At 60.6% G+C, this 57012-nt stretch carries 51 protein-coding genes, 1 tRNA gene and 1 pseudogene (1 of these 53 only partly in view); 25 read left to right on the top strand and 28 right to left on the bottom strand.

From position 1 onward, the window contains the following. Nucleotides 1–742 carry the start of a hypothetical protein gene (locus N4Q37_RS23660; RefSeq protein ID WP_260962186.1) on the bottom strand. Its footprint begins 1742 nt before the window's first position, so the window shows 742 of its 2484 coding nt (coding positions 1–742); it begins with the start codon at nucleotides 740–742; its stop codon lies off the left edge, out of view. Between the two features lie 133 nt (nucleotides 743–875). Here N4Q37_RS23660 and N4Q37_RS23655 point away from each other — a divergent pair, with 133 nt between their 5' ends. Then, nucleotides 876–1583 carry a CatB-related O-acetyltransferase gene (locus N4Q37_RS23655; RefSeq protein ID WP_260962210.1) on the top strand — a complete coding sequence of 236 codons (708 nt, stop codon included), beginning with the start codon at nucleotides 876–878 and terminating at the stop codon, nucleotides 1581–1583. Nucleotides 1584–1645: 62 nt separating this feature from the next. Here the strand turns inward: N4Q37_RS23655 and N4Q37_RS23650 are convergent. The 5 genes from N4Q37_RS23650 to rpsU form a co-directional block, all read right to left on the bottom strand. Beyond that, nucleotides 1646–1722: transfer RNA gene (locus N4Q37_RS23650), tRNA-Ile, on the bottom strand. Between the two features lie 15 nt (nucleotides 1723–1737). Next, complete coding sequence (locus N4Q37_RS23645) at nucleotides 1738–5481, bottom strand: bifunctional diguanylate cyclase/phosphodiesterase (RefSeq protein ID WP_260962184.1); 3744 nt, start codon at nucleotides 5479–5481, stop codon at nucleotides 1738–1740. Nucleotides 5482–5611: 130 nt separating this feature from the next. Next, nucleotides 5612–7459, bottom strand: a complete 1848-nt coding sequence (rpoD, locus tag N4Q37_RS23640) for an RNA polymerase sigma factor RpoD (RefSeq protein ID WP_260962182.1) — start codon at nucleotides 7457–7459, stop codon at nucleotides 5612–5614. Nucleotides 7460–7526: 67 nt separating this feature from the next. Further along, on the bottom strand, nucleotides 7527–9485 hold the full coding sequence (gene dnaG, locus N4Q37_RS23635) for a DNA primase (protein ID WP_260962181.1): 1959 nt from the start codon (nucleotides 9483–9485) through the stop codon (nucleotides 7527–7529). Between the two features lie 486 nt (nucleotides 9486–9971). Then, the gene (gene rpsU / locus N4Q37_RS23630) at nucleotides 9972–10187 is read right to left on the bottom strand and encodes a 30S ribosomal protein S21 (protein WP_002551877.1); all 216 of its coding nucleotides are present in this window, start codon (nucleotides 10185–10187) and stop codon (nucleotides 9972–9974) included. Between the two features lie 199 nt (nucleotides 10188–10386). Between rpsU and tsaD the strand changes: the two genes are divergently transcribed. Continuing rightward, nucleotides 10387–11412: a tRNA (adenosine(37)-N6)-threonylcarbamoyltransferase complex transferase subunit TsaD gene (tsaD, locus tag N4Q37_RS23625; RefSeq protein WP_260962178.1), complete on the top strand. Its 1026-nt coding sequence runs from the start codon at nucleotides 10387–10389 to the stop codon at nucleotides 11410–11412. A gap of 8 nt (nucleotides 11413–11420) precedes the next feature. Here the strand turns inward: tsaD and plsY are convergent, their stop codons facing one another. Further along, on the bottom strand, nucleotides 11421–11990 hold the full coding sequence (gene plsY / locus N4Q37_RS23620) for a glycerol-3-phosphate 1-O-acyltransferase PlsY (RefSeq protein WP_260962176.1): 570 nt from the start codon (nucleotides 11988–11990) through the stop codon (nucleotides 11421–11423). Nucleotides 11991–12064: 74 nt separating this feature from the next. Between plsY and folB the strand changes: the two genes are divergently transcribed. Beyond that, nucleotides 12065–12418, top strand: coding sequence for a dihydroneopterin aldolase (gene folB, locus N4Q37_RS23615; protein WP_039590767.1), 354 nt, complete (start codon nucleotides 12065–12067; stop codon nucleotides 12416–12418). Continuing rightward, nucleotides 12409–12927 (top strand): 2-amino-4-hydroxy-6-hydroxymethyldihydropteridine diphosphokinase, encoded by a 519-nt coding sequence (gene folK / locus N4Q37_RS23610; RefSeq protein ID WP_260962172.1) that lies wholly within the window; start codon nucleotides 12409–12411, stop codon nucleotides 12925–12927. The genes folB and folK overlap by 10 nt, the downstream gene beginning before the upstream one ends. A gap of 77 nt (nucleotides 12928–13004) precedes the next feature. Here the strand turns inward: folK and N4Q37_RS23605 are convergent, their stop codons facing one another. The 11 genes from N4Q37_RS23605 to N4Q37_RS23555 all read right to left on the bottom strand — a co-directional run bounded on the left by N4Q37_RS23605 (nucleotide 13005) and on the right by N4Q37_RS23555 (nucleotide 27090). Continuing rightward, nucleotides 13005–14231, bottom strand: a complete 1227-nt coding sequence (locus N4Q37_RS23605) for a multifunctional CCA addition/repair protein (RefSeq protein WP_260962171.1) — start codon at nucleotides 14229–14231, stop codon at nucleotides 13005–13007. A gap of 63 nt (nucleotides 14232–14294) precedes the next feature. Next, entirely contained in the window at nucleotides 14295–15860 is a 1566-nt protein-coding gene (locus tag N4Q37_RS23600) for a SpoVR family protein (protein ID WP_260962169.1), read from the bottom strand. Continuing rightward, the gene (locus N4Q37_RS23595) at nucleotides 15857–17128 is read right to left on the bottom strand and encodes a YeaH/YhbH family protein (protein WP_260962167.1); all 1272 of its coding nucleotides are present in this window, start codon (nucleotides 17126–17128) and stop codon (nucleotides 15857–15859) included. Before N4Q37_RS23595 ends, N4Q37_RS23600 begins: the two co-directional genes overlap by 4 nt. Before the next feature lie 117 nt (nucleotides 17129–17245). Further along, nucleotides 17246–19168: a PrkA family serine protein kinase gene (locus N4Q37_RS23590; protein WP_260962165.1), complete on the bottom strand. Its 1923-nt coding sequence runs from the start codon at nucleotides 19166–19168 to the stop codon at nucleotides 17246–17248. A 302-nt stretch (nucleotides 19169–19470) separates the two neighbouring features. Next, a complete protein-coding gene (gene glpE / locus N4Q37_RS23585; protein WP_260962164.1) occupies nucleotides 19471–19800 on the bottom strand; it encodes a thiosulfate sulfurtransferase GlpE in 330 nt (109 codons plus the stop codon). A 31-nt stretch (nucleotides 19801–19831) separates the two neighbouring features. After that, the gene (locus N4Q37_RS23580; protein WP_260962163.1) at nucleotides 19832–20707 is read right to left on the bottom strand and encodes a symmetrical bis(5'-nucleosyl)-tetraphosphatase; all 876 of its coding nucleotides are present in this window, start codon (nucleotides 20705–20707) and stop codon (nucleotides 19832–19834) included. After that, a complete protein-coding gene (gene apaG, locus N4Q37_RS23575; protein ID WP_260962161.1) occupies nucleotides 20707–21087 on the bottom strand; it encodes a Co2+/Mg2+ efflux protein ApaG in 381 nt (126 codons plus the stop codon). Before apaG ends, N4Q37_RS23580 begins: the two co-directional genes overlap by 1 nt. Nucleotides 21088–21196: 109 nt before the next feature. Then, nucleotides 21197–22012, bottom strand: coding sequence for a 16S rRNA (adenine(1518)-N(6)/adenine(1519)-N(6))-dimethyltransferase RsmA (gene rsmA, locus N4Q37_RS23570; RefSeq protein WP_260962158.1), 816 nt, complete (start codon nucleotides 22010–22012; stop codon nucleotides 21197–21199). Then, complete coding sequence (gene pdxA, locus N4Q37_RS23565) at nucleotides 22009–22998, bottom strand: 4-hydroxythreonine-4-phosphate dehydrogenase PdxA (protein ID WP_260962156.1); 990 nt, start codon at nucleotides 22996–22998, stop codon at nucleotides 22009–22011. Before pdxA ends, rsmA begins: the two co-directional genes overlap by 4 nt. Then, nucleotides 22995–24311: a peptidylprolyl isomerase SurA gene (gene surA / locus N4Q37_RS23560; protein WP_260962154.1), complete on the bottom strand. Its 1317-nt coding sequence runs from the start codon at nucleotides 24309–24311 to the stop codon at nucleotides 22995–22997. The genes pdxA and surA overlap by 4 nt, the downstream gene beginning before the upstream one ends. Then, on the bottom strand, nucleotides 24292–27090 hold the full coding sequence (locus N4Q37_RS23555; protein WP_260962152.1) for an LPS-assembly protein LptD: 2799 nt from the start codon (nucleotides 27088–27090) through the stop codon (nucleotides 24292–24294). Before N4Q37_RS23555 ends, surA begins: the two co-directional genes overlap by 20 nt. A 130-nt stretch (nucleotides 27091–27220) precedes the next feature. Between N4Q37_RS23555 and N4Q37_RS23550 the strand changes: the two genes are divergently transcribed. From N4Q37_RS23550 to N4Q37_RS23540, 3 genes are read left to right on the top strand one after another with little or no spacing between them, the layout of a single operon-like run. Next, nucleotides 27221–28246 carry an aminoglycoside phosphotransferase family protein gene (locus N4Q37_RS23550; protein ID WP_260962150.1) on the top strand — a complete coding sequence of 342 codons (1026 nt, stop codon included), beginning with the start codon at nucleotides 27221–27223 and terminating at the stop codon, nucleotides 28244–28246. Continuing rightward, the gene (murU, locus tag N4Q37_RS23545; protein ID WP_260962148.1) at nucleotides 28243–28914 is read left to right on the top strand and encodes an N-acetylmuramate alpha-1-phosphate uridylyltransferase MurU; all 672 of its coding nucleotides are present in this window, start codon (nucleotides 28243–28245) and stop codon (nucleotides 28912–28914) included. Before N4Q37_RS23550 ends, murU begins: the two co-directional genes overlap by 4 nt. A gap of 1 nt (nucleotide 28915) precedes the next feature. Continuing rightward, a complete protein-coding gene (locus tag N4Q37_RS23540) occupies nucleotides 28916–29683 on the top strand; it encodes a TerB family tellurite resistance protein (protein WP_260962146.1) in 768 nt (255 codons plus the stop codon). Between the two features lie 49 nt (nucleotides 29684–29732). On the opposite strand, the gene N4Q37_RS23535 is transcribed toward N4Q37_RS23540, so the two are convergent. Further along, nucleotides 29733–30728 (bottom strand): alpha/beta hydrolase family protein, encoded by a 996-nt coding sequence (locus tag N4Q37_RS23535; protein ID WP_260962144.1) that lies wholly within the window; start codon nucleotides 30726–30728, stop codon nucleotides 29733–29735. Between the two features lie 74 nt (nucleotides 30729–30802). Here N4Q37_RS23535 and N4Q37_RS23530 point away from each other — a divergent pair, with 74 nt between their 5' ends. The 14 genes from N4Q37_RS23530 to N4Q37_RS23465 all read left to right on the top strand — a co-directional run bounded on the left by N4Q37_RS23530 (nucleotide 30803) and on the right by N4Q37_RS23465 (nucleotide 46212). After that, complete coding sequence (locus tag N4Q37_RS23530) at nucleotides 30803–33199, top strand: PAS domain-containing sensor histidine kinase (protein WP_260962142.1); 2397 nt, start codon at nucleotides 30803–30805, stop codon at nucleotides 33197–33199. A 72-nt stretch (nucleotides 33200–33271) separates the two neighbouring features. After that, nucleotides 33272–33901: a response regulator gene (locus N4Q37_RS23525; RefSeq protein ID WP_260962141.1), complete on the top strand. Its 630-nt coding sequence runs from the start codon at nucleotides 33272–33274 to the stop codon at nucleotides 33899–33901. 246 nt (nucleotides 33902–34147) lie between these two features. Next, nucleotides 34148–35272: an ABC transporter ATP-binding protein gene (locus N4Q37_RS23520; RefSeq protein ID WP_260962139.1), complete on the top strand. Its 1125-nt coding sequence runs from the start codon at nucleotides 34148–34150 to the stop codon at nucleotides 35270–35272. Nucleotides 35273–35321: 49 nt separating this feature from the next. Next, entirely contained in the window at nucleotides 35322–36365 is a 1044-nt protein-coding gene (locus N4Q37_RS23515; RefSeq protein ID WP_260962137.1) for an ABC transporter substrate-binding protein, read from the top strand. Nucleotides 36366–36508: 143 nt separating this feature from the next. Continuing rightward, nucleotides 36509–37756 (top strand): ABC transporter permease, encoded by a 1248-nt coding sequence (locus N4Q37_RS23510; RefSeq protein WP_260962135.1) that lies wholly within the window; start codon nucleotides 36509–36511, stop codon nucleotides 37754–37756. 12 nt (nucleotides 37757–37768) lie between these two features. Beyond that, nucleotides 37769–38590 (top strand): ABC transporter permease, encoded by an 822-nt coding sequence (locus tag N4Q37_RS23505; protein WP_260962133.1) that lies wholly within the window; start codon nucleotides 37769–37771, stop codon nucleotides 38588–38590. 97 nt (nucleotides 38591–38687) lie between these two features. Continuing rightward, on the top strand, nucleotides 38688–39836 hold the full coding sequence (locus N4Q37_RS23500) for an iron-containing alcohol dehydrogenase (RefSeq protein ID WP_260962132.1): 1149 nt from the start codon (nucleotides 38688–38690) through the stop codon (nucleotides 39834–39836). Between the two features lie 78 nt (nucleotides 39837–39914). Then, complete coding sequence (gene rpe / locus N4Q37_RS23495) at nucleotides 39915–40589, top strand: ribulose-phosphate 3-epimerase (protein ID WP_260962129.1); 675 nt, start codon at nucleotides 39915–39917, stop codon at nucleotides 40587–40589. Further along, the gene (locus tag N4Q37_RS23490) at nucleotides 40586–41404 is read left to right on the top strand and encodes a phosphoglycolate phosphatase (protein WP_260962127.1); all 819 of its coding nucleotides are present in this window, start codon (nucleotides 40586–40588) and stop codon (nucleotides 41402–41404) included. Before rpe ends, N4Q37_RS23490 begins: the two co-directional genes overlap by 4 nt. A gap of 70 nt (nucleotides 41405–41474) precedes the next feature. Further along, nucleotides 41475–42956, top strand: coding sequence for an anthranilate synthase component I (gene trpE / locus N4Q37_RS23485; RefSeq protein ID WP_260962126.1), 1482 nt, complete (start codon nucleotides 41475–41477; stop codon nucleotides 42954–42956). A 64-nt stretch (nucleotides 42957–43020) separates the two neighbouring features. Further along, nucleotides 43021–43614: an aminodeoxychorismate/anthranilate synthase component II gene (locus N4Q37_RS23480; protein ID WP_260962124.1), complete on the top strand. Its 594-nt coding sequence runs from the start codon at nucleotides 43021–43023 to the stop codon at nucleotides 43612–43614. Nucleotides 43615–43623: 9 nt separating this feature from the next. Beyond that, nucleotides 43624–44673, top strand: a complete 1050-nt coding sequence (gene trpD, locus N4Q37_RS23475; protein WP_260962123.1) for an anthranilate phosphoribosyltransferase — start codon at nucleotides 43624–43626, stop codon at nucleotides 44671–44673. After that, nucleotides 44670–45506: an indole-3-glycerol phosphate synthase TrpC gene (gene trpC, locus N4Q37_RS23470; protein WP_260962121.1), complete on the top strand. Its 837-nt coding sequence runs from the start codon at nucleotides 44670–44672 to the stop codon at nucleotides 45504–45506. The genes trpD and trpC overlap by 4 nt, the downstream gene beginning before the upstream one ends. Before the next feature lie 4 nt (nucleotides 45507–45510). Further along, nucleotides 45511–46212: a lipoate--protein ligase family protein gene (locus tag N4Q37_RS23465; protein WP_260962120.1), complete on the top strand. Its 702-nt coding sequence runs from the start codon at nucleotides 45511–45513 to the stop codon at nucleotides 46210–46212. On the opposite strand, the gene crp is transcribed toward N4Q37_RS23465, so the two are convergent. Beyond that, complete coding sequence (crp, locus tag N4Q37_RS23460; RefSeq protein ID WP_260962118.1) at nucleotides 46209–46853, bottom strand: cAMP-activated global transcriptional regulator CRP; 645 nt, start codon at nucleotides 46851–46853, stop codon at nucleotides 46209–46211. The genes N4Q37_RS23465 and crp overlap by 4 nt on opposite strands. A gap of 232 nt (nucleotides 46854–47085) precedes the next feature. Between crp and N4Q37_RS23455 the strand changes: the two genes are divergently transcribed. Then, nucleotides 47086–47508, top strand: coding sequence for an OsmC family protein (locus N4Q37_RS23455; protein ID WP_260962116.1), 423 nt, complete (start codon nucleotides 47086–47088; stop codon nucleotides 47506–47508). A 142-nt stretch (nucleotides 47509–47650) separates the two neighbouring features. On the opposite strand, the gene coq7 is transcribed toward N4Q37_RS23455, so the two are convergent. From coq7 to hemJ, 6 genes and pseudogenes are all read right to left on the bottom strand, one after another. Next, the gene (coq7, locus tag N4Q37_RS23450) at nucleotides 47651–48298 is read right to left on the bottom strand and encodes a 2-polyprenyl-3-methyl-6-methoxy-1,4-benzoquinone monooxygenase (RefSeq protein ID WP_260962114.1); all 648 of its coding nucleotides are present in this window, start codon (nucleotides 48296–48298) and stop codon (nucleotides 47651–47653) included. Nucleotides 48299–48373: 75 nt separating this feature from the next. Further along, on the bottom strand, nucleotides 48374–48712 hold the full coding sequence (locus tag N4Q37_RS23445) for a histidine triad nucleotide-binding protein (protein ID WP_060743122.1): 339 nt from the start codon (nucleotides 48710–48712) through the stop codon (nucleotides 48374–48376). Between the two features lie 80 nt (nucleotides 48713–48792). Further along, complete coding sequence (locus N4Q37_RS23440; protein ID WP_260962110.1) at nucleotides 48793–49578, bottom strand: SDR family NAD(P)-dependent oxidoreductase; 786 nt, start codon at nucleotides 49576–49578, stop codon at nucleotides 48793–48795. A gap of 62 nt (nucleotides 49579–49640) precedes the next feature. Continuing rightward, complete coding sequence (locus tag N4Q37_RS23435; protein ID WP_260962108.1) at nucleotides 49641–50606, bottom strand: DUF805 domain-containing protein; 966 nt, start codon at nucleotides 50604–50606, stop codon at nucleotides 49641–49643. Nucleotides 50607–50648: 42 nt separating this feature from the next. Further along, nucleotides 50649–50828, bottom strand: a pseudogene (locus N4Q37_RS23430) (nitronate monooxygenase); the annotation flags it as partial. A gap of 3 nt (nucleotides 50829–50831) precedes the next feature. Next, nucleotides 50832–51263, bottom strand: coding sequence for a protoporphyrinogen oxidase HemJ (hemJ, locus tag N4Q37_RS23425; protein ID WP_260962106.1), 432 nt, complete (start codon nucleotides 51261–51263; stop codon nucleotides 50832–50834). A gap of 134 nt (nucleotides 51264–51397) precedes the next feature. On the opposite strand from hemJ, the gene argC reads away from it, so the two are divergent. Both argC and erpA read left to right on the top strand, forming a co-directional pair. Then, on the top strand, nucleotides 51398–52432 hold the full coding sequence (argC, locus tag N4Q37_RS23420) for an N-acetyl-gamma-glutamyl-phosphate reductase (protein ID WP_260962104.1): 1035 nt from the start codon (nucleotides 51398–51400) through the stop codon (nucleotides 52430–52432). 148 nt (nucleotides 52433–52580) lie between these two features. Further along, complete coding sequence (gene erpA, locus N4Q37_RS23415) at nucleotides 52581–52931, top strand: iron-sulfur cluster insertion protein ErpA (RefSeq protein ID WP_260962102.1); 351 nt, start codon at nucleotides 52581–52583, stop codon at nucleotides 52929–52931. 77 nt (nucleotides 52932–53008) lie between these two features. Here erpA and N4Q37_RS23410 read toward each other — a convergent pair whose 3' ends face one another. Further along, entirely contained in the window at nucleotides 53009–54100 is a 1092-nt protein-coding gene (locus N4Q37_RS23410) for an anhydro-N-acetylmuramic acid kinase (RefSeq protein WP_260962100.1), read from the bottom strand. Between the two features lie 3 nt (nucleotides 54101–54103). After that, nucleotides 54104–55519, bottom strand: coding sequence for a peptidoglycan DD-metalloendopeptidase family protein (locus N4Q37_RS23405; RefSeq protein ID WP_260962099.1), 1416 nt, complete (start codon nucleotides 55517–55519; stop codon nucleotides 54104–54106). 210 nt (nucleotides 55520–55729) lie between these two features. Here N4Q37_RS23405 and tyrS point away from each other — a divergent pair, with 210 nt between their 5' ends. Next, complete coding sequence (gene tyrS / locus N4Q37_RS23400) at nucleotides 55730–56929, top strand: tyrosine--tRNA ligase (RefSeq protein WP_260962098.1); 1200 nt, start codon at nucleotides 55730–55732, stop codon at nucleotides 56927–56929. Nucleotides 56930–57012 lie beyond the last annotated feature (83 nt).

The raw sequence follows: 57012 nt of genomic DNA, 5'->3' as shown, positions 1-57012 counted from the left end.
TGCTGTCATCCACCAGTGGACTGTGGCGCCCGTTCAGGGCGTCGAGATCAAAGGTATCCAACTCCCAGAACTCGCTGTCGGCGCAGCGATAGACCTGACGCTGCTGACGGTCGAGGAGCACCAGTCCCCAGCTCTGCCGGGACGGTACGGTCGCGGCAAAATAACGTCCGTCGCTGGAGAACACCGCCGAGGGACCCAGACCTTGCAGAAGCACGCCGTCGGGGAACAGATAGTCGCAATAAGTGGGGCCACCCATCGCGATTTCTCCATGGTTGAACACCCGGATCGGTTCGCCTTCAGGGGTGTGTTGCGGCTCGCTCCCGCCCCAGGCGCTTGGTCCCTTGACACTCTCTTTTGCCAGGCCAAGGCGTCGCTCCCAGACACTGACACACGCGAGCCCGCCGAAGATGCTGACCATGGGCACCAGAATGTCCCACCACTCTGGCAAGGCCCTGCCCAGGCTGAAACCCAGGCCAAATACCGCGCTGATCATCAACCGTGCACAACCGCGCCCGACGGATAGCCGGCCCAGGCGCGCCGCTATCGCCATCAACAGTCCGAAAAACAGCACCACCAAAAACGCGAGGATGGGTGGTAATACTGTGACGAAAAAGGCCGGCACGACCAGCACGCTGATTTGCCATAGCAGTTCGAGGAACAGTCGGGAGAGGCTGGGGCTGGCGATGATGAGGATCTCGTTGGAGGCTGGGAATGAGGGGCAGTTAGTGTCGTTTGGCCTCATCGAAATATCCAGCACGATAAAGAAAACAGGCACTTGTGTGGCCCTTTGAGAGCGACCTGACATTACGTCCACCCATCCCTACGCAATCGCTTTAGACTATGCGTCGTTGTCGCAGCCTGTGGGTTAGTTGGAATTGGATTCGCTAAGAAATTTCTATTGGAAACGCTGGATAAAAAAGCGCAACTGCAAGCTGGCGGGTGGGGTCCTTTCGCTGAGCAAAAGAACCGAGTTGATCCTGGAAGAAGGTGTGGCCCTGGGGCACGTCGACATCGATTCACCACACCTCATGATCGGTGCCCATACTTATATCCGCAGTGAAAGCCACCTTTCCCTGGTGTCATCGATCGGCCGCTTTTGTTCCATGGGAACGGGGGTGGTCATCGGGCAGGAAAAACATACCCATCCCACCACTTGGCTCAGCTCCCATCCATTCCAATACACCGCCTCTGCACTGACTTACCACGCCAGAACCGACATGGCGACGATTGGCCATGATGTATGGATAGGAAGCAACGCGATGATTCTCGAGGGCGTCACCGTCGGCACGGGCGCGGTGATCGCGACGCGGGCTGTCGTGGTTGAGGATGTGCCGCCGTACGCCATTGTTGCCGGGGTTCCGGCGAAGGTGGTGCGTTTCAGGCACCCCCCCGAAATGATCGAGCGCCTATTGGCGAGTCGATGGTGGGAAATGGATGTAAACCACCTTAAAACACTCGCGCTCAACGATCCTGCGGTCTGCATGACACAACTGGAGCTGAAAAGGCCGGCCACCGCGCAGTACCGGAAAATCAGCGTCACGCGTCGTGGCTGCCGTGAGGGCTGTCCCCCCGGTAGCGAGTGACGAGTGACAGGGTTTTCCTGCGCGCTGAAACGCGAAAGCCGCGCAATGCGCGGCTTTCAAGATGGTGGGCCCACACGGACTCGAACCGTGGACCAAAGGATTATGAGTCCTCTGCTCTAACCGACTGAGCTATAGGCCCTCAGTAGGCCGCGGATTATAGCGACGGTTTCTCGGCTGTGCTATCCGAAAAATCCGATACGGTCACACGCAGAAACGTAGCGGCGAACTCGTCGGCGCACAGGGGCAGGCTGACAATGAAGCCCTGGATCTGTTCGCAACCTTCTTCGGCCAGGAATTGCTGTTGGGCCAGGGTTTCGACTCCCTCGGCGATGATGGTGAATTGCATGCTGCGGCCCAGGGCGATGATTGCCCGCACGATAGCGGCGTCGTGTGGGTCGTCGGGTAGGCCGCGGACGAAGGATTGGTCGATCTTGAGGATGTCCAGCGGCAGGCGCTTGAGGTAGCTCAGGGATGAGTAGCCGGTGCCGAAATCGTCAATGGCCAGTTGAACGCCGAGCTTTTTCAATTGATGCAGCACCGTCAGGGCTTCTTCGGTCTGGCTCATGATGAAGTTTTCGGTGATTTCCAATTGCAACAGGCCGGGTCGGAGCTGGTTCTCCCGCAGCAGTTGTTCGATACGTACCAGCAGGTTGGGCTGGCGCAGTTGGGCGCCGGCCAGGTTGACCGATAACGGGCCCAGACTTGCGTAGGTGTTGTTCCATTCGCATAGCTGCCGGCAGGCGTTTTCCAGCACCCAATCGCCGATTTGCAGGATCATGCCGTTTTCTTCGGCCAGCGGAATGAAGTGTTCCGGAGGCACGTCGCCAAAGGTGGGGTGGGTCCAGCGAATCAGTGCTTCGGCCCCCACCAGCCGGTTGTCGTCGAGGCTGATCTTTGGCTGGAAAGCCAGTGACAACTCGTTGCGCTCGATTGCCCGCCGCAGCTCGTGTTCCAAGGCCACGCGTTCGCTGGCTTGGGCGGTGAGGTCGCAGGTGTAGCTTTCGACCCGGTTGCGGCCCTTGGCCTTGGAGCGGTACATGGCCGCGTCGGCGTTCTTGATCAGCGTGGCGACATCGCAGCCGTCCTTCGGGTACAGGCTGGTGCCAATGCTGGCGCTGATGAAAAACTCATGCTCGCCTGCCTGGAAAGGGGCGGCGAAGCAGTTCAACAGCTTTTGTGCGATGTGTTCGGCATCGCTGGGTTGTTGCAGGCCTGGCAACAGGATAATGAACTCGTCGCCGCCCAGGCGTGCGACGGTGTCGATGTCCCGTAGCTGTTCGCGCAAACGTACGGCGATGCCTTTGAGCAGCAGGTCGCCCACCGGGTGTCCGAGGCTGTCATTGATATGTTTGAAGCGGTCCAGGTCCAGGAACAACACCGCACCCTGGCCGCCGTTCTCCTGTTGGCTGTTGAGGGCCGTCAGCAAGCGGCTTTCGAACAGTGTACGATTCGGCAGCCCGGTGAGGGGATCATGGTGCGCCTGGTAATCGAGTCGCGCCTGGGCGTGCTTGAGGCTGGAGATATCGGCGAAGACCGCGACGAAATGCGTGGTCTGCCGGTCCCGGTTGCGCACCGCGCTGATGGTCAGCCAACTGGGGTAAAGCTCGCCGTTCTTGCGCCGGTTGGATATCTCCCCTTGCCAATGCCCCTCGTCAGTCAACTGGTGCCACATGGCCGCATAGAACGCGCTGTCATGCAGGCCGGAAGCCAGCAGCCGCGGAGTGTGGCCCAGGGCTTCGGTTTCGCTGTAGCCGGTGATTTCGGTGAAGGCGCGGTTCACCGCGCTGATGTGCTGTTGTGTATCGGTGATCAGCACGCCTTCGGCGGTGCTTTCGAATACGGTGGCGGCCTGTTGCAGCTTTTCCTGCATCAAGTAGCGTTCGGTGATGTCTCGTGCGATGGTCAGCATGCAGTCTTCATTGCCGATAGGCAGCGGGCGACTGGAAACCTCACAGAGTCGTATCTGTCCGTCGTTGCGCCGGATATGGCACCTGAAGTCCTTCACGAAGCCATCGCGTTGCAAAAGCTCGAGCATTTGCCGACGCTCGTTGAGGTTGACCCAGAGACCCAGTTCCAGGGCCGAGCGGTCCACTGACAAGGCACTGTTGAAACCGGTCAGGCGGCTGAAGCCTTCATTCACCTCGATCAGCAGCCCGTCACTTTGTCGAGATATCAACAAGCCGTCAGGTGAGGCATGGAACGCCTTGGCGAATTTTTCTTCGGAGGTCTGCAGCTGCTGCTGGGTTTCCTTGAGCTGACTGATGTCGCGCACCACCACGACCAGGGCGGGTGTCGTATCGAGGTCGAAGGGCTCGGCGGAAATCAGCCCGGTGAACATCTGGCCGTTGTTGCGGCGAAAGGGCATTTCCAGGTTGCGGATGCTGCCGGCTTGCAAGCGCTGCAACAGTTCGGGGCCGGCGTCCTGGATACCCCAGATGTTCAATTCGGTTGCAGTTTTGCCCCTTACCTGCGCGGCGCTCAGGCCGATCTGTTCTTCGAAAGCGGTGTTCACTTCCAACAGGCAGCCATCCAGCAGGCGCGCTATCACCAGGATATCCGGACACTGGCGGAACACCGAAGCGAACTTCTGTTCCGAGAGGCGCAGGGCTTCCTCGGTGCGCTTGGTTTCGCTGATGTCGATCATCAGCCCCCGCAACACCGGCTCATGCCCGTGCTCGATCAGGCTGACAAGGTCGCGCACCCACAGGCAGCGTCCATCGGCGGTGATCACGCGATAATCAACGCAATGGTCGCGACCGGCACTGATTTCCTGATCGCAATAAGTCTCGGTGCGGATCAGGTCGGCCGGATGAATGATATTGCGCCAGAAACCTGGGATCAGCCAATGGGCGAGGGGGTAGCCCAGCAGTTCCTCGGCATGGGGGGACACATAACTGTAGGTGTAATCGCTGACCTTGGCCTCCCAGGCAATCGCCGACAGGCTCTCCACCAGGCCCCGATAATGATATTCGCTGCTGCGCAGTTCCTGTTCCAGGTCGACACGTCGGGCAATTTCCGAACTGAGGCGACGGTTGATGCGAATCACAACGACCAGTATGCCGACCAACAAGGCCAGTCCTGGCACACCATAGAACAACAGGTCTGACCATAGCTGGCGGTAGTCGCGTACGTCGCCGACCCATTTGTCCTGGATCTCGTTGATCTGGGCCGGGGTCATGTCTGCCAGGACCTTGTCCAAGATGCCCACCAACATTTTGTTATCGCGCGGGACGGCCATCGCCAGTTGGTAGCGATAGGGGGTTTGTCCGCTGACGTAGAGCCCGTCGAGCTTGAGTTGGCGCAGGCTCCAGACACTGGAGGCCAGGTCGCCCACCATCGCATCCACTTCATTGTTCGCCAGGGCTTGCAAGGCTGAACTGACACTGGGCAGCGCCACCAGATTCAGGTCGGGATGGCGGGTGCGCAGCAGTTCGTGGGGTGCATAGTTCTCCACGACGGCTATCTTCAGTCCGTACAGTTCCTCGATGTTGTGCGGGCGGGCGCCATTCTGATGGGCCAGGATAACGATCGGGAAGTCGAGATAGGGGCGGGTGAATGCCAGGTAGTTCTGGCGTTCGGGGGTGGACATGATGCCAGGCAGGAGATCGATCTTGCCCTGCGCGACCTGTTCCAGTACCTCGGTCCAGTTGGCCGGCTCCACAGGGGTGAACTTGATCGCCAGGCGGCCACGGATGACATCGATATAGTCGGCGGCCAGCCCCTGGTAACGGCCCTTGTCGTCGCGAAATTCGAATGGCGGCCATGAGGCATCGACACCCAGGCGCAAGTCAGGGTGGCTTTTGAGCCAGCGGAGCTCCTCGTCGGTGAGCGTCAATGCGCCAGCTGTTGCGGTCCAGGTCATCAGCGACAGCAAAAACAAGGCCGTCAGTCTGGGCATCACTGCCTCGTCATGGCTGGGGGCGGATGTTTCGAGTGTAGACGGGCAACAGGGTCAGGAGGAAGGTGACGCAGGGGATTTTATCGGCAGATGGCAAAACCCCCGGGCAGGGCCGGGGGTTTTGGGAGGATCACTCGTCGAGGAAGGAGCGCAGGTGCTCGCTTCGCGTCGGGTGGCGCAGCTTGCGCAACGCCTTGGCTTCGATCTGACGGATCCGCTCACGGGTCACGTCGAACTGCTTACCGACTTCCTCGAGGGTGTGGTCGGTATTCATGTCGATGCCGAAGCGCATGCGCAGTACCTTGGCTTCACGGGCGGTGAGGCCGGAGAGTACTTCACGAGTCGCTTCCTTGAGACTCTCGACGGTGGCGACATCGATCGGCGACTGCATGGTGGAGTCTTCGATGAAATCACCCAGGTGGGAGTCTTCATCGTCGCCGATCGGGGTTTCCATCGAGATTGGCTCTTTGGCGATCTTCAACACCTTGCGGATCTTGTCCTCGGGCATCTCCATGCGTTCACCCAGCTCTTCCGGGGTCGGTTCGCGACCCATTTCCTGCAGCATCTGGCGGGAAATACGGTTGAGCTTGTTGATCGTTTCGATCATGTGCACCGGGATACGAATGGTGCGGGCCTGGTCGGCGATCGAGCGGGTGATCGCCTGGCGAATCCACCAGGTGGCATAAGTCGAGAACTTGTAGCCGCGACGGTATTCGAACTTGTCCACCGCCTTCATCAGGCCGATGTTGCCTTCCTGGATCAGGTCGAGGAATTGCAGGCCGCGGTTGGTGTACTTCTTGGCGATGGAGATCACCAGACGCAAGTTGGCTTCGACCATCTCTTTCTTCGCGCGACGGGCCTTGGCCTCGCCGATCGACATGCGACGGTTGATTTCCTTGATCTCGGCGATGCTCAGGCCGGTCTCGGTCTCCAATGCGCTCAGCTTCTGCTGGCAACGAACGATGTCCGGTTGCAGGCGGGCAACGGCTTCGGCGTATTTGCTCTTGCCTTTGGCCAGTGCATCGGTCCAGCTTTCGTCGACTTCGTTACCTGGGAACTGGCGCAGGAAATCGGCACGTGGCATGCGGGCGTCACGAACGCACAGTTGCATGATCGCGCGCTCTTGCTGACGCAGGCGATCCAGGGCGCTGCGAACACGCTCGACCAGGCCTTCGAATTGCTTGGGCACCAGCTTGATCGGCATGAACAGCTCGGCCAGGGCCAACAGTTCGGCAATCGCCTGCTTGTTGTTGCGACCGTGCTTTTTCAGGGCCTTGTGGGTGATTTCCATCTGGTCGGCCACGGCGCCGAAACGCTGGGCAGCGATGATCGGATCCGGACCGCTTTCGGCTTCTTCTTCGTCGTCGCTGGCTTCGCCATCTTCGTCGTCGTTGTCGTCGTCGGCCTTGTCGACTTTCGAATCGAGCGGTGGTGGCACTTCGGCGGCTGGCGGCGTGGTACCGTCATCCGGGTCGATGTAGCCGCTCAGGACGTCGGACAGGCGGCCACCTTCGCTGGTGACGCGGGTGTACTCGGAGAGAATGTGCTCAACCGTGCCAGGGAAGTGCGCAATAGCGCCCATCACTTCACGGATGCCCTCTTCGATACGCTTGGCGATTTCGATCTCGCCTTCACGTGTGAGGAGTTCTACCGTGCCCATTTCACGCATGTACATGCGCACGGGGTCGGTGGTGCGACCAATGTCGGTCTCGACAGCCGCCAACGCCGCAGCCGCTTCTTCAGCAGCCGCCTCGTCGGTATCGGCGTCGGCCAGCATAAGGGCATCCTTATCTGGCGCAACCTCGAATACGTTGATCCCCATGTCGTTGATCATGCGGATGATGTCTTCCACCTGTTCCGGATCTGAAATATCCTCCGGCAGGTGGTCGTTGACCTCCGCGTAAGTCAGGTAGCCCTGCTCACGACCCAATAGGATCAACTCTTTGATACGAGACTGCTGTTGCGCTTTTCCGGACATAACACCCTATCCACTGAAGGTCTTGGCGGGCAAAAAACAAGCCGAGGATTATACCTGAGCTGTGACCTCACGCGCCAGTTGAGGTCGGGTTTGATTCGGGAACATTGCGGTTGAGTAAGTCGCGCAATTGGTTTTTCTCTTCGCTGGTCAACTCGCTCTGACGAGCTTTTCGCAGAAGTTGCTCCAGGTTTCGCTCGCGTTGGCGGGCGGACAAGCTAGTAATGGTGTCGAAAAACTGTTGTTCAAGGTTGTCTCCCTCAATCAGCCACTCCTTCTCGGCCAAGGCTTTCAGCAAGCGCCCTTGTTCGGTACCGTGCCACCGGGCGATCAACTGGAAGGAGTTTAGCCTGGGATTCTTCTGCACGGCCTCGAGGAGCGCGACCAGCAACTGTGTGTTGCTGTGGTCTTCATCGGCGAAGTGCCCGGCGTCCTCGACCTTTTCCGCCAGTTGCGGGTGATGCAGCAAGGTGCGCAAGGCGGCCAGCGTTGGTGGTTCGACGGCCGCTGGCACGCGCGGGGCACGTGGTTGGTCGCGATCGCCGCGCTTGCCGTTCTTGTCCCAAGGCTTCTTGTCCCATTTCTTGCCGCCGCTGCCGGGTTTCTTGGGCGTCCATTCCTGCTGTGGTGCGTAGTCCTGCTGAGATTGATGATAGTCGGCGTAATCCGGTATCGCGTCGTAATCGACGCCCGGATCGTAGGCCGGTGGCGCGTCCTGAGGGGCGCTGTGGACCAGTTGGTTGACCGCTTCGCTATTGAGCCCGGTGATTTCGCTCAGGCGCTGGCGCATGAGCGCGCGCAGGTTGGCGCCGGGCACTTTGTCGATCAGCGGCGCGGCGAGGGTGGCCATGTGGGCCTTGCCTTCGAGCGAGCGTGGATCGGCCTCTTCGGTCAACTGTTGGAAAAAATAATCGGCCAGCGGCTGCGCGTGCTGGTTGATCCTCGCGCGAAACGCGTCGGTGCCTTCGGAGCGCACCAGGGTGTCCGGGTCCTCGCCTTCGGGCAAGAACAGGAAGCGCGCCCGCCGGCCATCCTGCAGGCATGGCAGGGTGGCTTCCAGTGCACGCCAGGCAGCGTTGCGGCCCGCCTGGTCGCCGTCAAAGCAAAACAGCACGCTGGGCACGACGCGGAACAGGCGCTTCATGTGCTCTTCGCTGGTGGCGGTGCCCAAGGTGGCGACAGCGTTGCGCAGACCTTGCTGGGCTAGGGCGATCACGTCCATATAGCCCTCGACGACGATGATTTCGTCGAGGTTGCGGTTATTCTTGCGCGCCTCGTACAGGCCATAGAGTTCCTGGCCTTTATGGAACACCGGGGTTTCCGGGGAGTTCAGGTACTTGGGCTTGTCGTCGCCCAGTACCCGGCCACCGAAAGCGATGATCCGGCCACGGGTGTCGCGGATCGGGAACATGACTCGATCACGGAAGCGGTCGTAGCGCTTGCCGGTCTCGGCGTTCTCGATCAGCAGGCCGGCGTCGATCATGGCGCGTTGCTGCAGCGTGTCGCTGCTCAAGTGCTTGTACAGATTGTCCCAGCCGGGTGGGGCGAAGCCGAGACCGAAGTCCCGGGCTATTTCTCCCGTCAGGCCGCGCCCTTTCAGGTAGTCCACCGCGGCCTTGCGTGCCGGATGGCTCTTGAGGGCCTGGCGGTAAAAATCGGCTGCGGCTGACAGTAGCGGATAAAGCGGTGAATCGGTCGGTTGGCGTGGCTTGTGCTGTCGACCGCTTTCCTCCCGGGGGACTTCCATGCCGGCGGCTTTGGCCAGTTCTTCGACCGCCTGGGGGAAATCCAGGTTGTCGTGGTCCATGATGAAGCCGAGGGCATTGCCGCCAGCGCCGCAGCCGAAGCAGTAATAGAACTGTTTGTCGGGGCTGACGCTGAAGGATGGGGTTTTTTCTTTGTGGAACGGGCAGCAGGCCGTGTAGTTCTTGCCCGCTTTTTTCATTTGCAGGCGAGAACTGACCACGTCGACGATGTCGGTGCGGTTCAGGAGGTCGTCAATAAAGCTCTGGGGAATCAGCCCGGCCATGGCGTTCTCGTCATCACTGCGCGAAAAAGAAACCCGAAGTCAGCAGGCGGCACCGGTTCAAGGTCTTGGGGCACCATGGATCGGTGGCTCGACCGGTTCGTCTGCATCATCGCTGTCGGAAAGTGTATCTGCCGATAATCCACTGACGTTAATGACTATCAGTATTCGTCGGTCTGAATGTTCTGAATATGTTGTGCTGAGTCCGGTAACGGCCGTCGGGCCTCGGATAGCTCATGAAGCGGGCACGCGAGGAGTGCCTTGGGCTGATCGTCGTTAGAGGAATCAGGGTGTGCTCGTCGGCAGCCTTGGAAGGCTCGTCAGAAAAGACGTGCACCGCTGGCAAGAAGCCAGGTCTGACGCGGTGAAGCGGGTTGTCTCGGTCGCGTCTGCGGCTTTGACGGTGAAGCATCAAGCGTTATTCCGCAAATGCCATAAGCCCGGCTTGAGGGCCGGGCTTGGCAGAAGCTTGCTACGAACGACTGTGTATTAGTACAGGCGTACGGCGCGGCGCTGTTCGCGCTGAACTTTCTTGGCGTGACGCTTAACAGCGGCTGCTGCTTTGCGCTTACGCTCGGAAGTCGGCTTCTCATAGAATTCGCGGCTACGAACTTCAGCCAGAACACCGGCTTTTTCGCAGGAGCGCTTGAAACGACGCAGAGCTACGTCGAAGGGTTCGTTCTCTTTTACTTTGACGGCTGGCATCCAGAGCTACCTTCATTCATTACCGGGGTCAACATCCTCGCGGCAAAAGAGCACTTGAAGACGTCGGTTTTTAAGGGTTGCGGATGTTAACCCTTCAACGCTCGGAATGCAAAGCCTCTGATCGAAAACCGCTGGTCGGGGCACAGCGCGGCGACTATTATGCGCGCCTTCGAATTCAGCCGCTACAAGGCGCAAACCCATGCTAGTACTGGGACTGGAAACTTCCTGCGACGAAACCGGCGTTGCACTCTACGACAGTGAGCGCGGCCTGCTGGCCGATGCGCTGTTCAGCCAGATCGACCTGCATCGCGCCTATGGCGGCGTGGTGCCCGAGCTTGCGTCTCGCGATCACGTCAAGCGCATGCTGCCCTTGATTCGCCAGGTACTGGATGACGCGGGCTGCCAGCCGACCGAGATCGACGCCGTCGCCTATACCGCAGGTCCCGGCCTGGTGGGGGCGCTGCTGGTCGGCGCGTCCTGTGCCCAGGCGCTGGCCTTTGCCTGGGGCGTTCCGGCCCTGGGTGTGCATCACATGGAAGGCCATTTGCTGGCGCCGATGCTGGAGCCGCAACCGCCGCAATTCCCGTTCGTCGCTTTGTTGGTGTCGGGCGGTCATACCCAGCTCGTCCGGGTCGATGGCATTGGCCAATATGCGCTCATGGGCGAGTCCCTGGACGATGCCGCCGGTGAGGCGTTCGACAAAACTGCGAAAATGATGGGGCTCAATTACCCGGGAGGGCCGGAAATCGCCCGGCTGGCGACCCAAGGGGTTGAAGGACGTTTCGTCTTCCCGCGTCCGATGTGCGATCGGCCCGGTCTCGATTTCAGCTTCAGTGGCCTGAAAACCTTCGCCCTGAACACCTGGCAACAGTGCGTCAGCGTCGGGGACGACGGTGAGCAAGCCCGTTGCGACATCTCGCTGGCGTTCCAGCAGGCCGTGGTGGAGACTTTGACCATCAAGTGCAAGCGCGCCCTGAAGCAGGCCGGGCTCAAGCGCCTGGTGATCGCCGGCGGCGTGAGCGCGAACAAGGCCTTGCGGGTCTCGCTGGAGAAAATGCTCGGCGACATGAAGGGCGACGTTTACTACGCCAGGCCGCAGTTCTGCACCGATAACGGCGCGATGATCGCTTTTGCCGGTTGTCAGCGCCTGCAGGCCGGCCAGCGTGAAAGCCTGGCGATCAGTGTGCAGGCGCGCTGGCCCATGGAGCAGTTGTCACCGCTCTGAGGCTGTATTTAGAAATGACGTTCGCGCCCGGCGAACAGGTCGCGTAGATTGCCCCGATGGCGCCAGACGATCAGTGCGACCAGTACGCTCATCGGCAGCAAGGCCGCCGGCTCCTGCCAGGCCAGGAGCGGCAGGGTCAGCGGTGTGGCGATCAGCGCGGCCAGCGAGCTGGTGCGGGTCAGGTAGAACGTCAGCAGCCAGGCCACGACGGCCAGCAGGGCTGCGGGCGGGTACAGGCCCAATAGCATGCCGGCGGCGGTGGCGACGCCCTTGCCGCCACGGAAGCGAAAGTACAGTGGGAACAGATGGCCGATGACCGCGCAAACGCCGATCCAGGCCTGTTGCTGCAACGAGAGCCCTGCAAGGCTGGCGATCAATACGGGCACCAGGCCTTTGCAGAGGTCGCCAAGCAGGGTCAGGGCAGCCAGTTTGCGTCCGGCCAGGCGTAGCATGTTGGTGGCGCCGGCGTTGCCCGAGCCGCTCGTTCGTGGATCCGGGCGATCGGTCAGGCGGCTGAGCAAAATGGCGAAGGACAGCGAGCCGAGCAGGTAGGCGAGGATCGCCAGTAACCAAGACATGCTAACTATTCCGGGCGAGGACGCCCTGATTCTAACGGGGCATCGCGCCCTTGTCGTGCTGCGGAGAAGAGTGCTTGGACAGAGTGTTTATCGAAGGCCTGGAAGTTGACACGGTAATCGGTGCCTATGACTGGGAGCGTGGCATCCGACAGTGCCTGCGGCTGGACTTGAGCTTCGCCTGGGATAATCGCCCGGCCGCCGCCGGCGACGACCTGACCCTGGCGCTCGACTATGCCAGCGTATCGTCGCGTATCCAGGCCTTTGCCGAGCAGGCCCAGTTCCAGTTGGTCGAAACCTTCGCCGAACGGCTGGCCCAGGAGCTGATGGACGAGTTCAAGATCACTTGGCTGCGTCTGAAAGTGACCAAGCCTGGCGCCGTACCGGCGGCCAGCGGAGTGGGCGTGGAGATCGAGCGCGGATGTCGCTGATTCAGGTTTTTCTCGGGCTCGGCAGCAACATCGAGCGCGAAACCCATTTGCGTGCGGGCCTTGAAGCCCTCGCCGGTTTCCTGGTGGACATACGCTGTTCAGCGGTGTTCGAGAGCCAGCCGGTGGGTATCAAGAGCGGGCCGTTCTTCAATTTCGTCGTGTCGGCCTTCACGGACCTGCCCTTGATGGAGCTTGATCGTCGCCTCAAGTTCATCGAGGCGGACAATGGTCGTTATGCGCCGGACCGCAAGGGGCTGCCCTTGGACATTGACGTCTTGCTGTACGGCGACCAGGTCGGCAACTTCGACGGCTTGATCCTGCCGCGGGCGGAAATTCTCAAGAATGCCTTCGTCTTGTGGCCATTGTCGCTGATCGCGCCGGATCGGATACACCCGGGCGCGGGCAAGAGCTTCGCCACGCTGTGGGAAGAGTCGCAGATTGACCAGGTGCTAGCGCCAGTGGCTTTTGAATGGCGAGGCGAGCAGCTTACGCCAGGTGATTTGCTGTGATGCCTGCCGCCATCGTGAGTTGGATCGCGATGGCGGCGGCCATGATCATCAAAAGCGCAGTTGAACGAATACGTCCGTCAGCCCGCGGCATCCTTGTAGGCTTTTAACGCCCTGAGGCGCTCGCGCTTGATCGCCTCCCCCAGTTCAGGTCCCTTGAAGCCCTTTTCCAGCAGTGGTTGCACCGCCACTGCCTGGGCCGCGACCGCTGCGCCCCGTAGATAATCTGCCTGTGGATAACTTCGCTCCTCGAATCCCTTGCGCCCTCGCGCATCCATCTCGCACGCCGCAATGAACTCCTCAAAACGTTGGGGACGCCGGTACACATCAAAGCTTTGCAACAGATCGAGCAAGGTAGACGCCTTCAACTCGAGCGCGCGATGGCCATGGGTGTGGTACTGCCCCACCAACAGCGCTAGCTCCTGACAATCGCGAGGTGCCTTGAAGCGCTCGTTGACCGCTTTGATCAGCTTCAGTCCTTTGTGTTCATGGGCGATGTGTCGTGGCCATTCGTCTTGGGGTGTCAGGCCTTTCCCCAGGTCATGGAGCAGGCAAGCCCAGCGGACCGTCAGCGGTTGCCGATGCAACGCCGCCTGTTCCAGCACGCTCAGTGTGTGGAGCCCGGTGTCGATTTCCGGGTGATGGGCTTCAGGTTGTGGTACGCCAAACAGCGCGTCGACCTCAGGCATCAGGACCTTGAGGGCCGTGCAATCGCGTAGGACCTGGATAAACACCTGTGGCTGTTTTTCCATCAGTGCGCGGGAAATTTCTTTCCAACTGCGTTCGGCGGTCAACGCCTCCAGTTCGCCGGAGTCGCTGAGCTGGCGCATCAATTCAAGGGTTTCGTCCGCCACCGTGAAACCCAGTGGGGCATAGCGCGCGGCGAAGCGGGCCACTCGCAGGACTCGGAGCGGATCTTCGGCGAACGCGGGGGAAACGTGGCGCAGTATGCGGGCTTTCAGGTCGCGCTGGCCGAGGTACGGATCGGTGAGGTGGCCGTGGTCATCTTCGGCCATCGCGTTGATCGTCAAGTCGCGGCGAATCAGGTCCTGCTCAAGGGTCACGTCCGGGCTGGCATGAAAGACGAAGCCGCCATAGCCGCGACCGCTTTTGCGTTCCGTGCGGGCGAGGGCGTATTCCTCGCCGGTCCTGGGGTCGAGGAACACCGGAAAATCGGCACCCACAGGGCGAAATCCGTTGGCGAGCATTTCCTCGGCCGTGGCGCCTACCACCACATGGTCAATGTCGGTGACGGGAATGCCCAGCAGGCGATCGCGAACGGCACCGCCGACTTTGTAGATCTGCATAAAAAACCTCCGTTGATCCGACAGGATAACCCTTGTGTCGGACGTCCGGAGGTGAAAACGGGCTTAAAGATGAATGACAGCCAGGTCCAGGCGACCGTAATCGCCTTCGCCCTGTTCGTTCCTGGGGGGGACGTGATGGGTTTTCATCACCTGGTCTCCCTGCAGGGTTTCCAGATGGATGTCGAAACCCCAGAGACGATGCAGGTGCTTGAGCACCTCATCGGTGGAGTCACCCAATGGTTTTCGGTTGTGTGCCTGATGGCGCAGGGTCAGCGAGCGATCGCCGCGCCGGTCGATGCTGTAGATCTGCACGTTGGGTTCGCGATTGCCCAGGTTGTATTGCGCCGCCAGGGTTTCGCGGATGATGCGATAACCGCTTTCGTCGTGGATGGCTGGCACCAGCAGGTCATCTTTCTGGTCGTCATCCATGATGCTGAACAGTTTCAGGTCGCGGATCACCTTCGGCGAGAGGTATTGTAGGATGAAACTTTCGTCCTTGAAGCTGCTCATGGCGAACTTGATGGCGGACAACCAGTCCGAGCCGGCGATTTCCGGGAACCAGCGACGGTCCTCTTCGGTCGGGTTCTCGCACATGCGCCGAATGTCGCGGTACATGGCGAAGCCCAGTGCGTAAGGGTTGATGCCACTGTAGTACGGGCTGTCGAAGCCGGGCTGGAACACCACGCTGGTATGCGAGGCCAGGAACTCCATCATGAAGCCGTCCGTCACCAGGCCCTCGTCGTACAGGTCGTTCATCAGTGTGTAGTGCCAGAAAGTGGCCCAGCCTTCGTTCATGACCTGGGTCTGGCGCTGTGGATAGAAATACTGGGCGATCTTGCGCACGATACGCACGATTTCCCGCTGCCAGGGTTCGAGCAGCGGAGCATGTTTTTCAATGAAATAAAGAATATTTTCCTGAGGCTCGGCAGGGAAACGCGCGTTGTCTTTTTCGCTGTACTTGTCCGCCCCCTTCGGAATGGTCCGCCACAGGTCGTTGATCTGCTTTTGCAGGTGCTCTTCACGGTCCTTTTGACGCCGACGTTCTTCTTCGGCGGAAATCGGGTAAGGCCGCTTGTAGCGGTCCACGCCGTAGTTCATCAGAGCGTGGCAGGAGTCCAGCAGGTCCTCGACCGCGTCGATGCCATGGCGCTCTTCGCATTGCGTGATGTACTGCTTGGCAAATACCAGGTAATCGATGATCGAACTAGCGTCGGTCCAGGTACGGAACAGGTAGTTGCCCTTGAAGAAACTGTTGTGCCCGTAGCAGGCATGCGCCACCACCAGGGCCTGCATGCAGATGGTGTTTTCTTCCATCAGGTAGGCGATGCACGGGTCGGAATTGATCACGATCTCGTAGGCCAGCCCCATTTGCCCGCGGGTGTAGGATTTTTCCGTGCTGAGGAAGTGCTTGCCGTAGGACCAATGGTGATAGCCCAGCGGCATGCCGACCGACGCATAGGCGTCCATCATCTGTTCGGCGGTGATCACCTCGATCTGGTTGGGGTAGGTGTCCAGGGCATAGCGGTCCGCGATACGGCTGATTTCGCGGTCGTAAGCCTTGATCAGATCGAACGTCCATTCGGATCCGGTGGAAATAGGCTGGCGCTTCTGCTCTTTTTTGGCGGTCATGTCACTAACCTGCGCTGGAAGAGTTCACGGAAGACCGGGTAGATATCCCCGGCCGAGACCAGTTGCTGCTGGGCAAATGTGTCAGAAAAAGCTTCGGCTATACGCTCATATTCGTACCACAACGCCTGGTGTTCGCGGGGAGTAATTTCCACATAGGTGTAGTACTGGACGAACGGCATGATCTGGTTGATCAAAATGTCCCGGCAGATCGGCGAGTCGTCGTTCCAGTTGTCGCCGTCCGAGGCTTGGGCGGCATAGATGTTCCATTCATTGGCCGGATAGCGCTCAGCCATGATTTCTTGCATCAGTTTCAAGGCGCTGGAAACGATGGTGCCGCCGGTCTCGCGGGAATAGAAGAATTCTTCTTCGTCTACCTCTCTGGCACTGGTGTGGTGGCGAATGAAGACCACGTCGATCTTGTCGTAGTTTCGTTTGAGGAACAGGTACAGGAGGATAAAGAAGCGCTTGGCAATGTCCTTGGTGGCCTGGGTCATGGAGCCGGACACGTCCATCAGGCAAAACATCACCGCCTTGGAGCTGGGATTGGGTTGTTTCACCAGCAGGTTGTACTTGAGGTCGAAGGTGTCGAGGAAGGGCACGCGGTGAATACGTGCGCTCAGCTTCTCGATTTCTGCCTCCAGGTCCTGAATATCGCCAAAATTGTCGGGTTCTTCGCGTTTAAGGCGGGCCAGTTCTTCCTTCACTTCGCGCAACTTCGACCGGCTGCTGCCCGACAGGGCGATGCGTCGGGCGTGAGCTGAGCGCAGGGTGCGGATGATATTGATGCGCGACGGATTGCCTTCATTGCTGATACCGGCCCGCACAGTCTTGAAGGTGTCCGTGCCGGTTAGGTTGCGTTTGACCAGGTTCGGCAGCTCCAGATCCTCGAACATGAATTCGAGGAATTCCTCCTGGGTGATCTGGAACACGAATTCATCCATGCCTTCACCGGAGTTGCCGGCTTTACCCGGCCCTCTGCCGCCACCGCCTCCTTGCGGGCGGGGAATATGCTCACCCGTGGTGAATTCCTTGTTGCCGGGGTGCACGACGGTCTGTTTACCGCCGCGCCCGTGGTGAAGCACCGGCTCGTCGATGTCGCGACCGGGAATGCTGATCTGCTCGCCGTGTTCCATGTCGGTAATGGAGCGACGACTGACCGCCTCTTCGACGGCCTTCTTGATGTGGTCGCGGTAACGCCGCAGGAAACGCTGGCGATTCACCGTGCTCTTGTTCTTGCCATTAAGGCGTCGATCGATCACGTAGCTCATGGGTGCCCTCCGGGCAGCTTCAAGTTGTGAGCTGCAAGCTGCAAGTAGAAGCTGTTACCCAGATCTCGGGTTCACGCGCTTTCCTCTTGCAGCTTGTCGCTTGCGGCTTGTAGCTGGCTACTGTGATTTGCGGACCCGCAGATACCACTCGGAGAGCAGTCGTACCTGTTTGTCGGTGTAGCCACGTTCGACCATGCGCGTGACGAAGTCGTTGTGTTTTTGCTGGTCCTCCTTGCTGGCCTTGGCGTTGAAGCTGATGACGGGCAGCAGGTCTTCGGTGTTGGAGAACATTTTCTTCTCGATCACCACCCGCAGCTTTTCATAGCTGAGCCAGGTCGGGTTCTTGCCGTTGTTGTTGGCCCGGGCGCGCAATACGAAGTTGACGATCTCGTTGCGGAAATCCTTTGGATTGCTGATGCCGGCCGGCTTCTCGATTTTTTCCAGCTCCTCGTTGAGTGCCACGCGGTTGAGGATTTCCCCGGTTTCCGGATCGCGGTACTCCTGATCCTGGATCCAGAAATCGGCGTACAGCACATAACGGTCGAAGATGTTCTGGCCGTATTCGCTGTAGGACTCCAGGTACGCGGTCTGGATTTCCTTGCCGATGAACTCGATGTAGCGCGGGGCCAGGTATTCCTTGAGGAAACGCAGGTAACGCTCGCGGGTTTCCGCCTGGAATTGTTCCTGCTCGATCTGCTGCTCCAGCACATACAGCAGGTGCACCGGGTTGGCGGCGATCTCATGGGGGTCGAAGTTGAAGACCTTGGAAAGGATCTTGAAGGCGAAACGCGTGGACAGGCCATTCATCCCTTCGTCGACACCTGCGTTGTCGCGGTATTCCTGGATCGACTTGGCCTTTGGATCGGTGTCCTTGAGGTTTTCACCATCGTACACACGCATCTTCGAATAGATGTTGGAGTTCTCTGGCTCCTTGAGGCGAGACAGTACGGTGAACTGGGCCAGCATCTTCAGCGTGTCGGGGGCGCAATGGGCCTTGGACAGCGAGCTGTTGAACAGCAGCTTGTCGTAGATCTTCACCTCATCGGTCACCCGCAGGCAGTACGGCACCTTGACGATGTAGATCCGGTCGATGAAGGCTTCGTTGTTCTTGTTGTTGCGGAAGGTATGCCATTCGGACTCGTTGGAGTGCGCCAGCAGGATGCCACTGAATGGTATCGCCCCAAGACCCTCGGTACTGTTGTAGTTACCTTCCTGGGTGGCGGTCAGCAAAGGGTGCAGCACCTTGATAGGTGCCTTGAACATTTCGACGAATTCCATCAGGCCTTGGTTGGCCCGGCACAGCGCCCCCGAATAGCTGTAGGCGTCGGCGTCGTTCTGTGGGAATTCTTCCAGCTTGCGGATATCGACCTTGCCCACCAGCGCCGAAATATCCTGGTTGTTCTCGTCCCCAGGCTCGGTTTTGGCCACTGCGATCTGGTTGAGGATCGAGGGGTAGAGCTTGACCACGCGGAACTGACTGATATCTCCGCCGAATTCGGCCAGGCGCTTGGTGGCCCAAGGCGACATGATGGTATTGAGATAGCGCCGTGGAATGCCGAAGTCTTCTTCGAGGATGGCACCGTCCTCGGTGGCGTTGAACAGCCCCAGGGGCGACTCGAACACCGGTGAGCCCTTGATGGCATAGAAGGGCACTTTTTCGATCAGTTGCTTGAGCTTCTCGGCCAGGGACGATTTACCGCCACCCACGGGGCCGAGCAGATAGAGGATCTGTTTCTTCTCTTCCAGGCCTTGGGCGGCGTGGCGGAAGTAGGACACGATCTGGTCGATGCATTCTTCCATCCCGTGGAAGTCTTCAAAGGCCGGATAACGGCGGATCACTTTGTTGGAAAAGATCCGCGAGAGTCTCGAGTTGGTCGAGGTATCCAGCAGCTCCGGTTCTCCGATGGCCAGCAATAGCCGCTCTGCAGCCGACGCATAGGCACTGCGATCCTGCTTGCAGAGATCGAGGTATTCCTGCAGCGAGTATTCCTCCTGCCGCGTGGACTCGAAACGTTGCTGGAAGTGGCTAAAAATGCTCATGACGTCACCTCGCTCGATACGTGGAGCCGGTGTCGGATCAATCAGTCGATGCTGGACAGCCACTGGGAACCCAGTTGCCGTTTTACCCCCCAGAATGCTTCCAAGAATACAGGTTCCTGAAGCTGACTCCCGATGACCCGCGCGCCGGTGTACCGGCTCTCCCCTGTTTTGGATGGCCTGAGGCTAAGGATAGTTCGGAATCAGAGAGGTAAAGGTAGATTACGTAATAAGTTATGGCAGACCGTTCGTCTGCCATCGCTCAAGCCCGCGCCCCGCGGGGGCTCGGACGCCACAAAAAAAAATTATTCGTGAGTGCCTTGCGCCGTTTCTGCAGGATAAGTCGTACGCCACAGCTCGAAACCGCCGTCCAGGCTGTAGACGTCGGTGAAGCCCTGGCTGATCAGGTAGGCGGCTGCGCTCTGGCTGGAGTTGCCGTGATAGCAGACCACGACGGTAGGTGCATCGAGGTCGGCAGCACGGATGAAGTCGGCGACGCTGTGGTTGTCCAGGTGCCGGGACCCACTGATGTGCAAGGCGGCGAAAGTGGCGGGATCACGTATATCGACGATCACCGCGCCTTGCTCGCGCAAGGTCTGCGCCTGTTGCGGTGGGATGCGTTTGAATTCGGACATTTAAGACTCCTGGGGCCTGACATGCAGTCGGTCAGGCGACGCTGTGGGCCGGCGATGGCGTCGCGGCCGAATGATGGGGTTTGGGGTGACCTTGTGCGTCACAATCGCAACGCAGTCGTTCGCCGCTGTCGACATTCATCAGGGTCATGGCATTGCCCCACACGCAGCCGGTGTCGAGGGCAAAAATCTCGGGTTCATCGGATTGCCCCTCCAGCGCCGCCCAGTGGCCGAAAATGACCTTCAGGTTGCGGGTCTTGCGTTCCTTGTGCTTGAACCATGGGGCATAGCCGGGCGGTGCGGTTTCGATGCCTTCCTTGCTCTTGAGGTCGAGCTTGCCGTTGCGGGTGCAGAAGCGCATGCGGGTGAAATAGTTGGTGATAACCCGCAGGCGAGGGAGCCCCGTGAGGTCGTTGTCCCACTGGGTGGGGTCATTGCCGTACATGCCGTCGAGGTAGGGGGCGAACAGGTTGTCGTCGCGCAATGCGTACTCGACTTCGGCAGCGCACTTGAGGGCTTTGCGCAGGGACCACTGGGGCGCAATGCCTGCGTGGACCAGCGCCAGATTGCGTTGCTCGTCGTAGTGCATGAGCTTTTGCTGGCGCAGCCATTGCAGCAGTTCAATACAGTCAGGGGCGTCGAGGATTTCGCTCAAGGTGTCGGATTTTTTCAGGCGCTCGATGTTCTGCCAGGCGGCCAGCAGATGCAGGTCATGATTGCCGAGCACGCATACCAGCGATTGGCGGATGCTGTAGAGAAAGCGCAACGTCTCCAGGGACTGTGGGCCGCGATTGACCAGGTCGCCCACCAGCCACAGTGTGTCTTTCGTTGGGTCGAAGGCCACTCGCTCCAACAGGCATTTGAGCGGATCGAGGCAGCCCTGCAGATCCCCCACGGCATACGTGGCCATTAATGCAGGGCTCCGGGGACCGCCAGGCGAAAGGGTTTGATGATCGCGTCGAAGCGTGTGCCGTCTTCGGCCAGCATCTGGTAGGTGCCCTGCATCGTGCCGACCCGGGTGCTCATCACGGTGCCGCTGCTGTAGTTGTGGCTTCTGCCGGCCTCGATCAGCGGTTGCTGGCCCACCACGCCCTCGCCACGCACATGTTCGACATGCCCATCGCCGTCGGTGATGACCCAATGCCGCGACAGCAGCCTGGCCGACAATGAGCCATTGTTGCGTACGGTAATGGTGTAGGCGAAGGCGAAGCGGTCTTGCTCGGGTTGTGATTGTTCCGCCAGGAAGCGGGTAGTGACGCTGACGTCGACTTGATAACGAGGATCGGACATGCAAAAGGGCCTTGGAAGCGGGACGCAGGCGTGACTGATGCGATCAGTCTAGGCCAAGTATCGGGTAGTAAACCAGAACGGCGTCCCACCCGATAGCGGCCAAGGCTTGTCAGCTGGCGGCTTTTGGCGCGGCCTGTTCGCTGAGCTTGTCGGCCAGGCGTACGAATGCCGCCAGGTCCAGTTGCTCGGGGCGCAGGCCGCCGTCGACACCGGCTGCTTCGATTTCAGCGCTGCTCAGAAGTAGTTTCAAGGTGTTTCGCAGGGTTTTGCGGCGCTGGTTGAACGCCTCGCGCACTACGCGCTCCAGCAGGCGATGGTCCTTGGCCGGGTGTGGCAGCACGGCATGAGGAACCAGGCGGACAATGGCCGAGTCGACTTTCGGCGGTGGGTTGAAGGCTCCGGGGCCCACGTTGAACAGGTGTTCGACCCGGCAATGATACTGGACCATGATCGACAGGCGCCCCCAGTCACCGCCGCCAGGACCGGCGGCGAGACGTTCGACCACTTCCTTCTGCAGCATGAAATGCATGTCGCGGATCAGTCCGGCGTTGCTCAACAAGTGGAAGATCAGCGGTGTGGAGATGTTGTACGGCAGGTTGCCCACCACTCGCAGGCTGTTGGGTGCGGCGTTCAGGCTGTTGAAGTCGAACTTCAGCGCATCACCCTGGTGCAGGTTGAAATTGCTCTTGCCGGAAAACTGCTGGTTGAGGATCGGCACCAGGTCCTTGTCCAGTTCCACCACGTCCAGCTGGGCACCGCTGCCGAGCAGTCCTTCGGTCAGGGCGCCCTGACCCGGCCCGATTTCCAGCAGGCGATCGTCGGGCTTGGCGTTGATGGAGCGCAGGATGCGATCGATCACGCCGGCGTCATGCAGGAAATTCTGGCCGAAGCGCTTGCGCGCGCGGTGTTGGTATTGCTCGGTCATATAGGGGTCTCGGCCATCTGGTAGGCGGTTTCCAGCGCGACTTGCAGGCTGCCGGTGTCGATCTTGCCGCTGCCGGCCAGGTCCAGGGCGGTGCCATGGTCCACGGACGTACGGATGATTGGCAGGCCCAGGGTGACGTTGACCGCTGCGCCAAAGCCTTTGTACTTCAGCACGGGCAGGCCCTGGTCGTGGTACATCGCCAGCACCGCGTCGCAGTGCTCCAGATATTTGGGGGTAAACAGAGTGTCGGCAGGCAGCGGGCCACGCAGGTCCATGCCCTCGCTGCGCAAGCGCTCCAAGGTGGGTTCGATGATGTCGATTTCTTCGCGGCCCAGGTGGCCGCCTTCCCCGGCGTGGGGGTTGAGCCCGCACACCAGAATGCACGGCCGGGCAATGCCGAATTTTTCCTGCAGGTCGGTGTGCAGTATTCGCGTGACCCGCTCCAGGCGCTCGGGGGTGATGGCGTCGGCAATTTCCCGTAGGGGCAGGTGAGTGGTCACCAGCGCCACGCGTAGGCCACGGGTAGCCAGCATCATCACCACTTGCTCGGTATGGGTCAGGTCCGCCAGGAACTCGGTGTGCCCGGAAAAGGCGATCCCGGATTCGTTGATCACGCCTTTGTGCACGGGCGCAGTGATCATGCCGGCGAAAGTCCCGTCCAGGCAGCCTTGGCCGGCGCGGGTCAGGGTTTGCAGGACGAACGCGGCGTTGGCCTTGTCCAACTGGCCGGTGACGACCGGAGTGCCCAGGGGTGTATCCCAGACGTACAGGCTGTTGGCCGGCGCCGGGGCGGTCGGCCAGGCGCCTGGTGAAACCGACAGCAGGTTGACGGCCACCCCCAGTTGCGCGGCCCGCTCAAGGAGCAGGTCGCGGCTGGTGATGGCGATCAGGGGATGTGGCTGGGGTTGCGAGGCGAGCAGCAGGCACAGGTCGGGACCGATGCCGGCAGGCTCGCCGGGTGTCAGCGCGAAACGCTTTGGATTCACTGCGCGGCCTGGTCTGCGCCAGGAAGCTTGATTTCAACGTAGGCTTCGTCACGGATCTGACGCAGCCAGGTTTGCAGCTCTTCGTCGTACTTGCGGTTGCGCAATACGGTCATCGCCTGCTGTTCGCGCGCCTGGCTCGTGCTGTCGGTGGCGCGACGGCCAAGGACTTCCAGTACGTGCCAGCCATAAGGGCTCTTGAACGGCTTGGACAATTGGCCTTGCGGTGTCTGGGCCATGACCTGGCGGAACTCGGGCACCAATGCGTTCGGGTCGACCCAGTTCAGGTCGCCACCATGGAGGGCCGAGCCCGGGTCTTCGGAGAAGCTCTTCGCCAGCTCGCCGAAGTCTTCACCCGCTTCGATGCGGTCGTAGAGTTTCTCGGCCAGACGCTTGGTCTCGGCTTCGCTACGAATTTCGCTTGGCTTGATCAGGATGTGGCGCACATGCACTTCGTCACGGACCTGAGTCCCGCCGCCGCGTTTTTCCAGCACCTTCAGGATGATGAAGCCACCTGGCGTGCGGGCAGGCTGGGTGATGTCACCCACCGCCATGGCACTGAGCTCACGATCGAACGGTGGCGGCAGTTGAGCCGGCTTGCGCCAGCCCATGTCGCCGCCTTCCAGGGCGTTTTCGCTGGCGGAGCGGGCAACGGCCATCTGACCGAAGTCGGCACCTTGCTTGAGTTTCTGATAGACATCCATCGCCTGGCGATAAGCGTTCTGGATCGCTTCGGAGTTGGCGCTTTCCGGTGTAGGAATCAGGATGTTGGCCAGGTGCAGCTCTTCCGAAAGCTGCATCTTGCCCAGGTCGGAGGCGAGGAAGTTCTTCACTTCCTGCTCGGACACCTGGATGCGTTCGGCCACACGGCGCTGACGCACACGGCTGATGACCATTTCGCGGCGGATCTGATCACGGGCGTCCTCGTAGGAGAGGCCGTCGCGGGACAGGGCTGCGCGGAACTGATCGAGGGTCATGTTATTGCGCTGGGCAATGGTGCCGACGGCCTGGTTCAGTTCTTCATCGGTAATGCGAATACCCGAGCGTTCGCCGATCTGCAGTTGCAGGTTTTCGACGATCAGCCGTTCAAGCACTTGCTGGTCCAGCACGCCCGGTGGCGGCAGGCCGCCGCCGCGCTTGGCGATGGTCTGCTGTACTTCGTGGACACGCTGGTCCAGCTGGCTTTGCATGACCACGTCGTTGTCGACAACGGCCACCACTTTATCGATGGATTGAACGGCGGCGTTGGCCGTCGTACCCAGGAACAGCGCGCCCAGCATCAGCGGGCGCAGACAATCAGAAAGCTTGATCTTCACGTTCACGATAACCTTGGATGCCTTTGTCGAGGAAGCTCTCTACCTTGGCGCCGGTGAGGCCGCCGAGTCCCTTCAGGACAATTTGGAGGAAGACGCCGTGGTCGCCTTTTTCGTTTTCCGGGGCGGCTTGACTGAACTCTTCGTAGTCGACCCAGTAACGGTTGATCAGGCGCAGTTTCCAGCAGCAGTTGTCGTATTCGAAACCACCGAAGGCTTCCAGGGTACGGTTGCGGTTGTAGTCATACTGCCAGCGGCTGATGGCGTTCCACTGCGGCACGATCGGCCAGATGACCGAGAAGTCGTGCTGCTTGATCTTGTAGTAGTCCTTCACGTAGCCAGGCGTGCCCGGGGTGCCGTAGTCGCCACCGCCCACTTGCCATGTGCCCGTGGCCTCGTCGTAACGAACCTGGTCGTTGCGGTAACGGTAACCGGCATTGATGACCTTGTTCGGGTTGTCTTCCGGCTGGTAGTGGAACATGGCGCTGCCCGAGCGAGGGCTGCGGGTATCCGGGTCCCAGTTGTAGGTAGCTGTGGTGCGCCAGTCGCGGTTCCAGCGGTATTCGTATTCCAGCGCATAAGGCGATACGTCCGACTTGGCGTCTTCGCGTGTACGGAAGTCGATACCTGGCAATTGGACTTCACGATCCTTGAAGTACAAGGCCTGGCCGACGCTGATGCGCTGGCGTTCGAAACCGTTCTCTTCGATCCAGCGGCTGGTCACGCCCAGCGACAGCTTGTTCTCATCGCCGACGCGGTCGGAACCCGAGAAGCGATTGTCTCGGAACAGTGATGAGTAGCTGAAAGTGTACTCGCCCGTGTCGAACACAGGAATGTCGCTCTGGTCTTTCTCCGGTACATAGAGGTAGAACAGACGCGGTTCCAGAGTTTGACGATAGTTGGTGCCGAACCACTGGGTGTCGCGATCGAAATACAGGCCGCTGTCGATGCTGGCGATGGGGACGCCGCGGCTCTGGTTGCTGCTGTACGTGCCGCGCAGACGGTCTTGCTCGGCGGTTTGACCGGCGATATCCGACTTGCCTTCGCCGTCCAGGTCCAGGTCATACTGGGTGTATTGGTATTTGAGCGACGGCTTGATGTAGCCATAGCTTGCGTTCATCGGCAGGCTGACGACGGGCGCTAGATTCAGGCGATTGCCATTGGCCCGAGCCAGGCCCCAGACCCGAGTATCCAGCCACGGTCTAGTGACGCCTTCCTCATCGCTGTAGAGCCCGTCCCTCAGGTTACGATCAAAGCGCACCAGTTCAGTCTTGTACGCGAAGTCCAGGCCATAGGGATGTTGTGGCAGTGAGCCATTGAGGGTGATCTGCGGCAGGCGATTATACGGCGTGATCTTGGAGATCGTCGCCATCTGGTAGGCCTGGGCATTCAACCGCGCCGTGTAGTTATCCCCGCGATAGCTGACAGCACCCTGTTGGTTCACGTAGTCCCTGGACTCGACACCGATCTGGTCGGTCTGCAAATCCTGGAAGTAGTACGGATCGCTGATCTTGGTGTAGTCGACTTCCGTCAGCACGCGCGAGTCGAGGCCGCCCTTGTGCTGCCAGTTGTACATGTAGCGGGTCTTGCTGTAGTCGGACTGCTTGGCGCGCTCGTCGTCCTCGTCGTTGAGGTAGGCTGCACCGAACTGGCCTTCGCTGGACTTGGTCAGGTAGCGGAACTCGCCTTCCATCAGCAGGCCGCGCTTGCTCATGTAGCGTGGGTACAACGTGGCGTCATAGTTCGGCGCCAGGTTGAAGTAGTACGGGGTGACCAGCAAGAAGCCGGTATCGCTGCCGCTGCCGATGGTCGGCGGCAGGAAGCCGGACTGGCGACGGTCGTCGATCGGGAAGTAGATGTATGGCGTGTACAGGACCGGGATGTCCTTGACCCGCAGCGTCACGTTGGTCGCGGTACCGAAGCCGGTGGCCGGGTTCAGGGTGATGTTGTTGCCCTTGAGCGTCCAGGCGTTGCTGTTCGGTTCGCACGTGGTGTACGTGCCGTCCTTGAGGCGGATGATCGCGTTCTCGGCGCGCTTGGCATACAGCGCGTTACCCCGGATGCGCGACTTGTGCATCACGTATTCGGCGTTGTCGACCTTGGCCTCACCGGTATCCAGCTGTACATCGGCGTGGTCGCCGACGATCAGCGCACCGTTGTCACGGACCCGCACGTTGCCGCTCAGTTCGCCGCGGTTCTCGGCCTGGTACAGGCTGGCCTCGTCGGCCTCGACCTGCATGCTGCCCTGGCGCATGACCACGTCGCCGGCCAGTGTCGCCACCTGTTCTTCCTGCTGGTAGCGCGAAGCCTTGGCTCCCAGGAAGGTCGGTGCATCACTCTTGGCCGTCTTGTCGTTCATGCCAGGACGCGTCGGCTCGATGTAGGCGCCCGAGCAGTAGGGGCCGGTTTCCGCCAATTGCGCCGGGGTGAGGTTCTCGCGTGGAACCCAATCCAGGTGGCTGTAGTCTGCACTGCGCGACTTCAAGCCGCGGCCCTTGGCTTCGGTGACGAGCATCGGCTTGTCGCCGGCTTCCTCGCCCGAGCTGCTGTCGGCCGGAGTAGTGCCGCTGTCGGAAAGCGCACTGCCCTCGTGCACCGGACGCGGTGGCAATGCGGCCGCTGGGCTCTTGGGGGAACAGTCCCAGGCACCCGAAGCGGAGACAGAGCAGTCATACTGCTGCGCCGCGACGACGAATGAAGAGGCCAGGGGTTGCAGGGCCAGCAGACTGCCAGTGACCAGCAACGGAAATTTTTTACGAAACGCGGGGGATTTCAATGCCATCTTATTAGTCCGGGCTTCCTGCGTGCCATCTGCCCGCGGTATGGGCCGCACGCCTCTCGATGGTCTGAAAAAGATGCTGGATAATAAAGCATGACCCGCTTGACGGCTAGGGCCGTCGGAGACCCTTGCAATGCCCGACCAAGATGTACGCCTGCAACACCTGAAAGTTTGGCTCGATGAGCAACTGCCGCTCCTTTTCACCCGCCAGGGCTGGGGTGTCGTCCCCCCTGCCACATTGACCGCGGCCAGCAGCGACGCGAGTTTCCGGCGTTATTTCCGCTGGGAAGGCGAGGGCCGCAGCCTGATCGTGATGGACGCCCCACCGCCGCAGGAAAACTGCAAACCCTTCGTGGATATCGCTTTTTTGCTGGCGAAATCCGGCATCAACGTGCCAAAAATTTATGCACAAGACCTCGATCGCGGATTTCTTTTGCTCAATGACCTGGGCAACCAGACTTATCTGGACGTGATCAACGGCGAAAATGCCGACTCATTATTCCGCGATGCCCTGCAAGCCTTGCTGGCTTTTCAGCAGTTGCCGATGGTGGCGCCCCTGCCCAGCTACGACGTCGCCTTGTTGCGTCGAGAGCTTGAGCTGTTCCCCGAGTGGTACGTCAAACGAGAGTTGGGTGTCGAACTCGACCCGACCCAGCAGCAGCTCTGGCAGCAGGTCAGCGAGCTGCTGATCGACAGCGCCCTGGCGCAGCCCAAAGTGCTGGTGCATCGCGACTACATGCCGCGTAACCTGATGCTCAGCGAACCGAACCCCGGTGTGCTGGACTTCCAGGATGCGGTCTATGGTCCGGTCACCTACGACGTCACCTGCCTGTTCAAGGACGCCTTCCTCAGTTGGCCCGAGGAGCGTGTGCGCGGTTGGCTGGAATATTACTGGCAGCAGGCCGAGGCGCTCGGCATCCCGGTCCAGCCGGATTTCGAGGATTTCCTGCGGGCCAGCGACTTGATGGGGGTGCAACGCCATCTGAAGGTCATTGGGATCTTCGCGCGCATTTGCCATCGTGATGGCAAGCCGCGTTACCTGGGTGATGTGCCGCGCTTCTTTGCTTATATAGAAGCGGTCATTGCCCGTCGCCCTGAACTGGCGCCATTGGGCGACTTGCTGGTCAGTCTGCGCCAGCCGGCAGGAGCGAAGGCATGAAGGCCATGATCCTGGCGGCGGGCAAGGGCGAGCGCATGCGCCCCCTGACCCTCACCACCCCCAAGCCGCTGATTCGCGTCGCGGGCATTCCCTTGATCGAGTATCACCTGCGGGCATTGGCACGGACGGGTTTTACCGAGATCGTGATCAACCATGCCTGGCTCGGCCAGCAGATCGAGGATTACTTGGGAGACGGTGCGCAGTTTGGCGTGCACATTCGTTATTCGCCGGAAGGTGAGCCCCTGGAAACCGGCGGCGGGATTTTCCGGGCCTTGCCGCTGTTGGGCGATGAGGCGTTCCTGATCGTCAACGGTGATATCTGGACCGATTACGATTTCGGCACTTTGCGCCGACCGCTCGAAGGGCTGGCGCATCTGGTGCTGGTGGACAACCCCGGGCATCACCCGGGTGGCGATTTCGCCCTGGCCGACGGAAAAGTTCAGGATGGCGCGGCACCTGCCGACAAACTGACCTACAGCGGCATTGCCGTCCTGCATCCACGGTTGTTCGCCGGGTGTGCGGACGGCGCGTTCAAGCTCGCCCCCCTGCTGCGCGCGGCCATCGCCAAAGGCCAGGTCAGTGGCGAGCACCTGGAAGGGCATTGGGTCGATGTCGGGACCCATGAACGTTTGGCGCAGGTCGAAACCTTGATAGAAGCGAGCCGTTGATATGTGGTGGCCAGGGACTCTGATTGGAGCGGGAGCGGGCTTTGCCATAGCCAGCATTCCGGGGGCCATGCTGGGCGCATTATTGGGACAGGCGCTGGATCGGCGCCTGAATCTGCAAGGCTGGGAACAAGTCCGCGAGCGCCTGGGCGGTCGCCCAGCGTTGCGCAACGACGAATTGTTGTTTGTATTGCTGGGCCGACTGGCGAAAAGCGATGGACGCGTGGTCGATGGCCACATCCAACAGGCCCGCCAGGAAATGCGCGCGCTGGACATGAGCGAGACGGCGCAACGCCGGGCGATTGCCGCGTTCAACCGAGGCAAGTCCGGAAACGATCACTTGCGTAGTTACCTGCGCCGTCTCGCCGTCCAGCCTCATGCGGCCGAAGGCGTGCTGCGCGCGTGCTGGCGAATGGTCTGGGCCGATGGCTCGGCTGGCGCGGGCGAGCGTGAGCTGATCACCCGATGGGGTAAGTGGCTGGGCTGGACATCCCAGCAGGTCCACGCCCTGGGGATCGATTACGAACCGCACAAATTGCCGCCGCCCAGCAGCGGTGTGACCTACCAGGAGGCGCTGCGTTTGCTCGGGGTTTCCGCCACCAGTGAGCCTTCGCAGATCAAGCGTGCTTACCGCCGCCTGCTCAGTCGTCACCATCCGGACAAGGTTGCCGGCACAGGCGCCACGCCCCTGCAGGTGCGTGAGGCCACTGACAAGACCCGGGAACTGCATAACGCTTACCGGCTGATTCGCGAGCGACGGGATTTCCGCTAGCTATCGATCCCGTGGCGAGGGAGCTGGCAAGCCAATATGGCGATAAGTCTCACTCCCCCGGTTGCTGCGGATTCAACCAACCCCGAACCCGACGGAACAACTGCTCCTGCTCCGCCGACGGGTTCGGCAGGGCCTTGAGGGACACCTGGCTGAAGGTCGAGCCTTTCAGGCGTTTGCTCGCCTGCAAGCGCTCGAGGGCTGCGTTGCGGTCCAGCGGCTTGTCCATGTAGAAAATGTCGGCGGTCGCCAGCTTCAAGGTCGGGGTCAACTCGGTCAGTCCCGGTTTGGCGGTGACCGGAGCCTGGGCGGCAATCATCACGAAGCGTTCGATTTGCGCAGGTTGCTTTTCACTGAGGTAGCGGGCTGCCCAGTAGGCACCCGTCCCGTGGCCCAGTAGCACAATGCTGCGGGCGCTCTGCTGTTCGGTATAGGCCAGCGCGGCGTCGATGCGAGCAAAGATGCGTTCGGCGTCGGCCCGGGCGTGTTCTTCATCGGTTTGCGCAACGACGGGGTCTGCGGCGTCGGCTTCGCCGCCGGCCACTTGTTCGATCGGTGCTGCGGTCGTGGCGTCCGGGGCGGCGGCTGCGGTGTCGGCTGGTTTGGTCTCGGGCGGTGTTTCCACGACGCGTGGCGCGATCACGTCGCTTTGCAGGTCTGGCAGGGTGATACTCAGGCTGCTCCATTCCACATCGGGCAATTTTTTACGCAATGGGCCGATGACTTGAGGCCAGTCAGCTGTTTCGCCGGCGCCGGGGATTATGATGACGGCGCCCTTGGGATCGCTGCTGTTGGCCGGCTTCCATAATGCCAGGAAGGTGTCGCTGCCGGTCTGCAGTTGCTGTTGTTCCTGCGTCGGGATTTTTCGCTCGAGCGCCGTCGCCTCTTCCTGGCTACGCTCGGGCAAAGGCTGGCGTTCCAGTGGTTTTTCCCCGGCAGGTTGCTCCGCGGTGGCGGGGGCCGGTTCCTCGGCCTGGGCAAAAAAGGCACTTGGCAAGATCAGCGACAGGCACAATGCTGGCAGCGCCAGGCGATAAACAGAGGGCATCGGATATTCCATGACCAGAAGTATTTCCGGCAGCCTAAAGGGTTGGTCAGTATTTGTCAGTGCATGAGACTTTGATGATGCGTTTTTGCTGCCTGTGGGTTATCGGCTGTTTATGGCTTCCCTTGATGGCCTGGGCCGCGCCCGCGCCGACGACCCATGGCGTGCAGTTGAGTGCGCAGCAGCGCCAGTGGCTGGCCCAGCATCCGCAGTTACGGGTCGGCCTGGTCTTGCAAGCGCCGTACGCGCAATACGACCGACGCTTGCAACGGTTATCCGGGACCAATGTCGAGTTGATGCAGGGCTTGGGCAAGGCGTTGAACATCGAGCTGACCTGGCGCAATTTTCAGGACCTGGCGCAACTTGAAGCCGCGGTGCGCGACGGTGAAGTGGATATCGCGCCGGGCCTGACGCAAACCCCGGGCGGGCTCAGGCTCTGGCAGTTTTCCGATCCCTATTTGCGCGTGCCACAGTTGATCGTCGGCGAGCAGAAGGGCGCCGAAGGCGTAGAGCTGGAAAAGCTCGACGCCCAGGTCCGGGTCGCCGTGCGCATGCCCAGCGCCACGGCCGATTATCTTCGCAACAACTACCCGATGTTGAATGCGCAAGGCGTGCCGAGCGAGCGTGAGGCCCTGCAACTGCTGCTGAGCCAGCAGGCTCGATACGCCGTGATCGACGAAGCGCAGTTGGGGCGGCTGATGGTCGAACCCGAGTTCGCCAGCCTGGTGGTGGTCGGTGATATCGGCTTGCCGCAGTTGCTCCGGGTGGCGACCCGCAAGGACTGGCCAGAACTGGCCGAGATTATCGAGCGTGGTTTGCAGGCGATTCCGGCCAAGGAGCTGGAGCAACTGCACAGCCGTTGGCTCAAGCCCAAATACCCGCGCCTGACCGAAACCCCGGGCTTCTGGCAGAACCTGACCTTGTTGATACTGGTCCTGCTGCTCAGCAGCATTGCCGTCGTGTTCTGGCAACGGCGCCAGCAGCGAGGCCTGGAACGTCGGTTGCGTGCCGCGCGCGAGGACATCGCCCAACGCGCCGCCAGCGAAGAGGCCTTGCGCCTGACGCAGTTCTCCATCGACCAGAGCACCGTCGGCATTCTCTGGGTCAACTGGGACAGCCATGTGCGCTATGCCAACCGCGCCGCCGAAACCATGCTCGGCTATGCCCCGGGCGCCATCATCGATCGGCCGCTGATCGACTTCGAGCCTGGCCTGCATATGGACCGCTGGCTGAACCTGTGGAAGCGCGCCCGGGCCAGTGACGACGGGCCGCAGAGTTTCGAGACCGAATGCGTGCGGGCCGACGCGAGCATTCTGCCGGCTGACGTTTCCTTGAGCTTCCTGCGATTTCGCGACGCGGAGTATCTGGTGGTCTACCTCACCGATGTGACCGAGCGGCGCCGGGCCCTGGCAGCGTTACGTGAAAGCGAGGCGCGCTTGCAAGGTATCGCCGCCAACGTTCCGGGGCTGGTGTTTCGTCTGGAGCGCTCGCCGGTGAACGGCCAGATCGATTTTGCCTACATCAGCGAAGGCAGCGAAAGCCTGGTGGGTTATTCCCCTGCGACCCTGGCTCGCAGTGACACCGGCCTGCGCAGCCTGGTGCATCCGGACGACAAGGCCGGCTATCACGGCAGCCAGGACCAGGCGCTGGACAGCGACAGCGACTGGTCCTGGCAAGGCCGCATCCTAACCCGCGAAGGGCGGGAGCGGTGGGCCGAGATCAAAGCCATCGCCCGGCGCCTGGAGGACGGCGCCTACGTCTGGGACGGTATTGTATGGGACATCACCGAAAGCAAGCGCATCGAACTGGAACTGGCCAGCTCCCGGGAGCAATTGCGCGAGTTGTCCGCGCACCTGGAAAGCGTGCGGGAGGAGGAGAAAGCGCGCATTGCCCGGGAGGTTCATGACGAATTGGGGCAGATGCTGACGGTGTTGAAGCTTGAGACCTCCATGTGCGAACTGGCCTACGCGCAATTGGACCCGGGCCTGCATGAACGGCTCAACAGCATGAAACGGCTGATAGCCCAGCTGTTCCAACTGGTGCGGGACGTGGCCACGGCACTGCGCCCGCCGATCCTCGACGCCGGCATCGCCTCGGCCATCGAGTGGCAGGCCCGACGCTTCGAAGCGCGTACGCAGATTCCTTGCCTGGTACAGGTGCCGGACAACCTGCCGGCCCTGAGCGACGCCAAGGCCACCGGCCTGTTCCGGATTCTCCAGGAGGCGCTGACCAATGTGATGCGCCATGCCCAGGCGCATACCGTGGAAGTGACGCTGGCCCGACAAGGCGACGAATTATGTCTGACCGTCGCCGACGACGGTGTAGGATTTGTGGCAACCGCACAGCGCCCGACGTCCTTCGGCCTGGTGGGCATGCGTGAGCGGGTGCTGATCCTGGGCGGGCAGTTGTCCCTGGAAAGTGAGCCGGGGGAGGGGACGACCCTGGCGGTGCGGGTGCCGTTGCATGAGGCCTGAGTATTGTGGGTTCGCCTCAATCACTGAGGGAGCGAGCCTGCTCGCGATGAGATCCTGAATCTGGAGAAGAACGTGATCCGTGTACTGGTAGCCGAAGACCACACCATCGTCCGCGAAGGCATCAAGCAACTGATCGGCCTGGCCAAGGACCTAGTGGTGGCAGGGGAGGCGAGCAACGGCGAGCAATTGCTCGAGGCCTTGCGCCATGTGCCCTGCGAGGTGGTGCTGCTGGATATTTCCATGCCGGGGGTCAACGGCCTGGAGGCGATACCGAGGATCCGCGCGCTGAACAACCCGCCGGCGATCCTGGTGCTGTCGATGCATGACGAGGCGCAGATGGCCGCCCGCGCATTGAAAGTCGGCGCCGCCGGTTACGCGACCAAGGACAGCGACCCGGCGCTGCTGCTCATGGCGATCCGCAAAGTGGCGTCGGGCGGACGCTACATCGACCCGGAGCTGGCCGACCGGATGGTTTTCGAAGTCGGCCTGACCGACACCCGGCCACTGCATTCGCTGCTGTCCGAACGCGAATTCTCGGTCTTCGAGCGCCTGGCCCATGGCGCCAACGTCAACGACATTGCCCAGCAACTCGCGCTGAGCAGCAAAACCATCAGCACCCACAAGGCGCGGCTGATGCAGAAGCTCAATATCACCTCCCTGGCCGAGTTGGTGAAATACGCCATGGAGCACAAACTGCTTTAAGCCCACAGGGTTTCGTGTCGGCATATCCATTTGCGACACGCCCCAACACTGCCGTTTGCCCTTACTTGCCACTTGCCGCTCGAAGCTCGCCGCTGCATTTATCCAATCCCGCCATCTCTGTAGGGAAATCCTTACCCCGACGCTTCCATCCGGCTGAGGCGATTCTCTCCTGCGCCCCGATTTGCGCGAACCCGAGGCTCCACTAGGCTTGATTCACAAGCAGTCATCAATACAAAAGGTGCGGGTATGAGCCAGGTCGATTCAAGTGCGGGGGCCAGTGATGTGCTGGTCAGCTTTCGTGGAGTGCAAAAGAGCTACGACGGCGAGAACCTGATCGTCAAGGACCTCAACCTGGAAATTCGCAAGGGCGAGTTCCTGACCTTGCTCGGGCCGTCCGGCTCCGGCAAGACCACCAGCCTGATGATGCTCGCCGGGTTCGAGACGCCGACCGCCGGTGAGATCCTGCTGGCCGGTCGCTCGATCAACAACGTGCCGCCGCATAAGCGCGACATCGGCATGGTGTTCCAGAACTACGCGCTGTTCCCCCACATGACCGTCGCCGAGAACCTGGCGTTCCCGTTGACCGTACGTGGCCTGAACAAGAGCGACGTGAGCGATCGGGTCAAGCGGGTCTTGAGCATGGTCCAGCTGGAAACCTTCGCCCAGCGCTACCCGGCGCAACTGTCCGGCGGCCAGCAACAGCGTGTGGCGCTGGCGCGGGCATTGGTGTTCGAACCGCAACTGGTGTTGATGGACGAACCCCTCGGTGCGTTGGACAAACAACTGCGTGAGCACATGCAGATGGAGATCAAGCACCTGCACCAGCGCCTTGGCGTGACCGTGGTCTACGTGACCCACGACCAGGGCGAAGCCCTGACCATGTCCGACCGCGTGGCCGTGTTCCACCAGGGCGAGATCCAGCAGATTGCGCCACCGCGCACCCTGTATGAAGAGCCGAAAAACACCTTCGTCGCCAACTTCATCGGCGAGAACAACCGCCTCAATGGCCGGCTGCACAGCCAGACCGGCGACCGTTGCCTGGTGGAGCTGGGCCGCGGCGAGAAGGTCGAGGCGCTGGCGGTCAACGTTGGCAAGCCCGGTGAGCCGGTGACCCTGTCGATCCGTCCGGAGCGGGTGAGCCTCAACGGCGTCAGCGAACAATGTGTCAACCGCTTCTCAGGGAGGGTGGCGGAATTCATCTATCTGGGCGACCACGTCCGGGTTCGCCTGGAAGTCTGCGGTAAGAATGACTTCTTCGTGAAACAGCCGATTGCCGAGCTCGATCCCGCGCTCGCTGTCGGGGACGTGGTTCCGCTTGGCTGGCAAGTCGAGCATGTGCGTGCGCTCGACCCCCTTCTAGAGGCGAATTGATCGCCCCCTGCTGTACCAACACCAATCCTGCACGTGGAGAGAACAATAAATGTTGAGATCCCTGAAGTTCACAGCCCTGACCCTGGGCATGATGGGTGCGGCAAGCGCGATGGCGGCGGGCCCGGACCTGACCGTGGTGTCTTTCGGTGGGGCGAACAAGGCGGCTCAGGTCAAAGCCTTTTACGCGCCATGGGAAGCCGCCGGTCACGGCAAGATCGTCGCTGGCGAGTACAACGGCGAAATGGCCAAGGTCAAGGCCATGGTCGACACCAAGAGCGTTTCGTGGGACCTGGTGGAAGTCGAATCGCCGGAATTGTCCCGTGGTTGCGACGAAGACATGTTCGAACAACTCGACCCGGCCCTGTTCGGCAAGACCGAGGACTACGTCAAGGGCGCCATCCAGCCTTGCGGCGTAGGCTTCTTCGTATGGTCGACCGTGCTGGCCTATAACGCCGACAAACTGAAAACCGCGCCAACCAGCTGGGCGGACTTCTGGGACACCAAGCAATTCCCAGGCAAGCGCGGCCTGCGCAAAGGCGCCAAATACACCCTGGAATTCGCCCTGATGGCCGACGGCGTGGCGCCGAAAGACGTCTACAAGGTGTTGGCGGGCAAGGACGGCCAGGACCGCGCCTTCAAGAAACTCGACGAACTCAAGCCGAACATCCAGTGGTGGGAAGCCGGTGCGCAGCCACCGCAATACCTGGCCTCCGGTGACGTGGTCATGAGCTCGGCCTACAACGGCCGGATCGCCGCGGTGCAAAAAGAAAGCAACCTGAAAGTGGTGTGGAACGGCGGTATCTACGACTTCGACGCCTGGGCCATCCCTCGCGGCCTGGACAAGACCCGCGCCGAAGCGGCGAAGAAATTCATCGCCTTCTCGGTGGCACCGCAGCAGCAGAAGACCTACTCGGAAAACATCGCCTACGGCCCGGCCAATACCCAGGCAGTTCCGTTGCTGAGCAAGGATGTCTTGAAGGACATGCCGACCACCCCGGAAAACATCGCCAACCAGGTGCAGATCGACGTCAGCTTCTGGGCTGACAACGGCGAGCAACTGGAGCAGCGCTTCAATTCCTGGGCGGCCAAGTAACCCAAGGTCACTGAGTGAACGGGCTTTTGTGGCGAGCGAGCAAGCTCGCTCGCCACGATGACTCACTTGCACAGATTGCTGTTTCAAAAGAACAGAGGCGGTTCGCCGCCTCTGTAACGATAAAAAGATTTGCGGAGTTCGCCATGGCCATCGCCGTTCCACTGAACGCGGGCACCAGCCCCACCCTCAAGCAGCGGCTCAAGCACGCCGAGCGGGTTAACCGCTGGAAGGCCCAGGCGTTGATCGCGCCGCTGGTGCTGTTTCTGTTGCTGGTGTTCCTGGTGCCGATCGTGGCGCTGCTGTTCAAAAGCGTCAGCAATCCGGAAGTAGTCGGCGCCATGCCGCGCACCGTCGCTGCGGTCGCGGCGTGGGACGGACGTGGATTGCCTGGCGAGCCGGTGTATAAGGCCGCCAGTGAAGACCTGGCCGAAGCCCGCAAGAGCCAGACCCTGGGCGACTTGTCCAAGCGCCTGAACATGGAACTGGCCGGCTATCGCAGCCTGCTGACCAAGACCGCTCGGGCGTTGCCGTTTGCCACCGAGCCGGCCTCCTACAAGGAAGCCATGGAAAACCTCGACGAGCGCTGGGGTGATCCCGCGTATTGGCAGGTGATCCGCCGCAACACCAGTAACGTTACCCCGTATTACCTGTTGGCGGCCGTCGACCACCGTATCGACGATCTCGGTGAACTGGCTGTCGCCACCCCCGACCAAGCGATCTACCTCGATATTTTCGCCCGTACCTTCTGGATGGGCCTGGTGATCACCGCAATCTGCCTGGTGCTGGCCTATCCGCTGGCGTACCTGCTGGCGAACCTGCCGTCGCGCCAGAGCAACCTGTTGATGATCCTGGTGCTGTTGCCGTTCTGGACCTCGATCCTGGTGCGAGTGGCGGCGTGGATCGTGCTGTTGCAGTCCGGTGGCCTGATCAACAGCGCCCTGATGGCCATGGGAGTCATCGATAAGCCCCTGGAGCTGGTGTTCAACCGCACTGGCGTGTACATCTCCATGGTCCACATCCTGCTGCCATTCATGATCCTGCCGATCTACAGCGTGATGAAAGGCATCTCGCCCACCTACATGCGGGCGGCGATTTCCCTGGGCTGCCATCCGTTCGCCAGTTTCTGGCGGGTGTACTTCCCACAGACCTATGCCGGTGTCGGCGCCGGTTGCCTGTTGGTATTCATCCTCGCCATCGGCTACTACATCACCCCGGCCTTGCTGGGCAGCCCGAACGATCAAATGGTCAGCTACTTCGTCGCGTTCTACACCAACACCAGCATCAACTGGGGCATGGCCACGGCGCTCGGCGGACTGCTGTTGCTGGCGACCGTCGTGCTTTATCTGATTTACAGCTGGCTGGTCGGCGCCAGTCGCCTGCGCCTGAGCTAAGGGGAGATCGAAATGCTGAGTCCTTACATGTCCCCCGTCGAACGGGTCTGGTTCTACTGCTTGCGCACGCTGTGTGGGTTGATCCTGCTGTTCCTGATCCTGCCGGTGCTGGTGATCGTGCCGCTGTCGTTCAACGCCGGCAGCTTCCTGGTGTACCCGCTGCAAGGCTTCTCGTTGCAGTGGTACCACGACTTCTTTGCCTCGGCCGAATGGATGCGGGCCTTGAAGAACAGCATCATCGTCGCCCCGGCGGCGACGTTGCTGGCGATGGTCTTTGGCACGCTGGCGGCTATCGGCCTGACCCGTGGCGACTTCCCGGGCAAGTCGCTGGTGATGGCGTTGGTGATTTCACCGATGGTGGTGCCGGTGGTGATCATCGGGGTCGCCAGTTACCTGTGCTTCGCGCCGCTGGGGATGGGCAACAGTTTCATTTCGCTGATCGTGGTCCACGCCGTGCTGGGCGTGCCGTTCGTCATCATCACGGTGTCGGCGACCTTGCAGGGGTTCAACCACAACCTGGTCCGCGCCGCCGCCAGCCTTGGGGCTTCGCCTTTGACGACGTTCCGCCGGGTGACCTTGCCGTTGATCGCCCCGGGGGTGATTTCCGGGGCCTTGTTCGCCTTCGCGACGTCGTTCGATGAAGTGGTCGTGACCCTGTTCCTCGCCGGTCCCGAGCAGGCCACCCTGCCACGGCAGATGTTCAGCGGTATCCGCGAAAACCTCAGCCCGACCATCGCCGCCGCAGCGACACTGCTGATCGCGTTCTCGGTGATCCTGTTGCTGACCCTGGAATGGCTGCGCGGGCGCAGCGAGAAGCTGCGTACCCAGGCCTGACGGTCATTGTTGTACCCGTGGGGAGCGGGGCTTGCTCGCTCCCCTCAATACCGAGCTATCCTTGTGCCAGCCCACACTCGAATAAGAGGCCGCGCACATGAGTCTTCCCTCATTCAAGATCGCCCACAAACTGCTCACCGGTGTGACCGCCATCGAACAACTGGCGGCCGAGTTGACGCGGCTGGATGTCGATAACCCGCTGATCGTCACCGACGCCGCGCTGGTCAAGGCCGGGACTGTCGAGCTGGCCCTGCAGCACTTGGGCGGGCGTGACTACGAAATTTTCGACCGGGTCATGCCCGACCCGGAGATCGCCATTGTCAAAGACTGCATGCAAGCCTATCGCGACGGCGGCCATGACGGCCTGATCGGCCTGGGCGGCGGCAGTGCCATCGACATCGCCAAGTGCGTCGGCGCCTATGCGGGTTATCACGGCGAGCTGGAAGACCTGTTCGGTGTCGACCAGGTGCCGCGCAAAGGCCCGCCCCTGATCGCTATCCCGACCACGGCCGGTACCGGTTCGGAGGTCACCAACGCGGCGATCCTTTCGGACAAGGCCGCGCAATTGAAAAAAGGTATCGTCAGCGACTATCTGTTGCCGGATGTGGCGCTGGTCAGCCCGCAGATGACCCTGACCTGCCCGCGCAATGTGACCGCCGCCAGTGGCGTCGATGCGCTGGCGCATGCCATCGAAGCCTATCTTTCGCTGAATGCCTCGCCCATCACCGATGCCTTGGCCATTGGCGCCATCAAGCTGATCATCCGTGCGCTGCCCAAAGCCTTTACCAACCCCGCGCACTTGCAAGCCCGCGAGGACATGGCCACCGCCAGCCTGATGGCCGGCATGGCCTTCGGCAACGCCGGAGTCGGCGCGGTGCATGCGCTGGCCTATCCGTTGGGTGGGCGCTTCCACATTTCCCATGGCGTCGCCAATGCACTGCTGCTGCCGCACGTCATGGCCTGGAACAAATTGGCCTGCGTCGAGCGCATGCGTGATATCGCCGAAGCCATGGGCATCAAGACCGCGCACCTGAGCGATACCGAAGCCGCAGACGAAGCCGTCGAGGTGCTGGTCGCGCTGTGTGCCGCCGTGGAAATTCCCAAGCACCTGAGCGCCTTGGGGGTGACCCAGGACGTGATTGCGTCCATGGCGGTGGAGGCGGCGGGCATCGAGCGGTTGATGCGCAACAACCCGCGCAAACTGAGCGTGAGCGATATCGAGAAGATCTACCGTGCGGCGTATTGATCGTTTGTCGCGGTGGGCGCGCCAAATCTTGCGGTATACAATGCGCGCCATCGTGATTTTGCTCAAAACAGGTGCGCCATGCAGCCCTTCGCTATTGCTCCGTCGATTCTCTCCGCCGACTTCGCCCGCCTCGGCGAAGAAGTGGACAACGTTCTGGCCGCCGGGGCCGACATCGTGCACTTCGATGTCATGGACAACCACTACGTACCCAACCTGACGATCGGTCCGATGGTCTGCGCGGCGTTGCGCAAGTACGGCATCACCGCGCCGATCGATGCGCACCTGATGGTCAGCCCGGTGGATCGCATCGTCGGCGACTTCATCGAGGCCGGCGCGACCTACATCACCTTTCACCCCGAAGCCACGCAGCACATCGACCGTTCCCTGCAGCTGATCCGTGAAGGCGGGTGCAAGTCTGGCCTGGTGTTCAACCCGGCAACGCCGCTGGACGTGCTCAAGTACGTGATGGACAAGGTCGACATGATCCTGCTGATGAGCGTCAACCCCGGCTTTGGTGGGCAGAAGTTCATTCCCGGCACCCTCGACAAACTGCGCGAAGCCCGTGCGCTGATCGATGCCTCGGGCCGTGACATTCGCCTGGAAATCGACGGTGGCGTGAACGTGAACAACATCCGTGAAATCGCCGCCGCCGGCGCCGACACGTTCGTCGCCGGTTCGGCGATCTTCAATGCGCCCGACTACAAAGAGGTGATCGCAAGGATGCGCGCCGAACTGGCCCTGGCACGCCCATGAGCGGTTTCGAGCAGTTGTTTCCCGGCAGCCTGCCGCGTCTGGTGATGTTCGACCTCGATGGCACATTGGTCGATTCGGTCCCGGACCTTGCGGCAGCCGTGGACACCATGCTGCTCAAGCTCGGGCGCCCGCCCGCCGGCCTCGACGCGGTGCGCCAGTGGGTCGGCAACGGCGCGCCGACGCTGGTGCGTCGCGCGCTGGCCAATCATATTGACGCCGAGGGTGTCGATGATGCCGAGGCTGAGCGGGCGCTGGAGCTGTTCAACGAAGCCTACGAGGACAATCACCAACTGACGGTGGTCTACCCCGGCGTGCGTTCCACCCTCAAATGGCTGAAGAAGCAAGGCGTGGAAATGGCGCTGATCACCAACAAGCCGGAGCGCTTCGTCGCCCCGCTGTTGGATCAGATGAAGATCGGCCGCTATTTCCGCTGGATCATCGGCGGCGACACCTTGCCGCAGAAGAAACCTGACCCGGCCGCGCTGTTTTTCGTGATGAAAATGGCCAACATCCCGGCGTCCCAATCGCTGTTCGTCGGCGATTCGCGCAGCGATGTGCTGGCGGCAAAAGGGGCAGGGGTCAAATGCGTGGCGCTGAGTTACGGCTATAACCATGGCCGGCCCATCGCCGAAGAGTTTCCAACGCTGGTCATCGACGATTTGCGCTTGTTAATTCCCGGTTGCCTGGACCCGGCGGCTGAGATAACGTTGCCCGACGCTGTTCAATCCTCTTCTGGAAACGCCATCGTGGTGGTCACTCGCAAACTCTGGATGAAAGTCATCAAGGCCCTGGCCCGTTGGCGTTGGCGCGCCTGACGTGATCCTGGCCGGTTATCCGGCGCGTTTGCATACCTGACTGTCAGCTCCTCTTGCCACGAGGCACCCCATGATCCGTGAAGAATTCCTGCGTCTAGCCGCTGCCGGCTACAACCGCATCCCGCTTGCCTGCGAAACCCTGGCCGACTTCGACACGCCGCTGTCGATCTACCTCAAGCTGGCCGACCAACCCAACTCCTACCTGCTCGAGTCGGTGCAGGGCGGTGAGAAGTGGGGGCGTTACTCCATCATTGGCCTGCCGTGCCGCACCGTGCTGCGGGTCCATGGCCATCGCATCAGCGTGAGCCACGACGGCGTCGAGATCGAGCGCCACGAGGTCGAAGACCCGCTGGCCTTCGTCGAAACCTTCAAGGCGCGCTACAACGTGCCGACCATTCCCGGCTTGCCGCGCTTCAACGGTGGTCTGGTGGGGTATTTCGGCTACGATTGCGTGCGTTATGTGGAAAAACGCCTGGGCACCTGTCCGAACCCCGACCCGCTGGGCGTACCGGACATCTTGCTGATGGTCTCCGATGCCGTTGTCGTCTTCGATAACCTCGCCGGCAAGATGCACGCCATCGTCCTGGCCGATCCGTCCCGGGAAGATGCCTACGAGCAAGGCCAGCAAAGCCTGCAGGCGCTGTTGGAAAAACTCCGCCAACCGATCACCCCGCGCCCGGGCCTGGATTTCAGCAAGCAGTCGGTGGCCGACCCGGTGTTCCGTTCCAGTTTCACTCAAGGCGATTACGAGCGGGCCGTCGACACCATCAAGGAATACATCCTGGCCGGCGACTGCATGCAGGTCGTGCCGTCGCAACGGATGTCCATCGACTTCAAGGCGGCGCCCATCGATCTTTACCGGGCACTGCGCTGCTTCAACCCGACGCCCTACATGTACTTCTTCAACTTCGGCGACTTCCATGTCGTGGGCAGTTCGCCGGAAGTACTGGTGCGGGTCGAAGACAACCTGATCACCGTGCGTCCGATCGCCGGCACCCGGCCCCGGGGCGCCACGGAAGAAGCCGACCGGGCGCTGGAAGAAGATCTGTTGTCGGACGCCAAGGAAATCGCCGAGCACCTGATGCTGATCGACCTGGGACGCAACGACACCGGGCGGGTCTCGGAAATCGGTTCGGTGAAACTCACCGAGAAGATGGTCATCGAGCGCTATTCCAACGTGATGCACATCGTTTCCAACGTTACCGGCCAATTGAAGGCTGGGCTGACAGCCATGGACGCCTTGCGGGCGATCCTGCCGGCGGGCACCTTGTCCGGCGCGCCGAAAATCCGCGCGATGGAAATCATCGATGAGCTGGAGCCGGTCAAGCGTGGCGTATACGGCGGGGCCGTGGGGTACTTCGCCTGGAACGGCAACATGGACACGGCCATCGCCATCCGCACCGCCGTGATCAAGGACGGTGAGCTGCACGTGCAGGCCGGCGGCGGTATCGTCGCCGACTCGGTGCCGGCGCTGGAGTGGGAAGAAACCCTGAACAAGCGCCGGGCCATGTTCCGTGCCGTGGCGCTGGCCGAGCAGACCTCGAACGGTTGAGCCTTCCTGTGGGCCAATCCCCGAAGACTCTCTTTAAGTCAGAATTCAATAGGTTGCTTACGCCATGTTGCTGATGATCGATAATTACGACTCTTTTACCTACAACGTTGTGCAGTACCTCGGCGAGCTGGGCGCCGAGGTCAAGGTGGTGCGCAACGACGAATTGACCATCGCCGAAATCGAAGCCCTCAAGCCTGAGCGCATTGTGGTTTCACCCGGCCCGTGCACGCCGACCGAAGCGGGCATTTCCATCGACGCTATCAAGCATTTCGCCGGCAAACTGCCGATTCTGGGTGTCTGCCTGGGCCACCAGTCGATCGGCCAGGCCTTCGGCGGCGACGTCGTGCGCGCCCGGCAAGTCATGCACGGCAAGACCAGCCCGCTGTTCCACCAGGACAAGGGCGTTTTCGCAGGGTTGAACAACCCGCTGACCGTCACCCGCTATCACTCCTTGGTCGTCAAGCACGAAACGCTGCCAGACTGCCTGGAACTGACGGCCTGGACTCAACATGAGGACGGTTCGGTGGATGAGATCATGGGCCTGCGCCACAAGACCTTGAATATCGAGGGGGTGCAATTTCATCCCGAGTCTATTCTCACTGAACAGGGTCACGAGCTGTTTGCCAACTTCCTCAAACAAACCGGCGGCACGCGCTAAGGACTTTTCATGGATATCAAGACAGCCCTGAGCCGTATCGTCGCCCATCTCGACCTGAGCACCGATGAGATGCGCGACGTGATGCGCGAGATCATGACCGGCCAATGCACCGAGGCGCAGATTGGCGCGTTCATGATGGCCATGCGCATGAAGAGCGAAAGCATCGATGAAATCGTTGGTGCCGTTTCGGTGATGCGCGAGCTGGCGGACAAAGTCGAACTCAAGACCCTGGACGGCGTCGTGGATGTGGTCGGCACCGGTGGTGACGGCGCGAACATTTTCAACGTGTCCACCGCCTCGGCTTTCGTCGTCGCGGCGGCCGGCTGCACCGTGGCCAAGCATGGCAACCGTGCGGTTTCCGGCAAGAGCGGTAGCGCCGACTTGCTGGAGGCCGCCGGCATCTACCTGAACCTGACCCCGGTCCAGGTCGCGCGCTGCATCGATAACGTTGGCATCGGCTTCATGTTTGCCCAGACCCATCACCGCGCCATGAAGCATGCCGCGGCGCCACGGCGTGACCTGGGGCTGCGCACGTTGTTCAACATGCTCGGCCCGCTTACGAATCCGGCCGGCGTGAAACACCAGGTAGTGGGTGTCTTCAACCAGGCGTTGTGCCGGCCACTGGCCGAAGTGCTGCAGCGTCTGGGCAGCAAGCACGTGCTGGTGGTCCATTCCAAGGACGGCCTGGATGAGTTCAGCCTGGCGGCGCCTACCTTCGTGGCTGAACTGAAGAATGATCAGATCAGCGAGTATTGGGTCGAACCTGAAGACCTGGGCATGAAGAGCCAGAGCCTGCACGGGCTGGCGGTCGATGGCCCGGGCCAGTCGCTGGAGCTGATTCGCGATGCCCTGGGGCGCCGCAAGACCGAGAATGGCCAGAAGGCCGCCGAGATGATCGTACTCAATGCCGGTGCGGCGCTGTACGCCGCCGACCATGCCAGCAGCCTCAAGCAAGGCGTGGAACTGGCCCATGACGCCCTGCACACGGGGCTCGCCAGGGAGAAGCTCGAGGAGCTGGGGGCATTTACCGCCGTATTCAAAGTGGAGAATGAAGGATGAGTGTGCCAACGGTTCTGGAAAAAATCCTCGCTCGCAAAGCGCAGGAAGTGGCCGAGCGCCGTGCTCGAGTCAGCCTGGCTGAGCTTGAGAATCTGGCGCGCTCAGCCGATGCACCTCGCGGCTTTGCCCAGGCCCTGATCGATCAGGCCAAGAAAAAACAGCCGGCGGTCATCGCTGAAATCAAGAAGGCGTCCCCGAGCAAGGGCGTCATCCGCGAGCATTTCGTTCCGGCCGACATTGCCAAGAGCTATGAAAAGGGCGGGGCGACTTGCCTCTCGGTGTTGACCGATGTCGATTTTTTCCAAGGCTCGGACGATTACCTCAAGCAGGCGCGGGCGGCCTGCAAGCTGCCGGTGATCCGCAAGGACTTCATGATCGACCCCTACCAGATCGTCGAGGCTCGCGCGCTGGGTGCCGATTGCGTGCTGTTGATCGTTTCTGCCTTGGATGATGTGAAAATGGCCGAGCTGGCGGCCGTGGCCAAAGGCGTGGGCCTGGACGTGCTGGTGGAAGTCCACGACGGCGATGAGCTGGAACGGGCTTTGAAAACCCTCGATACCAAGCTGGTCGGCGTGAATAACCGCAACCTGCATACCTTTGAAGTCAGCCTGGAAACCACCCTGGACCTGTTGCCACGGATCCCGCGTGATCGCCTGGTCATCACCGAAAGTGGCATCCTCAACCGGGCCGACGTCGAGTTGATGGAAGTCAGCGATGTGTATTCGTTCCTGGTGGGCGAGGCGTTCATGCGTGCCGAGAGCCCGGGCACGGAACTGCAACGACTGTTCTTTCCTGAACGCGGCCTGCCTGTGAGCGGCTCGACGCTGGACTGATCCGATGTCGCCAGTGGTTTCCTTGACCGTCGAAGCCGGCCTGCAAGCCGAACAGGACCTGTTGGCCAGCATTTGTGCGGGCGACGCGGAGTTCGGCCTGCTGTTCTGGCAACCCCATGACCGTGCGCTGGTCATGCCGCGTCGCTTGAGTCGCTTGCCAGGGTTCGAACACGCCTGCGAGGTATCGGCCGGCCATGGCTGGCCAGTCCTGTTGCGCGAAACCGGCGGTGAACCGGTGCCGCAATCGGCCGCTACCGTCAATATCGCCCTGGTCTATGCGCCACCGCGTAGCGAAGGCGATCACGGACGGATCGAAACCGCGTATCGGCGGCTATGCGACCCTATCTGCCAACTGCTGGATGAGTTGGGCGGGGTGGCGTCGCTGGGTGAGGTGCCTGGCGCGTTTTGCGACGGGCGATTCAATGTCAATCTCGACGCCCGGAAAATGGTCGGCACTGCTCAACGCTGGCGCCAGAGCAAGGGCGGACAGCGTCCGGTGGGCTTGGTCCATGGTGCGTTGCTGTTGGAAAACGAGCGTGAGTCCATGGTCGCGGCGGTCAATCGCTTCAATGAAGCGTGCGGCCTGGAGCAGCGGGTGCGCGCCGAGAGCCACATTGCCTTGCATGAAAAGTTCCAGGCGCCTGACGCCTTGGAGCGGCTTGAGGCGCTGTATCGGACTTTGCTGAGCCGTTTGCTCGACGCTTAACGTGTTCCGAACACCACCATGGTCTTGCCTTTGACGTTGACCAGGTTGCGTTCTTCCAGATCCTTGAGCACACGCCCGACCATCTCGCGAGAACAGCCGACGATTCGGCCGATTTCCTGGCGGGTCACCTTGATCTGCATGCCATCGGGGTGAGTCATCGCATCGGGCTGCTTGCACAGTTCCAGCAGGCAGCGGGCGACTCGTCCTGTCACGTCAAAAAACGCGAGATCGCCTACTTTGCGCGTGGTATTACGCAGGCGTTGTGCGATTTGTCCGCTGAGCACGTAAAGAATGTCCGGGTCTTGCAGAGACAGTTCCCGGAATTTGGCGTAGCTGATTTCCGCAACTTCACATTCGACCTTGGCTCGCACCCAGGCGCTGCGCTGCTGCTCCTTACCCGCCTGTTCGAACAGCCCCAACTCGCCGAAAAAATCGCCGGAGTTAAGGTAGGCGATGATCATTTCCCGACCCTCGTCGTCCTCTATGAGGATGGTCACCGAACCCTTGGTGATGAAAAACAATGTGTCGGAACGGTCGCCGGCGCAGATGATGTTGTGCTTGGCCGGATAACGGCGACGCTGACAATGCATCAGCAGTTTGTCGAGGTTCTTGATCTTGAGTGTGGGAGTAATGGCAACCATGGTTGTATCCCGAAAGACTGCTCAATGCGTTGATTTGATTTTCTTATTAGGGCGAATGGCCATCGCAAAAAGCTGGCCATAAGCCAGCCGTGGGGCGCCAGCTTAACAGAGGTATCCCTACTTGATTGGAGAATTTACCTACATACAGACGCCCGGCGTCCTAAGGCGGGGGCTGTCTTGCTAGAGCGCTGTGCTAAGCTGGCGACCATTTTTTAACAATGGAGTCTTGGCGATGAAGGCACGCATCCAATGGGCTGGCGAAGCCATGTTCCTCGGTGAATCGGGCAGCGGTCATGTGGTTGTCATGGACGGGCCGCCGGAGGCCGGCGGTCGGAACCTGGGCGTACGGCCGATGGAGATGCTCTTGCTGGGTGTGGGTGGCTGCAGCAATTTCGACGTGGTCAGTATTCTCAAGAAGTCTCGCCAGGCTGTTGAAAGCTGCGAAGCCTTTCTGGACGCGGAGCGGGCCACCGAGGATCCGAAGGTGTTCACCAAGATCCACATGCACTTTGTGGTGAAGGGGCGAGCGCTGAAAGAGGCCCAGGTCAAGCGCGCCATCGAGCTGTCTGCCGAGAAGTACTGCTCCGCCTCGATCATGCTCGGTGCCGCCGGTGTCGAAATCACTCATGACTATGAAATCATCGAGTTGGGTTGAATCGATGGCCGCTGGTTGCGTCAGTTGATACGCGACTTGGAAAAACAGGCAAAAAAAGGGCGACTACCGTTGGGTTGTCGCCTTTTTAATGCCGTCGGTGGAACGCCGCGCAGACCTCTACGGTTCCCACCCATAACGGTAATCAGACCCGATAAGTACTTTTGGTCATGACCTTGGCCAGCAGGCTCATGCCGAATTTCACTGGAGCCGGAAAGCGAAAACCCCCTGCCTCAAGCGCACTTTCAGCATGCTGCTCTTCATCTACCCGCATTTGCTCCAGGATTGCCCGGGACTTTTCGTCTTCGGCGGGGAGTTGTTCCAGGTGATCATTCAAGTGTTTGCACACCTGGTGTTCGGTTGCCGCGACAAAACCAAGGCTGACCTTGTCGCTGATCAACCCGGCCACCGCGCCGATTCCGAATGACATGCCATAGAACAGCGGGTTCAGGACGCTGGTATGGCTGCCCAATTGACGGATGCGCTGTTCGCACCAGACCAGATGATCGATCTCTTCCTCGGCTGCATGTTCCATGGCTTTACGCACCTGCGGCAGCTTCGCCGTCAGCGCTTGGCCTTGATACAGCGCCTGGGCGCAGACCTCGCCGGTGTGGTTGATGCGCATCAGCCCGGCAACGTGGCGGGTTTGCTCGTCACTCATTTGCACATCGGGCTGCACGATCGCCGGCGACGGACGGTATGGCTGGCCACTGAAGGGCAACAGCGTACGCATCGCGGCGTCGGCTTGCAGCAGCAGACGGTCAATCGGCGAGTAGTGACGTTGGGTAGTCATGCTTACCTCCGGGAAAAATCACGGCGGCCAGTCTAACTCAATCGGCCGCTGAAGATTTGTGCTGGGTCAAGGCCATCAACCCGGAGGCCAATGCATCTGGCGCTGTCCCAACACATGCATATGAATGTGATAGACGGTTTGTCCACCCAGTTCATTGCAATTCATCACCACGCGAAAACCTTCTTCGCAACCCAACTCAAGCGCCAGGCGCTGGGCGGTGAACAGGATGTGTCCGGCCAGGCCTTTGTCGGCTTCGGTCAAGTCGTTGAGCGTGCGGATTGGTTTCTTGGGGATAACCAGGAAATGCACGGGTGCCTGCGGGGCGATGTCGTGGAATGCCAGGACCTGGTCATCCTCGTAGATGATCTTCGCCGGGATCTCCCGGTTGATGATCTTGGTAAACAGAGTATCCAAAGTGGTTTCTCCATGGGGTTAGTCGAAGTCGAGTGTACTGAAGGCGGAGGCGGCAAGCCTGGTTTTTAATCTCACCGGGATCAATGTGGACAGTGGGCCTTGTTAGCCCGGCCCGAAAGGCTGCGCACCAGCCAGCGCGAACCCAGTCGCGGCAGCGCGGCCAGCCAGCGATTGCGGCGTCCGGGAATGATGATGGCCCGGTTGCGATCGAGTGCGCGCACGGTGTACAGCGCAATTTCTTCCGGGCTCATCATCGATTTGTCGTTGAATGTCTGCTCATCCAGCTGGGCCCTGGCGAAGAAACCTGTCCGAGTGGGGCCAGGGCAAAGCACCGAGACCTTGATCGCGCATTTCTTAAGTTCGACCCGCAAGGCTTCGGAGAAGTGCAACACATAGGCCTTGCTGGCGAAGTAAGTACTCATCCAGGGGCCGGGTTGGAACGCGGCGATCGATGCGACGTTGAGTATCTGGCCGCCGCCATGCAGTGCCATGCTGTTGCCTACTGCGTGGCACAGGCGGGTCAGGGCCAGGATGTTGACTTCGATCAGGTCCTGCTCGGTCATCCAATCCTGGCCCAGGAACGGCCCGCTGGTGCCGATGCCCGCGCAGTTGACGAGCAGGTCGATCTGCCGTTCTCCCTCTTCAAGCTCCAGGAGAAAACCCGAAAGCCTCAGCGGCTCCCCCAAGTCGCATGCCCGGAACAGCACTTCCACGCCAAACCGTTGAGTCAGTTCCATGGCAATGCTTTCCAGCCGATCACGCTGTCGAGCCACCAGTATCAGGTCGCGGCCGCGCCGTGCCAGTGCTTCGGCCATGGCCAGGCCAATGCCACTGGATGCGCCAGTGATCAGGGCGTAACGGGTCATGCAGTTCTCCATCGCAACAGCCCGTCACCGGTGGACTGGGCTGTCACCGGCACGAAGCGCGCTTATTGTTCCTCTTCTTCATAGTCTACAGAAGGCGAGGCCGACTCGGCTGCTTCGGCAGCGGGTTCTTCGCTGGCATCACCGCTGGATTCGCTGCTTTCATAGCTGCTCAGGGAACTGCCGTCGTATTCCTCCGTGAGACTGCTGAACACTCCGGCCAGGGTGGCGAGGAAAAGCAGCGCGATCAAGACGACCCACAACCACGAAAGAACCTTGACGGCGGTGCTGTTGGGCGGAGGTGGCGGGCCATAGCGATTGGCCCCGTTATTGCCCGGGGCAACGATGAGCACGAACGGGAAGACGCTACCCACCACTGGCACGAGGTTGACCAGCCACAGCCAGCCAGACCAACCCAGGTCATGCAAACGCTGGACGCTGAACTGAATGCTCACGAAGGCGAAGCCGAGCAGGATGATGACTGCGAACAGGCCGCCAACGACCAGCGCGGCTGTCGAGTTGTTGGAGGCCATCATCGAGCCCATGGCGAACCAGAAGCCCAGGCCGAGCACCGGCAGCATGGCCAGCGTCAACACCATGGTCCAGGCCAGGTAGCGCAGGCGCCCGATACGTCCGTCAAAACTGAATGGCTTGAGTGTGGCGTATTCGGCAAGTGCCTCGCCGACCTGGGCCCGGGGTGGGGCGTACGGGGAGACCGGGTCGGTCATCGAGTCGGGGTGATATTCCCCCGCTCGTTGAGGCGATTCCTGCACCTCGCCGAGGTTCAGCTGGAGGGATGGCTCGGCCTCGATGCGTGCATCGATCCCACTTTTGTTCAGCGCTTCCAGGTACTTCTGCGCCTCGTTCTGGGACAGGTTGCTTTTAAGGGCCACCTTGCGCCCGCTGAACAGTCGCTCGATGGCGCTGACGTCGCTCTTGAACAACTCGGCGAGATTGAGTTTGGCTGTGGTGCTATCGACGCCCGGCATCAGGGCTCCGTCGAATACGATATTGAAACGGGTTTCACTCATGCCCGGCATCCTTGTCTTCGAAAGTTAAGTGTCTGTTGGGGTTTCCTGGCTCTGGCACATGAAGCTGGCCGGTACACCGCAGAGCTTAGGAGTATGCACGATGTCTGCGGTTTCGGATGTGAGCAACGTCTCTTTATAGGTGTCAGGCGCGTGACTTTCAGTACTGGCGATGAAGCGTGTTCCGCAGTAGGCCATGTATGCGCCGAGGGTGTATGTGGCTATACGCTAAAACGGACGCACGACGACCAGTATGACGATAGCCAGCAATATCAGGACCGGCACTTCATTGAACCAGCGATAAAAGACATGGCTGCGGGTGTTTTCGCCACGGGCGAAGCGTTTGAGCTGCGCGCCACACATATGGTGATAGCCGATCAACAGCACCACCAGGGTCAATTTGGCATGCATCCAGCCGCCCTGGGTGAAGTACGCCCCTGCATTCAGGCTCAGCAACCAGATGCCAAACACCAGGGTCGCGAGCATCGCCGGGCCCATGATGCCGCGATACAACTTGCGCTCCATGACCTTGAAGCGTTCCTTGCTGACGCTGTCGTCGCTTTGGGCGTGATAGACAAACAGGCGAGGCAGGTAAAACAGGCCGGCGAACCAGCAGACCATGCTGACAATATGAAGTGCTTTGAGCCACAGATAGAGCATTTTTAGTTGTTCCCAGATTCACGGTAGCCCGATAGTAGAGGTTCGTGCGGCCACACGTCACCTTGGCGGTTGTCGCCGCGCTGCGCGGCCCCTATTATCGACGGCTTTCCAGTGGGTTCGTTGAGGGCAGGTTTATGGTCAAGGTCGGTATCGTCGGCGGCACGGGTTACACCGGTGTCGAATTGCTGCGTCTGTTGGCACAGCATCCGCAAGCAGAGGTGGTGGTCATCACCTCGCGATCCGAGGCCGGCCTGGCCGTGGCGGACATGTATCCGAACCTGCGCGGCCATTACGACGGCCTGGCCTTCAGTGTTCCGGACATCAAGACCCTCGGCGCGTGTGATGTGGTGTTCTTCGCCACGCCCCACGGCGTTGCCCACGCCCTGGCGGGCGAACTGTTGGCCGCCGGGACCAAGGTCATCGACCTGTCGGCGGACTTCCGACTGCAAGATGCAGACGAATGGGCCAAGTGGTACGGCCAGCCCCATGGTGCACCGGATCTGTTGGGTGAAGCGGTCTATGGGCTGCCGGAAGTCAATCGCGAGAAAATCAGGCAGGCACGGTTGATCGCGGTACCGGGCTGCTATCCGACCGCAACGCAACTGGGCTTCCTGCCGCTGCTCGAGGCCGGCCTGGCTGACGCTTCGCGTCTGATCGCCGATTGCAAGTCGGGTGTCAGTGGCGCCGGACGTGGTGCCAGTGTGGGCTCGCTGTATTCCGAGACGTCGGAAAGCCTGAAGGCGTATGCCGTCAAGGGGCACCGTCACCTGCCGGAGATTCGCCAGGGGCTGCGTCGGGCGGCGGGCAAGGAGGTCGGCCTGACCTTTGTGCCGCATCTGACGCCAATGATCCGTGGTATCCACTCCACGCTTTACGCTACCGTCGTCGACCGTTCGGTGGATCTGCAGGCGCTGTTCGAAAAGCGTTACGCCGATGAGCCGTTCGTTGACGTCATGCCGGCCGGCAGTCATCCGGAAACCCGCAGCGTGAGGGGGGCGAATGTTTGCCGGATCGCCGTGCACCGCCCACAGGACGGTGACCTGGTGGTGGTATTGTCGGTCATCGATAACCTGGTCAAGGGTGCGTCCGGCCAGGCGGTGCAGAACCTCAACATTCTGTTCGGGCTGGATGAGCGCCTGGGCTTGTCCCATGCGGGTATGTTGCCTTAACGGCAGTTACAGACTGCAAGCTTGAAGCTACAGGCTTGCAGTGTCAGGCTTGCCGCTGCTCCTCAAATAGTTGACCAGTTTTCTAGGAGAAGCGGATAATGCCTGCCATTACGCATTATGGCGGCGTAAACGCCGGGAGATATTCAGCATGAGCGTCGAGACCTTCACCCCCACGGCTTTGCAATTCACCCACGGTGCTGCGCACAAAGTGAAGAGCCTGGTCGATGAAGAGGGCAATGATCGTTTGAAGCTGCGCGTATTTGTAACGGGCGGCGGTTGTTCAGGTTTTCAGTACGGCTTCACTTTCGATGAGGACGTGGCTGAAGACGACACCATCGTCGAGCGCGAAGGCGTGAGCCTGGTGGTTGATCCGATGAGCTTCCAGTACCTGGCGGGTGCCGAGGTGGATTATCAGGAAGGTCTGGAAGGGTCGCGGTTCGTAATCAAGAACCCCAACGCCACCACGACCTGTGGCTGCGGATCTTCGTTCTCGATCTGACACAGTCCCAGTAAAAAAAAGCGCCGCAGTGCCTCACGGTCCTGCGGCGTTTTGCTGTGTGGGATTTAAAGGTGCGGTCAGGCAGGGTAGATGGCGCCGAGCACTCGCAAACCACGGGCGCCGGTGACACTGGGGCGATTGGCTGGAATGCCTTCAAGGCAACAATGAGCCAGCCAAGCGAAGGCCATGGCCTCGACCCAGTCAGGGTCTACGCCATACGCGGCCGTGCTGCTGACGTTGGCATTCGGCAGCAATTCGGCCAGACGCCTCATGAGCGTATGGTTGTGCGCGCCGCCACCGCACACCAGCAGCTCCTGCGTGTCTGACTGGGCGCCTTGCAATGACTCGATGATGGACAGGGCTGTCAGTTCCAGCAGCGTCGCCTGCACGTTCTCGGGTGGGAACGTGGGCAGAGTCGACAGGTGTTGGATGAGCCATGGCAGGTTGAAGACTTCGCGCCCGGTGCTTTTCGGGCCCGAGGTAACAAAAAATGGGTCGCTGAGCAGCGCCTTGAGCAGGCTCGGCTCGACCTGTCCGCTGGCAGCCCATTGACCGTCACGATCGAAGTGCTCCCCCCGCTGCTGATGTATCCAGGCGTCGAGCAACACGTTGCCGGGGCCGCAATCAAAACCAGCAATGGCCTTTGTGGGGGCTATCAGGCTGAGGTTGCTGAAACCGCCAACGTTCAATACCGCGCGGTTGCCGGCTCGCTCTTCGAACAAGGCTTCGTGAAACGCCGGAACCAGGGGGGCACCTTGCCCGCCGGCGGCCACGTCGCGGCTGCGGAAGTCGCTGACGACGGTCATGCCGGTCAACTCGCTGAGCAGTGCGGGATTGCCTATCTGCACGGTGAAGCCACGGGCTGGTTCGTGCCGAATCGTCTGGCCATGGCTGCCGATTGCCCTTACCGCCTCGGGCTTGAGCGTCTGTTTATCAAGCAGAGTGTGGATGCCCTCGGCGGCCAGTCTCACCCAGTTCTGCTGGGCTATGGCGGAGCGGGCAATCTCGTCAGGCCCGCTGCTGCATAGACCGAGCAGTTCGGTGCGCAAGGGGGCGGGCATGGGAATGTAGTGCGTGGCGATCAATTTGATCGCCGGGGCCAGTTCGACCAGTGCGATGTCCAGGCCGTCCAGGCTGGTCCCGGACATCACGCCGATGTAAAGCGCCATGGATCAGCGCTTGCTCGAGGCGAGCATGGTGGCTTTTTCCTGATCCATGCGAGCCATCAGGGGTTGGCTTTGTGCCAGGAAGCGGGCCCGTTCGGATTTGGCGATCGGATCGGCCATCGGCAGCTTCTGCCCAAGTGGATCGACGTGGACGCCGTTGACCTGGAATTCATAGTGCAAGTGCGGACCGGTGGACAGGCCGGTAGTGCCGATGTAACCAATAACCTGGCCTTGCTTGACCGTACCGCCGGTTTTCACGCCTTTGGCAAAGCCCTGCATGTGCCCGTAGAGCGTGGTGTAGGTACTGCCGTGCTGGATGATCACCGTATTGCCATAGCCGCCGCGGCGCCCGGCCAGCAAGACCTTGCCGTCGCCGGCGGCCTTGATTGGAGTGCCGCGTGGGGCGGCGTAGTCAACGCCTTTATGGGCGCGGATCTTGTTCAGGATCGGGTGCTTGCGGCCTGCGGAAAACTTCGAACTGATGCGGGCGAAATCAACCGGCGTACGGATGAACGCCTTGCGCATGCTGTTGCCATCGGCCGTGTAGTAGCTGCTGTTGCCTTGCTTGTTGGTGTAGCGCACCGCGGTGTATGTCTTGCCGCGATTGGTGAAGCGCGCGGAAAGAATCGGGCCGTTGCCGACGCTTTTGCCGTTGACCACCTTTTGCTCATAGATGACATCGAACTCGTCACCCTGGCGAATATCCTGGGCGAAGTCGATGTCATAGCCAAACACGCTGGCCATGTCCATGGTCAGACTATGGGAAAGGCCGGCGCGTGCCGCCGACTGGGACAGCGAGCTGTTGATGACGCCATGAACGTACGCTGAGCGCACGGTGGGCTTGGCAGTTACGCGGTTGAAGACATAACCCTTGTCATTTTTGGTCAGGGTGATGCTCTCAAGATCGCTGAGCTTGGTGTGCAGGTTGTTCAGTTGTCCGTCTGGATTGAGTTCGAACTCGAGTTTCTGGCCGCGTTGCAGCTGAGTGAACTGCTTGGCTTGTTTGTCGCTTGCCAGTATCTCGTGGACAGACGTGGAGGGCAGGCCCACTTTTTCGAACAGCGTGGACAGAGTATCGCCTTTGGCAACGATCACCTCGCGGTGATCCGGGCCTTTCTTTTCTTGTGCTACAGGCGCCTCTGCCTGTGCGGCCTCGGTAGCGTCCTTGGGGCTGTCATCAATCTGTGCAAAAGGGGAGGGCGCCGGTTCGTTTGTGGCTTGAACGGTTTCTGCGGCGTCTTGTTCTTGAGTCAGTTGTTCAGCGGGACTTTCCAGTTCAAGGCTCAGAGTCGTCTTTTTGGCTTCAACATCACTGGAAGGGAATACCAGGAGCGCCAAGCTAAGGAGGGCTGCGATGCCACTTGCGGCAAGCAGGTGGGTCTTTGGGTAAAGCGGCGGCGCTTTAGACGGTTCTGTGGTCATAAATAATTTGGCTTTTGAAAAATTGAATTGGAAAAGATGAATGACATGATGAAGATGAAATAACTGTATAAAATATAATCAAAACCCCTGCGAAGCAAGCCTGCAGACGCTCTGCCTGCGGATTGGTGCCCGTATGCCTGGCAAACCTTGTATTTGGTGCGCGATCTTGTATGGTTGGGGCCCTTTGAATCTGAGCCTTGCGGGTCTGTTATGAAGTCGGTTGAAGAGCAGCTAGCGCTGATCAAGCGTGGTGCGGAAGAACTGTTGGTCGAGTCCGAGCTGGTCGAAAAGCTCAAGCGCGGGCAGCCTTTGCGTATCAAGGCTGGTTTTGACCCTACGGCGCCTGACCTGCACTTGGGTCATACCGTGCTCATTAACAAGCTGCGTCAGTTCCAGGAGCTGGGGCATCAAGTCATCTTCCTTATAGGTGACTTCACCGGAATGATCGGTGATCCGAGTGGGAAGAGTGCGACGCGTCCACCGCTGACGCGCGAGCAGGTGCTCGAAAACGCCGAGACTTACAAGGCTCAGGTGTTCAAGATTCTTGATCCGGCCAAGACTGAAGTGGCGTTCAACTCCACTTGGATGGATCAGATGGGGCCGGCGGATTTCATTCGTCTGACTTCCCAGTACACCGTGGCTCGCATGCTCGAGCGCGATGACTTCGACAAGCGTTACAAGTCCAATCAGTCGATTGCCATCCATGAATTCCTTTATCCGCTCGTGCAGGGATATGACTCGGTTGCATTGCGTGCCGATGTCGAACTCGGCGGCACCGACCAGAAATTCAACTTGTTGATGGGGCGTGAGCTGCAGCGTGGGTATGGTCAGGAAGCTCAGTGCATCTTGACCATGCCGCTGTTGGAGGGGCTGGATGGCGTGAAGAAGATGTCCAAGTCGTTGGGCAACTATGTCGGCATCCAGGAGGCGCCGGGCGTCATGTACAGCAAGCTGGTCTCTATTCCTGATGGGCTGATGTGGCGTTACTTCGAGCTGCTGAGCTTCCGCTCGATGGATGAGATCAATGCCTTGCGCGCAGATGTCGAGGCTGGAGCGAATCCGCGCGACATCAAGATCAAGCTGGCTGAAGAAATCGTTGCGCGGTTCCATGGTGAAGAAGCGGCGGCCAGTGCTCACCGTGCGGCGGGAAACAGAATGAAGGATGGCGAGCTGCCGGATGATCTGCCGGAGATCGAGCTGGTTGCTGGCGAGGATATGCCTATCGCGGCTGTTCTTAATAAGGCGGGCCTGGTAAAGAATGCGGCCGCAGCACGAGATCTCCTTGGTTCGGGTGGCGTGCGTGTGGATGGCGAAGTGGTGGATCGTGCTTATATGTATGCTCTGGGCTCCACTCATGTATGCCAGGCCGGCAAGAAGGCTTTTGCGCGTATCACGCTGAAATCTGAGTAAAAGTTGAAAATAAGTGTTGACGGCGAATTCTGGATCTCTATAATTCGCCCCACTTCCGGCGCAGTCGAAACGGAAAACTCCTT

Origin of the sequence: Pseudomonas citri (assembly GCF_025336485.1) — a bacterium.
GTDB classification, from domain to species: domain Bacteria; phylum Pseudomonadota; class Gammaproteobacteria; order Pseudomonadales; family Pseudomonadaceae; genus Aquipseudomonas; species Aquipseudomonas citri.
This window is presented reverse-complemented; position numbering and strand designations above follow the sequence as displayed.

Coding starts and splice junctions, on each gene's coding strand:
- folK (WP_260962172.1), top strand. CDS start 12,409: ATGTCGCTGATTCAGGTTTTTCTCGGGCTCGGCAGCAACATCGAGCGC.
- erpA (WP_260962102.1), top strand. CDS start 52,581: ATGAGCGTCGAGACCTTCACCCCCACGGCTTTGCAATTCACCCACGGT.
- rsmA (WP_260962158.1), bottom strand. CDS start 22,012: ATGACCGAGCAATACCAACACCGCGCGCGCAAGCGCTTCGGCCAGAAT.
- apaG (WP_260962161.1), bottom strand. CDS start 21,087: ATGTCCGATCCTCGTTATCAAGTCGACGTCAGCGTCACTACCCGCTTC.
- N4Q37_RS23580 (WP_260962163.1), bottom strand. CDS start 20,707: ATGGCCACGTATGCCGTGGGGGATCTGCAGGGCTGCCTCGATCCGCTC.
- rpsU (WP_002551877.1), bottom strand. CDS start 10,187: ATGCCAGCCGTCAAAGTAAAAGAGAACGAACCCTTCGACGTAGCTCTG.
- rpoD (WP_260962182.1), bottom strand. CDS start 7,459: ATGTCCGGAAAAGCGCAACAGCAGTCTCGTATCAAAGAGTTGATCCTA.
- dnaG (WP_260962181.1), bottom strand. CDS start 9,485: ATGGCCGGGCTGATTCCCCAGAGCTTTATTGACGACCTCCTGAACCGC.
- N4Q37_RS23605 (WP_260962171.1), bottom strand. CDS start 14,231: ATGCAGATCTACAAAGTCGGCGGTGCCGTTCGCGATCGCCTGCTGGGC.
- tsaD (WP_260962178.1), top strand. CDS start 10,387: ATGCTAGTACTGGGACTGGAAACTTCCTGCGACGAAACCGGCGTTGCA.
- N4Q37_RS23510 (WP_260962135.1), top strand. CDS start 36,509: ATGGCCATCGCCGTTCCACTGAACGCGGGCACCAGCCCCACCCTCAAG.
- N4Q37_RS23405 (WP_260962099.1), bottom strand. CDS start 55,519: ATGACCACAGAACCGTCTAAAGCGCCGCCGCTTTACCCAAAGACCCAC.
- glpE (WP_260962164.1), bottom strand. CDS start 19,800: ATGTCCGAATTCAAACGCATCCCACCGCAACAGGCGCAGACCTTGCGC.
- N4Q37_RS23480 (WP_260962124.1), top strand. CDS start 43,021: ATGTTGCTGATGATCGATAATTACGACTCTTTTACCTACAACGTTGTG.
- coq7 (WP_260962114.1), bottom strand. CDS start 48,298: ATGACTACCCAACGTCACTACTCGCCGATTGACCGTCTGCTGCTGCAA.
- rpe (WP_260962129.1), top strand. CDS start 39,915: ATGCAGCCCTTCGCTATTGCTCCGTCGATTCTCTCCGCCGACTTCGCC.
- N4Q37_RS23440 (WP_260962110.1), bottom strand. CDS start 49,578: ATGACCCGTTACGCCCTGATCACTGGCGCATCCAGTGGCATTGGCCTG.
- trpE (WP_260962126.1), top strand. CDS start 41,475: ATGATCCGTGAAGAATTCCTGCGTCTAGCCGCTGCCGGCTACAACCGC.
- N4Q37_RS23600 (WP_260962169.1), bottom strand. CDS start 15,860: ATGACCGCCAAAAAAGAGCAGAAGCGCCAGCCTATTTCCACCGGATCC.
- N4Q37_RS23410 (WP_260962100.1), bottom strand. CDS start 54,100: ATGGCGCTTTACATCGGCGTGATGTCCGGGACCAGCCTGGACGGCCTG.
- N4Q37_RS23595 (WP_260962167.1), bottom strand. CDS start 17,128: ATGAGCTACGTGATCGATCGACGCCTTAATGGCAAGAACAAGAGCACG.
- N4Q37_RS23520 (WP_260962139.1), top strand. CDS start 34,148: ATGAGCCAGGTCGATTCAAGTGCGGGGGCCAGTGATGTGCTGGTCAGC.
- hemJ (WP_260962106.1), bottom strand. CDS start 51,263: ATGCTCTATCTGTGGCTCAAAGCACTTCATATTGTCAGCATGGTCTGC.
- N4Q37_RS23500 (WP_260962132.1), top strand. CDS start 38,688: ATGAGTCTTCCCTCATTCAAGATCGCCCACAAACTGCTCACCGGTGTG.
- N4Q37_RS23550 (WP_260962150.1), top strand. CDS start 27,221: ATGCCCGACCAAGATGTACGCCTGCAACACCTGAAAGTTTGGCTCGAT.
- tyrS (WP_260962098.1), top strand. CDS start 55,730: ATGAAGTCGGTTGAAGAGCAGCTAGCGCTGATCAAGCGTGGTGCGGAA.
- N4Q37_RS23645 (WP_260962184.1), bottom strand. CDS start 5,481: ATGCCCAGACTGACGGCCTTGTTTTTGCTGTCGCTGATGACCTGGACC.
- N4Q37_RS23555 (WP_260962152.1), bottom strand. CDS start 27,090: ATGGCATTGAAATCCCCCGCGTTTCGTAAAAAATTTCCGTTGCTGGTC.
- murU (WP_260962148.1), top strand. CDS start 28,243: ATGAAGGCCATGATCCTGGCGGCGGGCAAGGGCGAGCGCATGCGCCCC.
- argC (WP_260962104.1), top strand. CDS start 51,398: ATGGTCAAGGTCGGTATCGTCGGCGGCACGGGTTACACCGGTGTCGAA.
- N4Q37_RS23590 (WP_260962165.1), bottom strand. CDS start 19,168: ATGAGCATTTTTAGCCACTTCCAGCAACGTTTCGAGTCCACGCGGCAG.
- N4Q37_RS23490 (WP_260962127.1), top strand. CDS start 40,586: ATGAGCGGTTTCGAGCAGTTGTTTCCCGGCAGCCTGCCGCGTCTGGTG.
- plsY (WP_260962176.1), bottom strand. CDS start 11,990: ATGTCTTGGTTACTGGCGATCCTCGCCTACCTGCTCGGCTCGCTGTCC.
- trpC (WP_260962121.1), top strand. CDS start 44,670: ATGAGTGTGCCAACGGTTCTGGAAAAAATCCTCGCTCGCAAAGCGCAG.
- trpD (WP_260962123.1), top strand. CDS start 43,624: ATGGATATCAAGACAGCCCTGAGCCGTATCGTCGCCCATCTCGACCTG.
- N4Q37_RS23535 (WP_260962144.1), bottom strand. CDS start 30,728: ATGCCCTCTGTTTATCGCCTGGCGCTGCCAGCATTGTGCCTGTCGCTG.
- N4Q37_RS23505 (WP_260962133.1), top strand. CDS start 37,769: ATGCTGAGTCCTTACATGTCCCCCGTCGAACGGGTCTGGTTCTACTGC.
- N4Q37_RS23455 (WP_260962116.1), top strand. CDS start 47,086: ATGAAGGCACGCATCCAATGGGCTGGCGAAGCCATGTTCCTCGGTGAA.
- N4Q37_RS23540 (WP_260962146.1), top strand. CDS start 28,916: ATGTGGTGGCCAGGGACTCTGATTGGAGCGGGAGCGGGCTTTGCCATA.
- N4Q37_RS23515 (WP_260962137.1), top strand. CDS start 35,322: ATGTTGAGATCCCTGAAGTTCACAGCCCTGACCCTGGGCATGATGGGT.
- N4Q37_RS23530 (WP_260962142.1), top strand. CDS start 30,803: ATGATGCGTTTTTGCTGCCTGTGGGTTATCGGCTGTTTATGGCTTCCC.
- N4Q37_RS23435 (WP_260962108.1), bottom strand. CDS start 50,606: ATGAGTGAAACCCGTTTCAATATCGTATTCGACGGAGCCCTGATGCCG.
- crp (WP_260962118.1), bottom strand. CDS start 46,853: ATGGTTGCCATTACTCCCACACTCAAGATCAAGAACCTCGACAAACTG.
- N4Q37_RS23465 (WP_260962120.1), top strand. CDS start 45,511: ATGTCGCCAGTGGTTTCCTTGACCGTCGAAGCCGGCCTGCAAGCCGAA.